Origin of the sequence: Parageobacillus caldoxylosilyticus, from assembly GCF_019272935.1 — a bacterium.
In the GTDB taxonomy this organism is placed as follows: Bacteria; Bacillota; Bacilli; order Bacillales; family Anoxybacillaceae; genus Saccharococcus; species Saccharococcus caldoxylosilyticus.
The window spans coordinates 3,323,993-3,381,663 of record NZ_CP040553.1; the positions used below are offsets into that span (position 1 = coordinate 3,323,993).

The window sequence follows — 57,671 nt, forward strand, 5'->3', positions numbered from 1 at the left end:
GTAATAAAAGGCGAAAAAAGAAACGTGACTTCTTAAAGGATTACTTGAAAAACAAGTTAAAAAATTGGAAAACTAAACCTGTAAAAGAACCTGTATTTCACTATAAAACGCCGGCATAACAGTTCAGGCGCCACAATCCAAATTAACATCCAAGGTTAGTAACTCATAACAATTTTTTGTAAAATTTACAGGGAAAGGCTTTTTGCATGATCCGGGAAAAATAAAATGGAATTGAAAAAGGAAAACTTTTTATACTGAATAGGAGGATCATCGTGCGAAAAATTGTATTCACCGTTACAACAACGCTTTTAATTGGTATTGCATCTACCGTTCTAGCAATGCCTCAATCGCACATTACCAGTACAAAAGAGCAAAAACTAGACGATCAGTTCCGGCAGCTTTCCCGTGATACGAAGTGGCAGCAAAAAGAAAAGATTCATCTACAATTTAATGCCTATCACCCGCAAGGAATGACTCGAATTGGAGACCTCTATTATATGTCCTCCGTGGAAATCATCGAAAAACCGGTGAAGTATGATACCCGTAACCCGGTGTTTCTGGAGAGTGCTGGTCAAGGGCTGCGACTTTATGCTGTACCGGATGACGATGATGCGTCCTTGCTGGTGTATGAAACAACCAACCTTAAATAATAAACAGTAGGACCTGATAGAAGCTTGTATCGTAAAATAGAAAAAAGAGCTATTCTTCTTCAAAAAGCATAGGAAGAATAGCTCGTTATATGATTGCCTCACTAAGAAACCCGGTGCTATTCCTTCTTCCCCAAAAGCCGCTTCATGAATGCAATAAAATATCTTCTTTCTTCTCTCTGCATGTGAACGTCCTGCCGCGATCGTTTCCACTTTATGTAAAAGATAGAGTGAATATAAAAACAATTCCTTTTTCCTAGATGTTTATTATTTTATTACCTTTTATACAAATTAATGTTTATGATAACATCATTTTGTAATTTATAAATTAGGAGGGAATTGGAACATATGTGGAAAAAATCAATGATGGCTTTGCTTCTCGGTTTTGCATTCATTGTTGCATCAACGACGAATGCATATGCGGCAAGTGTTAACGTTTGGTTAGATCCCGGCGATTATGCAGACGGATCCAGCAAACTGTGGGTTCCTACAAACGGGAAATACAGGTGGGGTGTAACGGTGAATTCCGGCAGCTTGTATAGCGTAAGATATTATCTTAAAAAAGACGGTGTTACGATTAAAAGCGGAATTATAAGTTCTGGCGGGTCAATCGGTCCTTTAATCTATTCGGCAAATCCTGGAGGATACTACTCCCTGCACCTTGATTGCAACCCAAATGATTCGGATTTCGGTTGCAAAGCATACGGGTTTATTCAAAACTATTAATCACATAAAAAAGTGCTCATCTTAACATGATATGATTCCCTTATAGTAGACAGAAAGAACCTAAATCTGTTTGCTATGGAGGGGATTTTTTATGGACAAAAACTATGATATCGCGTTTAAGAAAAAAGCGGCGGATTTATACCTAAAAGAAGAGATGGGATACCAAACAGTGGCAAAAAGAATGAAGCATTGATTTTTCCATGGTTCGACGTTGGGTGAAACATCCAGGACACATTCCGCCAATTTTGCCAACTACTTCAAAGATACGGGATGAAAGCCAGTATGTCGAGAAAAGGCAACTGTTGGGACAATGAATGCATGGAGAATTTCTTTAGCCAATTTAAGACAGAGTGTTTTCGTCTTTATTTTTTCCGCACCGCTTTATGTTTTCGAAACAGGAAGGGAACATTTTTCTTTTTATGTTCGTCCGGCTGGCTTGAGGAGATAAAATATTTATAAGAAAATACAGAAAATTTATTGACTTCCATGGGCAAAAGGAATATCCTAATTATGAAGTTTGAAAAGCAGAGGAGAGATGAGCAATGAGTTTAGTTCAGAGCAGAAAAGGTTATTTTGGCGAGTTTGGCGGGAGTTTCGTGCCGCCGGAACTGCAGGAAGCGCTTGATTACTTGGAAGAACAGTTTTTAAAGTACAAAGATGATCAAGAGTTTAATGATGAATTCAAGTTTTATTTAAAAGAGTATGTCGGGCGTGAGAATCCGCTTACTTTTGCAGCTCGGCTTACCGAGCGTTTAGGCGGGGCGAAAATTTATTTGAAGCGTGAAGATTTGAACCATACAGGTTCACATAAAATCAATAACGTCATCGGACAAATTTTGCTTGCGAAACGAATGGGAGCGAAACGCGTCATCGCTGAAACGGGGGCGGGACAACATGGCGTCGCTACCGCGACGGCTTGTGCGATGTTTGGCATGGATTGCACCATTTATATGGGTATGGAAGATACAAGACGCCAGGCATTAAATGTGTTTCGCATGGAGCTTTTAGGCGCAAAAGTCGTTCCGGTATCAAAAGGACAAGGAAGATTAAAGGATGCAGTCGATGAAGCGTTAAATGACTTTGTTCAAAACTATAAGGACACGTTCTATTTGCTTGGTTCAGCGGTTGGACCTCATCCGTATCCAAGTATCGTTAAACATTTTCAGTCTGTCATAAGCGAAGAAAGTAAACAGCAAATTTTGGAAAAGGAAGGGCGTTTGCCTGATGTCGTCATCGCTTGCGTTGGCGGTGGAAGCAATGCGATTGGAGCGTTTGCTCATTATATTGATGAACCAAGCGTACGTCTGATCGGCGTCGAACCGGAAAAAGCGGCGACGCTTACAAAAGGTGTCCCATCCGTGCTTCATGGGTTTAAATGTTTAGTGTTGCTAGATGAAGAAGGAAATCCTCAGCCGACTTATTCGATTGCCGCTGGTCTTGACTATCCGGGAATTGGTCCTGAGCACAGCCATCTGAAAGTTTCAGGACGTGCCGAGTATTATACGGTGACAAATGTGGAAGTTCTTGAAGCATTTCAACTTTTATCGAAAACGGAAGGTATTATTCCAGCGCTTGAGAGTGCCCATGCGGTTGCTTATGCGTTGAAGCTGGCGCCGGCATTAAGCAAAGAGCAAATCATTATCGTCAACCTTTCAGGACGTGGAGATAAAGACGTGGAGCAAGTATTTCATATGTTAAAACAGGCATAAACGACTTGGGGAATTGTAATGTGTCAGGAGGCTGTCTCAGGATATGAGACAGCCTCTTTTATTTGGATAGCCAAGTGGCTTTAAACATTACCATAACAAGGCGGTTGGTAAGAATTATTTTCGCTAATGACCATTGAAATATCTTACATGGTGTCGCAGGCATGTATCTGATTTAAGATTCTAGTGATATGATATCAAGAAAAAAGAATGGCTATGTCAAAATAAATATATCAAGTCTAATCCTTGCTGGTCCACTTGTGTAAAGGATTTTTTTATTATTCCACTCCTCATAGAAGAAATAAATTTCTTCCATCATCTGTGGAGTTACACAGGACATTGAGACTGGAGAGCAAATGGCTTATGTCGTGTTCTTTGTAGGGATTGCTATCCACCGTGCAGATTTTTTTGAAATGCATTGACTTACGAGTCAATATTTCTATATAATGGAATTGACTGATCAGTCAATGGATGCAAAGCCACCCGAAGGAGAGGAATGTATGAAAATTGTAGATATCAAGAATTTGACCAAGACTTATAAAAAGAACCGGGGAATTAAAAACCTTACCTTTTCCATTGAAGAAGGAGAAATTTTCGGGTTTATCGGTCCGAACGGAGCAGGCAAGAGCACAACCATTCGAACACTGTTAAATTTCATTTATCCGACTAGTGGGAGTGCGACTATTTTTGGAAAAGATATCATCAAGCACTCAAAAGAAATAAGGCAAGACGTGGGCTATCTGCCGTCTGAAGTCCATTATTACGATGATATGAAGGTGATCGACTTATTAAAATACTCAGCTGGCTTTTATAAAAAATTTAATCCGAAGAGAATGAAAGAACTGGCGGAAAGACTTGACTTGGATCTCCATAAAAAAATCGAAGATCTCTCGTTTGGTAATCGAAAAAAGGTGGGGATTGTCCAGGCGCTTTTGCATGAGCCAAAACTTCTTATATTGGACGAACCGACAGGCGGACTCGACCCGCTGATGCAAAACACCTTTTTTGAACTTCTTGCAGAGGAAAGAAAGAAGGGGACAACGATCTTTTTCTCCTCCCATATTCTTTCTGAAGTGCAAAAGATGTGTGATCGGGTCGCCATTATTAAGGAAGGGGAACTTATTAAAGTAGAAACGATTGAAAATCTGACGAAGAAAAATTTGAAATATATCACGATTACATTTGAACGGGCGGAACCAATAGACCTCAAATTGGAAGGAATAGTGAAGAAAGAAGTAAAAGGAAATGAAATAACGTTGCTTTACAGCGGGGATATAAAGGCGCTTCTAAATCAATTGAATGCCCTGCCGATTAAGGATTTGTTAATCGAAGAGCCGACTCTCGAAGAAGTATTTATGCATTACTATGAGAAGGGCGGGGTTGACAATGATTTTTAAGAGAGAGTTGAAACGAAATTTAAAATCATTAATCATTTGGAGCATCGTACTCAGCGGTCTTATTTTATTAACGCTAAGTATTTATCCTCAGTTTGCCGAGCAGCAAAAAGAAATGACAAAGCTGCTTGAGTCCTATCCGGAATCGATTAAAAAAGCGTTTGGAATGAATGAGCTAAACATGGGAGATTTGATGGGATTTTACGGTGTAGAAATCTATATGATGACTACCCTTTTGGGAAGCATATACTCGGCAATTCTTGCATCCAATATCCTTGCCAAGGAAGAAAATGAAAAAACGATTGAATTTTTGTTGTCAAAGCCTGTCACAAGAAGCCAAATCGTAACAGAAAAACTTCTGGCCGTTTTGGTAAATATTTTGATCTTTAACGGGATTTCGACGATAGCAAGTATCATTGGATTTCAATTTGCAAAAGACCCGGATGTTCCGACTGACACGTTTAGTTTGCTAATTGTCGCAACGATATTGCTTCATTTGACTTTCGGTGCTATTGCCTTTATGTTGTCATCGCTCATGAAAAAAACACGAAATATCCTTTCCATCTCACTGGGGATTGTCCTAGCTGCCTACTTTATGAATGTGATGGCAGGGATATCGGAAGACTTAGAGTTCCTAAAATATTTCAGCCCGTTTAAATATGTGGACGCCGCCTCCATTATTAATGATAACGAGCTGAAGCCTCTGTATATCTTTATTATGGCTGCGGTCATTTTGATTAGTATATTCACTGCATATATGGTATATAGAAAGAAAGATATTGCAGTCTAATAAGAGGTGTTAGAATTGTATTCAGCTTTTGAAAAGCAGCCACAAGAAAAAAAAGACCTGATAATCAAAGTGGCCATCGAAGAATTTGTGAAAAATGGCTATGAAAAAGCCTCTACAGATGTCATTACGAAACGGGCGGGAATTTCTAAAGGGCTCCTTTTCCATTATTTTAGGAGCAAGAAAAACTTGTACCTTTATTTAGTGAATTATGTGAAGGACTTTCTGACGGAAATAGCAATGGAAGAATTGAAAAAAATTCAATCTGATGATTTCTTTGAAAGGATCAAAGAAATCGTCCTGTTGAAACAAAAACTGACGGTTCAGTACCTCCAAGAAACTCAGTTTATCACGGATGCCTTCATCAATCCTCCTGTGGCAGTAAAGGAGGAAATGGAAGAAATCATTAAGAAATACTACGAAGCTTATCAGGAAGATTTTTTGCTAGAGCATGTTTATATTAAAGACCTGATCCAAACGGAAAAACTTAGAGAGGATATCTCCGTGGATACCGTGATCCGCATGACCATGTTGATTGCCGAACAACTGTCTAATAAGTATATGGCTATATACAAAAATAAGCAAATGGATGTCATGAGTGGTGTGGAGTCTTTGATAAGGGAACTGAATGAATATCTTAAGATAATGAAATATGGGATCTATAAACCAGAATAGATTTTTGCTTTCTTTTCCCGTGGCGTTTAGCTACGGGATTTTTGCATATTATTTTAAGATTTGTTGAAAATTATTTAAAAATAAGACATTCTCAAGGTGTATTGCGCAACAGATGAATATGTTGTAACCTTTTAGTTGTTTTTACAACAAAATACGACCGTTCATCTTCTTATCTAGAGAGGCGGAGGGACTGGCCCGAAGAAGTCTCGGCAGCGGACTCGGTTTCGAGTGCTGTGCCAAATCCAGCAAGCATCATGCTTGAAAGATAAGAAGGGTTTCTTATATAGATACGTATAAGGCCTCTTCTTATGTTCAGATAAGAAGAGGCCTTTTCTCTATGTGAATAGGCCCTTCGAAAAAATATAAAATGAGGTGGAAAGAGTGGAGTTAAAAAAAGGAAATCTATTTGCGTTATTTCCGTTTGTTGTCTTTTTAGTGTTGTTCATTGGTGCAGGAATTGTTACGGGTGATTTTTATAAATTTCCAGTCATTGTGGCGATTTTGATTGCGGCAAGTATTTCGTTGATGATGAATCCGAAAGAGTCTTTAACGAAGAAGTTTGAAGTGTTCACCAAAGGGGCTGGAAATGCCGATGTTATGTTAATGGTCATCATTTTCTTATTAGCAGGGGCATTTTCGGAAGTAACCAAAAAAATGGGGGCTGTTGAATCAACGGTCAACTTAGCCCTTTCCGTTATTCCGCAAAATTTATTAATAGTCGGTTTATTTATCATTGGATGTTTTATCTCCATTTCGCTGGGAACTTCTATGGGAACGATTGTAGCATTAGCGCCGATTGGAGTCGGAATCAGCGAACAAACGGATATTTCTTTGGCATTATCGATGGCAGCTGTCATTGGCGGTGCCATGTTTGGAGACAACTTATCTTTTATCTCAGACACAACGATTGCGGCAGTACGAACACAAAATACGAAAATGAAAGATAAGTTTAAGGTGAACTTTTTCATCGTTTTACCAGCAGCCATTATCACCATCGTTCTTTTCTGGATATTTACTGCTGGAGAGCAAGCGGAAATGACGAATCAATCTTTTAATTGGATAAAAATTTTGCCTTACCTTGGTGTATTGGTGACTGCATTAATGGGTGTCAATGTACTAGTTGTGTTAGCAGGCGGCATTTTATTAGCAGGGATCATCGGCCTTCTTGATGGAAGCTATAATGCAATGGGCCTCATTCAAGCCATCGGTGACGGGGTCGCTGGAATGCAAGAATTGTCGCTGCTTGCGATTTTAATTTCCGGTATGGTGGAAGTCATTAAACATAACGGTGGAATTGATTATTTACTTCAATTAGTAACAAGAAATGTAAAGTCGAAAAAAGGAGCACAATTTGGTATCGCAGGGTTAGTGAGTTTAACAAATCTTTCAACCGCAAACAATACGATTTCCATTTTAATTGCTGGCCCACTTGCGAAAAACATTGCAGATCAATATGACATTGATCCGCGTAAATCTGCCAGCATATTAGATATTTTCTCATGCTGTTTCCAAGGGCTCATCCCATACGGTGCGCAAATGCTTTTGGCAGCAGGTGTTGCTTCCATTTCACCATTAAGCATTTTGCAGTATTCATTCTATCCAATCTTAATTGGAGTTTGTGGTATGCTTGCGATTGTGTTTGACTATCCAAAATTGAAAACGCCAAAAGAAGTGAAGGTGGACTTACAAGCGAATAAAGCGATATAAAGAAAAGGTCTCTGATATGGAGACCTTTTCTTTATGGGGGTGCTCTGATATGTGAGCGTTTCCGTTTGTGAGATGATTTCCTTCTTTCATAACCACAGTCCAAAATAGTGACTATCACTACTTAAACAAGTCATAGTTGCTCCGTCAAAAAATATATTTTTTCTTCACTTTCTCTTTAAACTAATCTACTACGATTTTGTGGAAAGCCAGATGAGGGACGTGGCTGTTTGTTTTTCATCATTCGATTGAACCCCTGTTTATTCTGTTAGTGGTTTTTCTATGATTTAAGTTAGGATGGAAGTATACAAAAGCTCACTGACTTATACCATTATCACATTATTTTGAGGCAACTACTTGATACGCGGCTTGGTTAACATCGAGTTTTATCCACCGCTTGTTTTTCCTCTGTATCGATGCGAGTGGGGAATTCGTCCGCTGATGGTTGTAACGCCGGAAAATTCGTGATAATGCCCCCCGCCTGGAAGTGGAATAGCCGGTCCGGTAACGCCCCTTATCTCATGTCTATGTCCATCATCGAAGGAGGTAAATGTAAAATAACGGTGTGTATGTGGAACACCGCTTGGCGCAGGTTCTGTCTTTCCAACATATCTATGGCTATGGCCTACGTCAAAAGAAGTAACCCCGGAGAATTGGTGAACATGCACAGGTCTGCCATCCCAAGTAGTAATATACAGGTTATGCGAGTGATAGGAGTCGGAATCATCAGAATGAACCAAGTATCCACTTACAGGTATTTCCATTGTTTTTCTCCTTTCATTCATCAAATATTTGGCGAGGAGACCCCACCTGAATGCTCCGTTTTTCAGGTGGGGAGGAATCGCCATGATATTTCACTAAAGTAGTATAATAGAATTAGTGAACTATTTACCAAAAGGGGGTGAACCCATGGAATTGACCTTGACCGCCAAAGTGAAATTGAACCCCTCCCCGGAGCAAGAGACGCTCCTGCATGAAACACGTTCCGCTTATCAAAGAGGATGTCAATATGTTTCAAACATGGTTTTCCAAAATAAAATCCTCAAACAACGAAAATTACATGACCTGACTTATCGCCATTTGCGGAGTGTATTTTCTCTGAAATCTCAAATGGCCCAGTCCGTCGTCAAAACCGTAATTGCCCGCTATAAGTCGCTTCAATCCAATGGGCATCAATGGAACTTGGTCTGTTTCAAAAAAGGGGAATATGATTTAGTTTGGCATCGGGATTACACCCTTTGTGGGGACGTGTTCTCCATCAACACCCTACATGGTCGTATTAAAGTTTCCTTTGAACGAAAGGGAATGGAACGATACTTTGATGGTATCTGGAAATTCGGAACGGCCAAATTAATATACAAAAACAAGAAATGGTTCCTCCATATCCCGGTGTTCAAACAAGTGGAAGATGTCGATCTAGGAAATATCCGCCAAGTGGTTGGGGTGGATTTTGGGGTCAATTTCCTTTGCACCGCTTACGATTCCCAGGGTAAGACCACATTTTTCAGAGGAAAAGCGGTCAAACAGAAACGCAGCCACTATCAACGGTTGCGGCAAGAGCTGCAAAAACGGGGCACCACCTCCGCCAGAAGGAGCCTGAAGAAAATCGGTCAACGAGAAAACCGTTGGATGACGGACATCAATCACTCCGTTAGTAAGGCACTCGTTGAAAAATACGGACCGAACACGTTATTCGTAATCGAAGATTTAACCGGTGTCCGCCACGCAACCGAGAGAGTGCGACTGAAAGACCGCTATGTGACGGTATCCTGGGCGTTCCGCCAACTTCGGGAAATGCTGGAATACAAGGCTATGCGGAATGGTTCGAAAGTAATAGCGGTGGATCCTAAATTCACCTCACAGACCTGCCCAAAATGCGGCCATACCGAAAGAGCCAACCGGGACAAAAGGAAACACTTGTTTTGTTGCCGCAATTGTGGTTACCGTTCCAACGATGACCGCATCGGGGCAATGAATCTCCAGCGGAAAGGCATCGAATACATTTCCGCTGTTACAGGCGGAGCAGGTCTCCGTCTGTAGGGCAGCTGTCAATCTGCCCCTAATGTGACGCCACGCTCCATTTTTGGAACGAAAAGAGGTAGGAGTCAAAATGACGCTTGCACTACTGGGCAGTCACAAGCTCCCACTTCAAACCGTTAGGCTAAGTGGGGGTAGTTGACTTTCCATATATCATATGATGAGGAGTGTATCGATGTTATAGGTAATTGGATCGGATTCCTTTTGTTTGCCGCAAAGCAAAAGAAGAATTTAGAGCCATGGAAACAGATGGAATAGCTGAGTTGTCACAATTTTTTATAACCAGTTGATGATGTTTAATGCTAAAATAATAGAAAAAAACAGCAGGTGAACAAGTTGCACATTTCAAACACCAGCGAAATTTTTGTTTATTTTACTATAGGAGCCACCAAACTGTTCATATGTTGCGGAGGTGTGTCGACATGAACAGTCGGCGGGAGGCTGTCAAAGAAATGTGGAAGCGCTTTATTTTTGAAGATGAACTAGATGAAAAGCTTTCTTCCATTGTCAAAGACTCATGGATTCGATCAAAAAAATGGAAGGTAGACCCTTTTCAGCCATATGGCCAAATAAAAAAAATTGAAACGGAACGGTACAAAAACCTTATTGATTGGTCCATGCCATTAATGGAAGGGCTCTATTCCATCGTAAAGGGGTCCGGATTTTTAGTCATCCTTTGCAATGAAAAAGGTCAGCTATTAAAATCAATTGGCGATCCGGATACTCTAAAAATGGCTGTTCAAATTGGTTTTGTCGAGGGGGCGGATTGGAGCGAACAAACCATGGGTACCAATGCGATTGGAACATCCATTGTTATTGATCAACCTGTCCAGATATTTGCGGAGGAACATTATTCGCAAATATGCCAATCATGGACTTGTTCCGCGGCTCCGATTCATGATTCAAAAGGCAACATTATCGGAGTATTAAATGTCTCCGGCCCATATGAAAAGGTGCATCCCCACACATTAGGGATGGTGGTTTCAGCGGTCAAAGCTATTGAGTATCAATTAAAATTAAATGAAAATACGGAAAAAAATATCATGATGCAAAGGTTTCTGGAAGCGACAACCAATAATATGAAAGAAAGCATCCTAATTATTGATACGGAAGGAAAAATTATAAAGGCCAACGATCAGCTGAAGAAGCTCCTTTGTCTTGATCAGTCGCACCTAGAAGGGAAAAAGATCAACGAAATTTTTATAAATAAATCCATTGTCTCCAATAAGCCTGTCTATCTGCAAAACCAAGAACTCCATTTAAAGGTGAAGCCATCAAGAAATACCCATCATGTAATGGTCGATAAAATCCCCATCTATAAAGACAAACATTGGATTGGTTCGATGATCATGGTGAAAGAAATCCAAAAAGTGCGCCAATTTGTCAATCACTTATCCGGAAACCAGGCAAAAATAACGTTTGATGATATTATCGGGCAGCATCCTCATTTCATTCAAAAACTGAATGAAGCCAAACTTGCCGCAGAGACCGATTCAAACGTTTTAATATTAGGGGAAAGCGGGACGGGAAAAGAAATGCTTGCACAAGCAATCCATAATGCAAGCAAGAGAAAAAACAAACCGTTTATTGCCATCAATTGCGGCGGAATCCCTCGCGATCTTCTTGGCAGCGAGCTGTTTGGCTATGTGGAGGGTGCTTTTACTGGAGCCAAAAAAGGAGGAAGTGCAGGAAAATTCGAACTTGCTGACGGCGGCACTCTCTTTTTAGATGAAATTGGTGAAATGTCTTTGGAAATGCAGGTCCTTCTTTTACGGGTCATTCAGGAAAAAGAAGTAATGCGGATCGGCGGCCATAAAGTGATACCGGTGGATGTCCGGATTATTGCAGCTACGAACAAAAATCTCCGTGAGGAAGTTCAAAAGGGAAGCTTCAGGGAAGATCTGTTCTTTCGTCTCAATGTCATGCCGATTACACTGCCTCCTTTGCGGGAAAGAAAAGAGGATATACCGCTTCTTGTCCGTCACTTTATCGGTAGGCTTTGCAAAAAATTAAACAAACCGTTTCCAGAAATCCGACAAGACTTTTTAGAAGCTCTCATTCAGTACGACTGGCCAGGGAATATTCGGGAATTGCAAAACATACTAGAAAGAACGTTAAATCGGAATACAAAACCAATTTTGTCTGCAAAAGATTTACCGGAAGAAGTGTTTCAAATGTTTCCAGGGCAAAAAAAGGAGGAGATGTTGGTACATAGAGATGAGATCAAAAAACAGTCTATTATCCAGGCGTTACGTTTATGTAATGGGAATATCACGAAAGCAGCCAAACATTTGGGAATTTCCAGAAGCACTTTTTATCGACAAATGAAAAAATTTAACATTGCTTATTAACAAAATTATTGTTTCATTTTGTATCAAATTGTATCAATATGTGGCAACAAAGTGTTCCAAAATGGGACACTTTGTTTCTTTTTACTGAAAGAATATTAATTGAATCTATTATCTCGTAAAAAATTTCTAGATTTTTTGATAGAACGATGAAACTATTTGTGGCAAATCGATCAATTTCATATTCAATAGCTTCCTTCCCCTCATTCGTCTGTGTTGGCACGTTTTTTGCGTATTAATAGAGATGAAAACGTTTTATTTTCAATGAAGGAGGAGAGCAAGTTGGCGACGATTTCTTTGGATCATCTTACTTGGATGTACGAAACAATGTACAAAATTCGTTATTACGAGGACAAAATGGCAGAAGCTTACGCCGAGGGAAAAAACCCTGTCTTTAACATCGGTGCAGGGCCTGTACCGGGTGAAATGCATTTGGCGACGGGGCAAGAACCGGCCGCTGTCGGTATATGTGTTCATCTAAAGAAAGAAGATACGGTAACGTCCCCGCACCGTCCGCACCATCACGCGATTGCAAAAGGAGTAGATTTAAATAGAATGACCGCCGAAATCTTTGGGAAAGTGACTGGACTCGGAAAAGGCAAAGGCGGGCATATGCACTTATTTGATCCAGATGTCAAATTTTCCTGCGGAGGAATTGTCGGAGCGGGCATTCCACATGCACTTGGGGCGGCGCTTGCAGCGAAGAAAAAAGGGACGGATTGGGTAGCGGTTGCTTTTATTGGGGAAGGAGCGGCCAACCAAGGAGCTTTCCATGAATCTTTAAATATGGCAGCACTGTGGAACTTGCCGCTTATTGTCGTGATTGAAAACAATCAATACGGAATTTCTGTCCCTAAGTCCGCATCCACATCCGTCCCATCCAATGATATAAGAGCTGTTGCTTATGGAATGAAAGGATATTATGTGAAAGATAATGATCCGATCGAAATGTACCACGTTTCAAAAGAAGCAGTGGAACGAGCGAGAAAGGGAGAGGGGCCATCGATTATTGAAATCGAAACTTACCGTTATTTAGGGCATTTCCAAGGAGATCCAGAAGTTTACAGAGATAAAAACGAAGTTACTTTACTAAGAGAAAAAGACCCGATTGTTCGTATGCGCCAAATCTTAATCCAAGAATACGGAATAGAAGAACAACAGTTAATCGAACTGGAAAATAAGGCAAAGCAAGAAGTCGAAGCCGCTTATCAGTTCGCGCGCGAAAGCGATTATCCTGAACCTGAAGATGCTTTAAAGGATCTTTTTGTCTAATCACTATATGGAAAGGGGTCGTAAAAATGCAAAAAACAAAGCAACGCTTATTGACGGGAAATAAAGCGATTGCAGAAGCGATTAGATTAGAAATGGAAAGAGATCCAAACGTATTTGTCATGGGGGAGGATGTCGGTGTATACGGAGGGATTTTCGGAGCAACCGAAGGATTATTTCAACAGTTCGGTCCTGAACGGGTGATCGATACACCGATTTCTGAAACGGCTTTTATTGGCGCTGCGATTGGAGCGGCTGCAGAAGGAATGCGTCCGATTGTCGAATTAATGTTCGTCGATTTCTTCGGCGTCTGTATGGACCAAATTTATAACCATATGGCAAAAATTCCGTATATGTCAGGGGGCCGGGTTAAGCTGCCGATCGTGTTAATGACCGCCGTTGGCGGAGGATACAGCGATGCTGCCCAGCATTCCCAAACATTATATGCCACTTTTGCCCACCTGCCGGGAATGAAAGTGGTGGCGCCATCCACTCCGTATGATTTGAAAGGAATGATGATTTCCGCCATCCGGGATGATAATCCAGTCGTCTTTATGTATCACAAAACATTGCAAGGATTAGGATGGATGGATCAATTGGACGCATCCGTCGGACATGTTCCGGAAGAAGCGTACACTGTGCCAATCGGCAAGGCAAAAGTGGTAAGAGAAGGGACAGACATTACGATTGTGGGCATCCAAATGACGACCCATCATGCTTTAGAAGCTGCGAAAAAACTGGAACAACATGGAATTCAAGCGGAAGTCATCGATTTGCGTTCACTCGTTCCGTTAGACCGCGAAACGATCCTTCAGTCGATTAAAAAGACGCATCGTTTGCTTGTTGTCGATGAAGATTACTTATCATACGGAATGACGGCGGAAATCGCCGCAATCGCCGCTGAAGAAGGTTTGTATGATTTAGATGCGCCGGTCAGAAGATTAGCTGTTCCGGATGTGCCAATTCCATACAGCCGTCCGCTTGAACAATTTGTCTTGCCAAATGCAGACAAAATTTTTCACGAAGCAATGAAACTAGTAAATGAATAAAATCGATTTCCAATACAGGAGGTAACCATGTTAATAGAAGTAAAATTGCCTCGACTATCCGATGCTCATGATGAAAGCTTGATCACCTTCTGGCACGTTTCAGAAGGTGATTCCGTAGAAAAAAACGATACGCTCGTTGAAGTTCAAACAGAAAAAGCTGTTTCGGAAATTGAGGCTCCAGATTCCGGCGTTGTAAAAGAAATCCGAAAAAAAAGAGGTGAAACTGCCGCGGTTGGAGATGTATTGGCCATCATTGAAACAGCATCTTCCACAGAGGAACAACCAAAAGTGGCACAAGAGGTTCCGGTGGAGAGAAAAGCTACTCCGCGTGTAAAAAGATTAGCCAAAGAACTCGGGGTCGATTGGCACCTTGTCACTCCGACTGGACCTAACGGCAAAGTGACGGAAGAAGACGTCCGAAACGCGGCAAAACAAGGCGAAAACGAAAAACAGTCAAACCGGTTTGTCAAAGCAGCACCATCCGTGCGCAAATTCGCACGAGAACACAATGTGAACCTTGATGAGGTGACACCAACCGGGCCGAACGGAAGAATACTAAAAAGCGATGTTGAGGCTGTCATTGCCAAACGAAAATCAGAACAAACAGAAGCAGAGAAAGAAGCGGCAGCCAGCAAGGAACCAACGAAAAAAGAGACTATCACGCAAAGTCAACGAAGAATCCCGCTTACTGGCATTCGAAAAGCGATTGCAAACGCCATGGTTCATTCAAAATTGGTGATCCCGCATGTGACTCATTTTGATGAGGCCAATGTAACAAATCTTGTGTCCCATCGCCAAAGAGTAAAACCATTTGCGGATGAAGAGGGAATTAAACTCACCTATTTAGCTTATGTAGTCAAAGCATTAACAGCTGTATTGAAAAAATACCCGATGTTAAATGCTTCATTGGACGATGAACGAGAAGAAATTATCTTAAAAGATGAATATCATATCGGCTTTGCCGCCGACACCAACCGCGGCCTTGTCGTTCCGGTGATTCAACACGCAGATCAAAAGTCGTTATTTCAAATCGCCAAAGAGATCCAGGAACTTTCAACAAAAGCAAGAGATGGTTCCATTAAAGCGGATGAAATGACAGGATCCACGTGTACGATATCGAACATCGGATCAGCGAATGGTTCCTGGTTTACGCCGATTATCCATCATCCAGAGTCATGTATTTTAGGAATCGGCAGAATTGAGAAGAAACCTATTGTGGTCAATGATTCGATTGAAATCGCTTCGATGATGGCTTTATCACTCAGCTATGACCATCGGTTAATCGATGGCGTTTTAGCGCAAAAAGCTTTAAATGAACTGAAAAAATATTTAAGCGAACCGGATTTGTTATTTGTAATATAAAAATCTCGTCAAACAGGATGATTTTCTTTTGTCGTAGGCGAATACAAGCAAACAGGGACCCTGGGAAATTCCTCAGGGTCCTTTTTTGCTTTTCATCTATTTGAAGAACCAAAACAGCTTCCTCATTTTTGAACTAATCTCACTTTCACTTTCTGAACGGTGCCTGGCACCGTTCTCCCAAAGATGGCTTCTTTTCATTATTTTGCAACAATTATCATAAAATGTACAATAAAAATATATCAATTAGTGCATTTTTATTTGTATCATCCTTGGTTTTGCATGTATAATCATTTCAGTTTCGTATGTAATAATCTAAGTGCTTAAGCGGTGCAAAGGGACGGGGAGATTAGAATTTTTAAGCTTCTCATTCTCAATTACCTTGACTTTTCACCAAAAGAACGTAAGATTCGATAAAATCTCCAATAACAGCAGTTTAAAATTCCCCAAAAATAGCAGATAATCGTTTCAAAACAACATCTTAGATGGAGTGGAAAAACGATGCTGAAGATAGGGGAGTTTTTTATGATTCGAGAGTTGCACCAGAAAGGCTGGGCTCAAACTCTCGGATGAAATATGTGAAGCTTACGACCAAATAATGAATAAGTTAAAAAATAGCAAATAGATGTAATAACAATAAGGAGTCAGAGTCAGCTTATGTACTGGTCATATCGTAAATTGAACTTTATTTACTTTTTTCTGGCGCTTATTTTGCTATCTGTTGCTTTCTATAATATTTTTTATCATTTGGGTAAATTTCCAATTTATAGTTGGGATGAGGCGAGACACGGGGTCAATGCTTATGAGATGTTAAGACAGAGGAATTTTATTGTCAATACATATAGATATAAGACGGATTATTGGAATTTAAAACCTCCGCTTAGTTATTAGGCGATCATGGCTGGTTATAAAATTGCGGGATTCAATGCATTAGGACTAAGATTAATCTCAGGCATCTGTGCAATGTTAACGATTATTATAGTGGCTATTTTTGTGAAAAAGAATTTCGGAAATTTGGCTTCCCTATTATCGATGTTAACATTGTCGACAAGCATTCAATTCATAATCAACCACTGTGCAAGAACAGGTGATGCCGATTCGCTTTTTGTTTTTTTATTTACAGCGGCCATTCTGTCTCTATTGCTTTCTGTGAAAAACGATAAATGGTTATATGTTTCGGGACTTGCATTTTCTTTCGCCTTTTTAACAAAAAGTTGGCATGCGGGTAATATAGCTATTATTATGGGATTGTATCTCATCGTTACAGGAAAATATAAAAGATTATCTTATAAAAAATGGATTACTTTATGTTTGTGCATGATTGTACCCATTCTTATTTGGGCGGTCGTGAGATATCAATATGACGGCTTTACATTTTTTAACGTATGACTTACTGCTTAGATCGACCGTTCCTATAGAGGGTCACGTTGGAGATGAGTCTTACTATGCTATCATATTATGCCGTTTTTACTTTTTGTGGCTCGCTATCTTATTGGGAATGATCTTATTCTATAACTTTTATAAAAATGTTTCTTTTGATATGTTCAAATCTGAACATCAGTCTTATATAATAGGCATCTTTTTATGGGTGATCATTCCTTTTATGATGTTTACTTTTGCTAAAACGAAAGTAATATGGTATATTTTTCCTATCTATCCTCCGCTATCCATCGTTATAGGAGTTCTGGCAAGTAAAATTTTGACAAATGGAAAATTAATCATAAGAATCTTACTCTTATCCGCTATCCTTTATGTATCTTATTCTTATGAATCTCAAATTCAAACGTATTTAAACAACCCAATTCCTAATTTTCAATTGAGTTTGATTCAAAAAACGCAAGCACTCGATGGAGTAAGGGGATATAGCTTATTTATGTACCATTCACCGGGACATAAGGCGGTATGGGCTCAAAGTGCGGTTTTAACGGCAGAGTTAGTGAACGATTTTAAAGTGCGAAGCGGAGGCCTTCATGCTTTTTTAAAAAATGACAGAGCCTTGCTTTTAGTCAAGAAAAGATGGTTTAATAAACAGCTTTTAACGTCCTATCATTTAAGTGTTATGGCGTCTAATTCTTGGGGTTATATCCTTTGTAAAAAGAAGATATGAATGATGGAATTGCTGGATAGGTCAAAATGTTAATTGAACAGGATTTTGGATCCTGTCCGAATCACAATAGACGGTGATGAAGCTTTAACAAAGGCGTCTCTTAATAATATAAAGGACCAACACATTCGCAAAATAAAAGGTCATGTAGTTTAATGGCCCTCAAGTTAAAATAAATATGGAGAAGTATCTTAGACTAAGCTGTCCTGTTAAAAGGACAGCTTTTTTTCGTTCGCCATGAAAAATTCATTAGCAGAGACGTTACAAAATTAAATGGAAAGCGTTACAGTACATCGAAAGCACAAAGCTTCAACTGCCATAAGGTGTCATTTAGACATGATTTCCGATAAAAAATTGATTTTCGGGAAATACTAATTGCAAACAAAAACAGGAGGATAAAGAAAGCATGCCATGGATCGAAGGGCGCATTATTTCTGGTGAATATGACAAGGAAATGAACGTTTTCACCATTCAAAAGCTCAAACAGTTTTTCGTTGAATCCGTGCTCCAGCCATATCAGCTGCAGCATCTGTCAGACTATCTGAAAAATCATCAAAATGAGAAGGAAGGACAAATCCTCATTCTTTACGATCAAATGCCCGTGAAATTGTCGCAGGAAGAAATAGAGCAATTCATAGCGGATTTAGACGAAATTCAGTCTCACTGTAAAGGTTTTTCATGAAAAGATGCAAGAATTCATACAGAAAGTGTTTGATGTTTGATGAGAAATAAAAAGTTGTTCAAATGGTTAATCTTGATCATAGGTTGTTCTCTTGTTCTGTCATTTATTTGGAAAATACCTATAACAGCGAACAATCATAAAGGACGAAGTTATTTTGAAGAACAAGGAAGAGCAATCTGGGAAGTGCGAACCAAAGAGAAAGTTATTGCACTGACCTTTGATGATGGACCAAGTGCAACATATACTCCACAAATTCTAGATATTTTAAAACAATACCAAGCCAAGGCAACTTTTTTTGTAGTTGGTTCCCGTGTAAAAGATCACCCAGATTTAGTAAAACGTCAAATTTTGGAGGGCCATGAATTAGCAAATCATACATACAATCACGCCAATTTCAGAGGGCTTACCGAAGAAGAAATTAGACAAGAATTAAGAAAAACAAAACAACTTATTGTTGAGTTGACTGGATTTTCTCCGAAATTTTTTCGCCCGCCAGGAGGGTATTATAATGAAACCATCATTAATGTCGCCAACCAAGAAGGCTATACCGTTGTAATGTGGTCATGGCATCAAGATACCTATGATTGGAAGCAGCCGGGCGTCAGTAAAATTGTAAAAAAGGTTTTGTCTAATGCTCGAAACGGAGATATTGTCTTATTTCACGATTACGGCGGGGATCGTCGCCAAACGATCGAAGCGCTTAAGCAAATTTTACCTGAACTAAAAAAAAGAGGATACAAATTTGTCACTATATCCGAATTGATAAAAATGCATCCAAACTATAGATATCTCGAATGGATGCCAGGATGAATGAAATCATTGCCTGTGTATAGAGAGCTGAAAAAATATTTGAGTGAAAGTGAAGCTGTTACCAGTTAGATGCCCCATCGGAACCATTCGATGGGGTTTTCTTACCACACGAAATCGAAGAAGAAAACCTTTTCCAATACAGAAGTTTCTTTGGTGTGGGCGGCAAGAAATTTTCACCTTTAAATAATGTGGAATAAATGATGAAATGCCTGCCAACACCCGAGTATTGCCGAATGGTTCTCTCGGGAGAGGGCAGGTGTTTTTTTGGCAACTGTTCAGCTTACGTAGGTATCTACCATGACATCAGTTTTAAAAAGTCAAAAATGAATGCCTTTAGCGAATGCTAAAGATGATTCTTAAATATTTAAACCGATAGACATAAGAGGAATGGGAATAAAAAAGAAGCAGCACTTATTACAGGGGCATCGGGAAGAATGGACAATGCATTGCGGAACGATTTGCCAAAGGCGGCTGCGATGATATAGTGGTTGTTGCCTCAAGTGAAAAAAGTTACACCAATTAAAAGAAATGTTGGAAGCAAAATATGGCATTCGCGTTTTTCCTTATGTAAAAGATTTGCCGAAGCAAGCAGAAGTCGAGAGGATTGTATAACGAATGAAAACAACAAAATGATGGGCTCATCAATAATGCTGGTTTTGGTTTATACAGGGAATTTTTTGTTTTATGATATCATACTCTTTACTAAACCACCGCTCATGCTTCCAAAAGCCGGAAAGAGGAGGGGCCTCCCACTCTATGTATCAACATATTGTAAAACAAGGAGAAACCATCTTTTCTATTGCGATGGATTATCGCACCTCCGTGCAAGCTTTGTTAAAAGCCAATCATTTAACCATATTTTCTCGTCTCGTTCCCGGTCAGGCGATTATTATTCCTCATCTTCCTGCAAAAGGCTCAATTCCATATACCATCCATATTTCTGTCAGCCGCCGGCAGTTAACATTAAAAAAGAAGGGAAACATCGTTCATACGTATCCGATTGGTGTTGGAAAAATCGTGACGGCAACACCTGTTGGCGACTTTATCATTGTCAATCGCCAACCGAATCCCGGCGGGCCGTTTGGCGCTATGTGGCTAAGTTTATCGAAGATCCATTATGGCATTCACGGCACCAATAATCCATCTTCCATTGGAAAATATGTATCAAAAGGATGCATCCGAATGTACAACAAAGACGTACTGGAATTAGCCTCGATGGTGCCAAACGGAACAGAAGTTTTCATCCGGCCATAACATCAAGAGATGTTGCAAACCAATATTTTTAATGGTTATAAAAACAGGGGATGTTTCCTCTCCACAATATATCGTACAACTTTTGGAACTATATATGGTGAGAGCGGGGCAGGCCCTTTCTTTATTTGTTGGAAATTTACAACACACAAATTTGTATGTATCCATTGCAAATACGACCGGAATTGTAACAGTTTTGCCGGAAATGGAACCCGTAGACCCAAGAGGATCAAGCGTTACGAGAAGCGAAAAAATGAATTCGTGGCTTAGGGAAGGAGAACGCAAAGCTATGAGCATCTTCGCCAAAAACTGAAGTAATCAATGATGTATGAAAAGATATACTAGCCATTGACTTCCTTGTAAGAGAATGAAAGTGTCAACACCTTCATTCTCTTACAAGGCAGGCAAGCAAAGCGCGGTAGAAAAATCTCTATTTTTTTGACATAATACTATATCATCGCGAAAAGGAAATAGTTATTTTTATAACTGGATGAGGGAAATTGCTGATGTGTTCATTTCATACCGGAAATTGTATAGCTTTCAATAATATATTTTTGGAAGAACATGAAAATAACGATAATCGGAACAACCATAAAAGCCGACCCAGCCATTTGTAAAGCAAAGTTGCCGCCATATTGCCCTTTCAATAAGGCTAGCGCAACTGATAATGTGTAAAGATTCTCGTCATTTGCGATAATTAATGGCCAAAGGAAGCTGTTCCATCCCGCGATAAATGTTAAGATCCCTTGCACGGCAAGAATCGGTTTGCAAATCGGCAAAACAATCTGCATGAAAACCCGGAATTCACTTGCTCCATCTAACCGGGCTGCTTCCAGTAATTCATCTGGAATTGTTGACATGAACTGCCGGAACAAAAAGATGCTGAACGCCCCAACCAGGCCAGGCAAAACAATCCCTACCATGGTATTTGTTAAGTGCATTTCGTTCAAAATTAAATACACGGGAATCATTGTCACTTGTCCGGGAATCATCATGGTCGCTAATACTAGATAAAACAACTTTTCCTTTCCTTTAAATTGAAACTTTGCAAATCCATAGCCTGCCATCGCGTTTAAAAACAAGCCGATGAAGGAGCAGAGAACAATAATAATCGTGTTTTTTAGGTATAATGCAAAATTCATATCTTCAAATAAATGAACGAAATTTTCTAATGTAAATTGGTTGGGCCAAAGAGTAGGAGGGATTTGCATGACTTCACTTTCTGTTTTAAAGGCGGATAAAATCATCCAAATAAACGGAATAGAAATTAGTAAACCAGCTACCGTCAATACAATGCCGGCAGCCCATTGTTGATATCGCTCTCTTTTTGGATATGCGGATTGATTTTTTAATGTCTTCGATGTCATGGTTTCACCTCAATTTCTCCCTCAATAATTCACTTCTTTGTTTTGCAGTTTGAATTGAATGATCGTCACAAGAATAATGGCAATAAACAAGATAAATGAACCAGCTGCGGCATAGCCGAATTTACTGAGTTCAAAGCCGTTTTGATAAATAAATAATGCTACAGAAGTGGTGCTATCAAGCGGCCCGCCTTTTGTCATAATAAACGGTTCTTCGAAGAATTGAAGCCAACCAATCATGGTGGTAATGGAAACGAAGAAAATGGCATATCGCAGTAACGGAATGGTTATTTTTGTTAACTGTTTCCATCCATTAGCTCCATCAAGTTGTGCCGCTTCATAATACTCTCTCGGAATTCCTTGTAGAGCAGCTAGAAAGATAATCATGTTGACGCCAATGGCTCGCCATAATGCCAATATAATTAAAGAAATTTTCGCCATCGTCGGGTCTTGCAGCCATGGAACAGCTGGCAAATGAAGCAGTTTTAATAGGTAGTTAAACAGTCCAAATTGAGGGTTATACAAATAACTCCACACCACGGCGATCGCTACAACATTAGTAATGGAAGGCATGTAAAATATGACGCGGAATACTTTAAAGATGGGCGATTTCCCAAAGTTAATGAGAAGGGCAATACCTAAAGAACAAACAATGACAAATGGAACCCCAAAAACAACATAAAAAAGCGTGTTATAGATGGATTTTATAAAAACAGGATCACTAAAGATATCTTTATAGTTTTGTAAACCCACAAAGTTGATCGTCGACCAATCGGCTAATCCCGCCAAATCAATATCGGTGAAACTGATGATGAGTGCAATAAAGATTGGCAGTATGGAAAATAGCGTCAACAAAATGACAGCTGGTGCAATGAAGAAATACGGTGTTTTATTATTAGTGAAACTTTTCACGGGTCCCTTCCTCCGTTATGCCCAAAGTAATGAGTTAACTAGCAGGAATAGGAATCCCTGCTAGTTAACTATAATACTAAAGCTATTTACTTAGAATCTCTTCAGCCTTTTTGTTAAATTCATTCATTTCTTTTTGCACATCCGCTCCGCCACGATAAATTTTTTCGAAGCTCTTTAAATACGTTTGAGCAATCTCTTCCCACTGTTTGATCATTGGCATTGGTTGCGAGGCTTCCATTTGTTGGCCGAACGTTTTATATAATGGGTCTTCTTGTAAAGTTTTATCCTTCCATGCTTCTTTTGCAGCCGGAAGTGAGTTTGTCATTTTCATCCATTTGAGTTGTGTTTTCGGTTTACTCATGAATGCGATGAATTTCAGTGAAGCATCTTTATGCTTTGTGTATTGGAAGACTGACAAGTTAGAACCGCCTAATGCAGAGAGGTTGTTTTCTTTTTTCGGAAGAACCGCTGTTGCCCATTTTCCTTTTAATTCCGGAGCTTGATCGTTAATTAACTTAACCATCCAAGGGCCGCTGATGAACATTGGAATGATACCGCTACGGAAGGCCTGAATGATGTCCATTCCTAAATCTTTTGGTGCCGAGCCATCTTTAAAGAAACTGTTTAAATATTCTACTGCTTCTACAAATTCTTTTTGATTGAATAATGGTTTATTTTGTTCATCGAGTAATTTGGAGCCATTCTGACGAGCAAACATGAAAGCTAAGCTCTGTTCGTTCGTATCAATGCTTATTCCATATTTATTATCGCCCCGTTTAGCTAACTTTTTCGCCGCATCGCGCAACTCATCCCAGGTTTTTGGCGGTTCATTGTAACCTACTTCTTTTAATAAATCTGTACGATAATAAAGAACTCGAGTATCAATATACCATGGAATGCCTACTATTTTATCTTCGTATTTTGTTGTTTCTATAGAACCTGGATAGAAGTTATTTTCATCAAACTCCGGATATTTTTTGATGTATGGTTTTAAATCCAATAATGCGTTGGCTGATGCAAATTCAGGAACCCAAGTTGTTCCCATTTGGATAACGTCTGGCCCTTTTTTTGACGCCACAGCAGTTAATAGCTTATCGTGGGCTTGATCCCAAGGAATAGCTTGGACTTTCACATCAATGTTTGGATTTTCTTTTTCAAAGTCGGTCACGATTTTTGGAAGGGATTTTGCTTCTTCTCCCATAGCCCATACATTAATGGTTGTTTTATTCGTTGATGAGCTTGAGTCAGACGAGCATCCTGCAAGTGTTCCTGAAATAAGTAATGTACTTAATAAAGCGGTTGTTAGGAATTTTTTTCTCATTTTCGTTATTCCCCCCAGACTCTCTTTTTGTGCGGTTGGATAGTTTGAAAATGCATAAGTGCATACAAGTTTATCCTATTTTTTAGGTTAGTGGAACAAATGAAGCCGTCCCCCCTTTTTCAATCCCCCTAAAAGGATCAACATTCTTCTTTTATATTTTAAATTAAACAATTATCGCCAGTTCACCTCCTACATATATGAAACGTTTCTTAAATTTAAATGAATGGTGAAACGTTTCACCTAGTGTTAAAAAATAAAACAACCTTCGCTAGAGGTTCTATTATTGAAACGTTTCGACAGAGTTATTATAAGATAATTTGTAATCGTTTTCAATAGAATTTTTTATCGTTTTTTATTATTTTGTCATTATAAAGGCTTACTTCTACGCATATAATATAAATTACAAAAAAGATACGAACCTGCCATTATGAGAAAATAAGATGAAATTTATCGAAACGTTTCTATAAAAAATTGACTCTGTTTATGAAAGCGTTTATAATCCAGTTGTAAAGCTTATCGAAACGTTTCTATAATCAATCTCGCTAGAGGTTCAGTATACGTAAAGAAAAATACTGTTTAACAACATCGGGACATGGGGGATTGAAGATGACGGAACAAGAACAAAAATTAGTTTCTATTATTCAGAAGATGACATTAGAGGAAAAAATTGCTCAATTAGTGCAGTTAGCGGCGCCTTTTTTCGAAGGAGCGACAAATGAAGGACAGATTACAGGCCCTATGGCAGCGATGAAAGTGAATGAAGATGTCGTGCGCAATAGCGGATCGGTGCTGGGGGCATCGGGAGCGAGAGAAGTCATTAACATTCAACGAGCTCATTTGAAGAAGAATCGCCTCGGCATTCCATTATTATTTATGGCGGATGTGATTCACGGTTATAAAACGATTTTTCCTGTTCCATTAGCGATTGGTTGTTCGTGGGATTTGGAATTAGCAGAAAAGAGTGCTGAGATTGCGGCTAAAGAGGCTTCAGTGTCAGGAGTCCATGTGACGTTTGCGCCAATGGTCGATTTAGTTCGAGATCCACGTTGGGGAAGAGTGGTGGAATCAACGGGGGAAGATCCTTACTTAAATAGTCAATTTGCACGGGCGTTTGTTCGTGGTTTTCAAGGGACGGATTTGCAGAATGACCATGACCGGGTTGCTGCGTGCGTCAAGCACTTTGCTGCATATGGGGCACCGGAAGGCGGACGTGACTACAATACGGTCAATATGTCAGAACGGCAGCTGCGTGAGTCGTATTTACCTGCTTATAAAGCTGCAATAGATGAAGGATGCGAAATGGTGATGACAGCGTTCACTACCGTAGATGGCATTCCGGCTACGGGAAATAAATGGCTGATGCGGGATTTGCTTCGAGGTGAGTGGGGATTTGACGGTGTCCTTATTTCGGACTGGGGTGCTGTCAAAGAAATGATCCCGCATGGTGTTGCTGCGGATGAAAGGGAAGCAGCTTATAAAGCCATTCAAGCAGGGGTCGATATCGAAATGATGTCCCCATGCTACATTCATCATTTGAAGCAGCTCGTCGAAGACGGATCAGTCGATGAAACATTAATTGATGAAGCCGTGTTCCGCATTTTACGGTTAAAACAAAAATTGGGGCTGTTTGAAAATCCATATCGTGGAGCCGATGAAAAACGTGAGCAAGAGGTCGTTCTTTGTGAAGAACATCGTCGTGTAGCGCGCGAATTAGCGACAAAGTCATGTGTTTTATTGAAAAATGAAGGAGTGCTTCCGCTTAAACGTGACAAAAAAATTGCATTGATTGGGCCATTTTCTCAAAACGGTGATATTTTAGGCCCGTGGTCATGCCTTGGTTCCAAAGACGAAGCGATCCAATTATATGACGGATTAAAAATGAAAGTCGATCCATCGTACCTTTTTGTTGCTAAAGGATGTGATATTGAAACGGGAACAGGAGAACAGTGGAATGAAGCGCTTCATGCTGCACGTGAGGCTGATGTTATCGTGTTAGCGTTAGGCGAGCATTCGGACATGAGTGGAGAAGCTGGTTGTCGTGCAGATATTCGTTTGCCAGAAATTCAGCTTGAGTTAATTGCTAAACTAAAACAGTTGAATAAGCCGATGGTTGCCGTATTATTTAACGGCCGGCCTCTTGATTTGCATGGAGTTGTTGACCAAGTGGATGCTGTTTTAGAAGCATGGTATCCAGGAACAGAAGGTGGAGCGGCTATTGCAGATTTATTGTTTGGGGATGCAAATCCTTCTGGGAAATTAACGATGTCTTTCCCATATTCGGTCGGGCAAATACCGGTGTATTACAACTGTTTCAATACAGGGCGCCCGAAAGATGCGCCGGATGCTCAAGAACGGTACGTATCGCAATATTTGGATATTCCAAATGAACCGTTATTTCCATTTGGATTTGGATTGAGCTATACAACGTTTTCATACAGCGATGCGGCGCTGTCTTCAGATTATATGACTCCGGAACAACCAATTTACGTTTCCGTAAATGTGACGAATACAGGGAAAGTTGCTGGCGAAGAAGTGGTGCAGCTTTATGTGCGTGATGTCACAGGTGATGTCGTTCGTCCAGTAAAAGAACTGAAAGGTTTTCAAAAGATCTTATTACAGCCGGGCGAAACAAAAAAAGTGACATTTACTTTAACGGAAGAGCAACTTCGCTACTATCATTCAGACTTGCAGTTTACAAGCGATGCCGGGACATTTGTTGCATATGTTGGTCCAAATAGCCGAGATGTAATAGCTCTTACGTTCAAGTTAGTGAAATAAAGAGAAAGTGGGGAATAAAGATGGCCATGTTAACGGATTCCACATTTAACATCGAAGCAGGAGATTTGCGATTTACCTTTTTAAATAGCGGCGATCTTTGCGAAGCAACACATAAAACGACGATGATTAATCAAGTGGTGGCTAATCCAATCGATGGATCATTGAACAACATTTATTTACGGATACACGATTCTTCCGGCATAAAAGTCTTTCCGTTGCTTGGGGTTCGCTCTGAAAGCAGGGTAAGCTTTTCCAATTCTCAAGTTTTTTGGGAAGGGACTGCTAAGCAAGTTCGTTATCAGGTTACCTTTAGTCTCACCGAGCAAGGAATTTGGTTTTGGGATGTCATCGTCGATGGTCATAATGCAGAAATAGATATTATTTATGGCCAAGATTTAGGCCTTGCTGATAAAGGGGCTGTTCGGACAAATGAAGCATTTGTATCACAATATATTGATCATAAAGTATTTGAAGATGCGCATAAAGGATTTGTTGTTTGCTCCCGACAAAACCTGCCTCAACGTGGAGCTTTCCCTTATATACAACAAGGGGCTTTAACCAAAACAATTGGTTACTCAACGGATGGTTTCCAATTTTTTGGATTGTCATATAAGGAAACCAACGAACCTGAAGCGTTAACAAAAGAATTTCTTGCTAATGAAGTGTATCAGTATGAATTCGCTTACATTGCGTTGCAGTCCGAGCGGGTGAAATTAACAGGAACAGCACGATTCGTCTTTTATGGTCTTTTTAAAGAAAATCATCCGACAGCTATTACTTCTTTAGAGTATGAAGAAGACATACTAAATGCTTGGAAACAGGTTCATGTACAAAGGAAAACGGCTGTGCAGGTTTTGGATAAGGAAAAAATTTCTTCTATCTTCGGAGCGCCTCTGAAAACAAAATCAATGACGAAAGAAGAAATTGACCATTTCTTTCCTAATCGCTATCAAGAAGAATGGGATGGAAATACACTGCTTTCCTTCTTCACGGACACACACGAACATGTCGTTCTAAAAGAAAAAGAGTTGCTTGTTGAACGGCCGCATGGCCATATTATCATATCTGGGCAAAATACGAAAAAGTCGGAAAATATTATCACATCGACTTCTTACATGTATGGGGTGTTTAACTCACAGCTTGCTGTTGGCAACACATCATTCAATAAAATGCTGACGAATACCCGTAATGCGCTAAATGTAATGAAAACGTCCGGTCAACGCATTTATGTAGAAATGGATGGCGTATATCATTTATTAACCATGCCATCGATGTTTGAAATGGGATTTAACTATGCGCGCTGGTTTTATAAAACGGCAGACGATTTGTTGATTGTAACCAATTATACCGCAGTCGATGCACCAGAAGTGCATTTGCATGTCCGCTCTGCCAGCGGCAAAGCCTATCGCTACCTTGTTACGAACCAAGTATCGATGAATAACAATGAATATGAAGTACCGTTTTTGATGGAAAGAAATGGGCAAACGATTTCGTTTTATGCGGATGATGCATCAGATAGTGCTAAAACATATCCTAAACTGTGCTATCGGTTGCGCGTATCCGGGGCAGATATCGCGTTGGCAGATGAACGGAAGTTTGCGTCGAACGTCTTGCCGCGGTCTGCTTCCCTCGTTGTCCTTGATTTTAGTGCGACGAGGGAATGGACCATAACGATTCAAGGTCTTCTCCACGGCGAAGAGATGCCTTTTGTCAAACGAGAGGCGGAAACAGAGATCGAACGTTACCGTGCTTTTTATCAAACGGTGATGAATGGATTTTTCTTATCGCAAAACGGAGTGGTAACGGACGAACTAAGAAAGGTAAACGCTCTCGCCTGGTGGTATACACATAATATGCTCATTCATTATTTAGTTCCGCATGGGCTCGAACAATATACTGGCGCTGCTTGGGGTACCCGGGACGTATGCCAGGGGCCGACAGAATATTTGATGGCAACTCATCACTATGATGCAGTGCGAGATATTTTAAAAACCGTATATTCTCATCAATATGAAGATGATGGAAACTGGCCGCAATGGTTTATGTTTGATAAGTATTTTACGATTCAACAGGAAGAAAGCCACGGGGATATTATCATTTGGCCGCTGAAAGTGTTGGGGGATTATTTAGCTGTAACGAAAGATTACAGTATTCTGCAAGAAAGAGTTCCTTATACCAAACGAGGCAGTTTCGAATTTACCGAAGAAAAGGCTACCATATTGGAACATGCCAAAAAAGCGGTTGCCTACATTAAACAAAATTTCTTACACGGGACGCATCTATCATCGTATGGGAATGGCGACTGGGATGATACACTTCAGCCGGCTAACGCACAGTTGAAACAATACATGATTAGCAGTTGGACAGTTGCTTTGACTTATCAAGTCTTCCGCCAATTGTCGCACGTTTTGGCAGATGTGGATGAACAAGAGACAGCAAAACTGCAAGCATTGGCTGCAGGGATTGAAGCCGACTTTCACCGCTATATATTGTCAACAGAAGTAATTCCAGGCTTCATCTATATGGAAAAACCAGAAAAAGTAGAAATGATGCTTCACCCAAGCGATACCAAAACAGGTATTCACTATCGCCTGATTCCGATGACTCGGGGAATAATCAGTGAACTGTTGGCACCAGAACAGGCAGAAGCACATTATCAAATTATCAAAGAAAAGCTATATTTTCCAGACGGCGTTCGATTGATGGACCGGCCTGCCAAGTATGCCGGCGGCGTCAGCACGCACTTTAAACGCGCCGAACAAGCAGCAAATTTTGGCCGAGAAATCGGCCTTCAATATGTCCATGCCCATATTCGTTTCGTTGAGGCGATGGCCAAACTCGGGAAAGCTGAGGAAGTATGGAATGGTCTCTCAATCATTAATCCAATAGGAATTCAACAAGTTGTACCGAATGCGGAACGCCGGCAAAGCAATACGTACTTTAGCAGTTCAGACGGCAAATTTAACACGCGATACGAAGCGCAGGAACGGTTTCATCAATTGCGTGAGGGAACGATACCGGTAAAAGGCGGCTGGCGTGTTTATTCAAGCGGTCCCGGAATATATATGAATCAGTTAATTTCTAATTGTTTAGGGATTCGTCAGGCGGCGGGCGATTTAGTAATCGATCCGGTATTGCCGCAAAAATTCGATGGACTACAGTTTAACTTTAGGTTTATGGGGCGGCCTGTTACATTTGTTTATCATCTTCGTGGCCAAGATGTAAACCGTGTTGTCATCAATGGCCAAGTCGTTGCGGCACAAGCTTTGGAGAACCGTTATCGTAAAAGCGGTGTTCGAATTAGCCAGCAAGAGTTTAAACGTCTGTTGACAAATGATTGCAATGTCATTGAGATTTTTATGCAATGATTTTTTGGCGGCCTTCATTGGACCGCCACATTTTTCGAAAAATGGAGGAAAGAATATGAAACAAGAATGGTGGCATAAAAGTGTCGTTTATCAAATTTATCCTCGAAGTTTTCAAGATTCGAACGGTGACGGAATCGGTGATTTGCAAGGAATTATTTCGCGGCTTGACTATTTACAAGAATTAGGTGTTGATCTTATTTGGCTTTGCCCAGTCTATGCTTCACCAAATGCCGATAATGGATATGACGTCAGCAATTACTATGACATTCATCCAGAATATGGAACAATGGCCGATATGGAACAGCTGATTGATGAAGCAGCGCAGCGCGGCATCGGCATCATGATGGATATCGTTGCTAATCACACTTCAGATGAGCATCCATGGTTTGTCGCTGCAAGCAAAGATCGAAATAATCCGTTTAGACAGTTTTACGTATGGCGCGATGGAAGGGGCAATCGTGAACCGAGCGAACTCAAATCTTTTTTTGGCGGAAGTGCCTGGGAATACCATGAACAAACTGGCCAATATTATTTACACTTATTCAGTAAAAAACAACCAGATTTAAATTGGCATTATCCCCCAGTTAGACAAGCCATTTATGATGTAATGCGCTTTTGGATTTCTAAAGGAATCAGAGGGTTTCGCTTTGATGTCATCGATTTAATCGCCAAAGAGGTGGATAACAACATTATTGCGAACGGTCCTCGTCTTCATGAGTATTTACAAGAAATGTATCGAGAAGTGTTAGATGGAGCAAATATAGTGACAGTTGGAGAAGCTGGAAGCGCCGATTTGGAACAAGCTATTTTATATACAGCACCGGAACGCCGTGAACTTCATATGATCTTTTCATTTGAACATCTTGCACTTGATGAAGAGGCGGGAAAGCAGAAATGGGATATGAAGCCGTTGGCGTTGGATGATTTGAAACAAGTTCTCTCAAAATGGCAGTATGGTTTAGCGGAACGCGGTTGGAACAGCTTGTTTTGGAACAACCATGACCAGCCGCGCATTGTCTCACGTTGGGGGAACGATACAATATATCGCTATGAGAGTGCCACCATGCTGGCAACACTGCTGCATATGATGAAAGGAACTCCTTATATTTACCAAGGTGAAGAAATAGGAATGACAAACGTTCGGTTTCCTGACATTTCCTATTACCGGGATATCGAAACATTGCAAATGTATAAGGAACGTATACAAAAAGGCTACTCTCATGAAGAGATTATGGCATCCATTTATGCAAAAAGCCGCGATAATGCACGTACACCAATGCAGTGGGACCAAACAGATCATGCGGGATTTACAACAGGCACGCCATGGATATCGGTTAATCCAAATTATGTCAACATCAATGTGGAAAAAGACCTTCGGGAAGAACGTTCGATTTATCGCTATTATCAACAATTAATCCAATTACGCAAAAAGACTGATATCGTCGTGTATGGCGATTATCAGTTGCTGGAAACGGAGCCACAAATTTATGCCTATACACGACAATTAGGAAAGGAACGATGGTATATTATCTGCAATTTTACAGATAAAATGGTGGAATGCAAACTATTAGATCAACTGCCAACCGGAGAGATGATACTAAGTAATTATCAGAAGTCCTTTTTAAATGGCCGTCTTAGACCATATGAAGCAATAATATGGAAAACTCGTATATAAAGATGGGGAAGTAAACCATGTATAATATATAATAAAAAAAGAGAGCATTTAATCGGATAGGAGAGAGTTTCATGGTTAGTATTAAAGACATCGCAAAAAAAGCAGGCGTTTCTATATCGACGGTGTCCTACGCATTAAATGGCAGTCCAAAGGTAACGGAAGAAACGAGTGCGAAAATTTTAGCGATTGCCAAAGAATTGAATTATGTTCCAAATGCAGCGGCACGAACACTAAAAAAGAGAGAGACAAAAATTATTGGTGTCTTTTTAACCAATTATAGTGGTGCATTTTACGGACAACTATTAGAAGGAATGCTTGAAACACTGGGGAATAATGGATATGAGCTCATTGTCTGCAGCGGCAAGCAGTCACATCGTTTTCTGCCGGAACGAATGATTGATGGCGCCATCATTTTAGATCAGACATTTTCGAGTGAAGAATTGCTTAGTTACGCTGATCGTGGGCATAAATTAGTCGTTCTAGATCGCGAATTAGATCATCCAAATATTAGTCAAGTGTTGCTTGATAATAAAGCTGGTGCTACATTGGCAATTGATTATTTGATTGAAAAAGGCCATCGTAAAATATATGTTGTCACGGGTCCAAAAGGTTCTTATGATTCCAACCAGCGTTTGAAAGCGGTAAGACAAGTAATAGAGCGGCATCCGCATATAGACTATACAGAAATCGAAGGGGATTTTCATAAACGGGCTGGAGAACGTGCGGCACAACAAATCATCCAGCAGTATAGCCAGCCAGCTGCGGTTTTTTGCTTAAATGATGAAATGGCGATTGGAATGTACAATTATTTGGCCAAGACAGACTATCGGGTTGGCGAACACGTACACATCATTGGCTTTGATAACATCGAAGTGGCTCATTATACTCAACCGCGATTAACGACAATTGATTATTCGAAGCGGAAGTGGGGAGCCTTAGCCTCTGAGCAATTATTAAAATTGATTGCTAATAAACCTGTAGAGCATGAGCGAATTTATGTGACGTTGGTGGAAGGAGAATCGGTACAACCGATATAAAGTGTCATCTGGTGTGCAAATATCAGAGTGGTGTAGTTTTTCATTGACGTGGTTTTTAAATCCACGCTTATGGAAACAAGGAAGATGAAGAAAGCAGTGGTTCTTTGTTTATTCCATGTTTTAGCTGGCTGTTCTTCAGAAAAAAGGGAGAGGCTGCACATAACCCTGTCAAGTAGACAACATCCATCATATGAAACCTTTTCACCTTAGTGGATAATACTCCTGCCTAAGTTAGTGGTAGATGTTGGAGCGAATAAAAGTTCAGAAAGGAGTCATGATTCGCTGAATCTCCCTATACCAAACGGAGAATGCGATGTATAAGAGGACGGAGGATTCGTTCCCCGTCCTCTTGTTCATTCAAATATTTTTACCTTTTTTAACAACGAAAAAAGCCCCCGCTTTTTGTTTTCTAAGTCTTCTTCAATCGATTTATCTTCCTCTTTAAGAAAGGTTATTTCATTTCTTAAAACCATGTCTTGTGTTTTGGAAGCTGTTTTTGCTGGTTCGTCATGAAAGGTCAGTTCTGCTAACGGATTTAGGGGTGTTGCTTGAATTTCTTTGTCAGAAGAACCATTTGTTTCTATCTCCAATGTTTCCTGTACATTCTCCACCATGATGGAAGCAGTGGTACTTTCTGCTGGAGATGATACATTTGTTTCGTCCTTTTTCATGAAATGCTCATCTTCTGGTTCTTGATTTTCGGATTTCATCTCTTCAAGGATTTCATGGTCGTCAATTTTTTCGGTTTTTTCTTCCTGAACAGCAGTGTGATCTTCTATGATAGGAATCATATCATAATGAATTTCTTCTTCAATATCATAATGGATTTCTTCTTCAATATCATAATGGATTTCTTCTTCAGCTTGTTTGGACATAGCCTGATGTGTTATCCATTGCTCAGATACCTTTTCCTCTATACATTTGGATGTTATTGGCTCTTCTTCTGTTGTGTCCCTTAGTTCGGTAGTTGATTTAGGTATATCCAATGTGAGGAGCTGGATGTCTGAATGGTCATCTTCAGTGGCTGTGTATAATTGTGTTGGTGTTACTGGATTGGGAGATTTGTCATCATCCTCTCCCGACTGTTTATCTCGAAATGGTTGGCGAGTGTTTTGGAATGGTTGGGGTTCAATTCGTACATGTTTAATCTGGCTGGATCTCTGAGGATATACATTGGACGTTTGTGAATTTAATTGATTTTGACCTTTCTTTTTAACTGGGGATATAACAATCTGTTGCTTTGTTTCATCAATGAATTCCTGTAATTTTAGAAAGCTATTTGTAAATGAAGTTGTAACTGGATTTTTTTGCGAAGGAGTTATTTCTTTTGGTTTCTCTTCTACATGGGGAGTTTCTTGTTGTGTTGTTAACAGTTGTACTAATTGTGATAGCATTTCTTTCATTTCGTTCATTTCTGGATTTGACGAATCCCCTCTTTTCTGATCCATTCTTTCTGTTAACTCTGAAAGCTGTTTCGATATTTTCTCTATTTCTTTCGAAAACCGAACGGTCTTTTCAAGAATAGCTTCCATTTCAACTTGTTGATGTAAAATATTCTTTTGTAAAACCAACAAATCCTTTTGTTTCTCTCTATCAATTTCTGACAACTTTTCTTCGATGACACGGAATTTTTTTGTTAATGTGCGGACTTCTTCTCTCAAATCTTCTGTTTCCAGTTTTTGTGTAAATAAAATATTTTTCAACTCTTCAAAGTCTCTCAAAACCTTATCACTGTTTTCCTTCAAAAAATCATAATCTTTTTCCATAGTCTTGATCCTTTCTACCCAAGATGTGAATGATTCTAATTCTGATTTGAACGACAGATACTCATTCATAAGAGCGCGATGGGAAGAGAGTTCCCTCTCCAGTGACCGTGTTTTTTCCTTCATGATTTCTTTTTCTTTTTCCAGTTCAGCTTGCCTTTGTTTCGAAGCAGCTGCATCCTTTAATAAGGATTGGATTTTTTCTTCATTTGCCTCCACTTTTTTCTGAAGAATCAAATTTTCACTTCTTACTTCTTCAATCTCATCATGCAATAAGCAATTTTCCTTTTTTGTTTCCTCTAACTCTGTTGATAAACGGTCAATCTCATGATTTTGAGTGGAAATCGTTTCTTTATAATCATGGCATTTCTCTTGGAGCTGGGTGTTTTCGTTTGTTAACTGTTCCATTCTTTGTTTATAGTTAGATAAGTCACTTAATAAGGATTGGATTTTTTCTTCATTTGCTTCCTCTTTTTTGTGAAGAATCAAATTTTCATTTCTTACTTCTTCAATCTCATTATGCAATAAGCGATTTTCCTTTTTTGTTTCCTCTAACTCTGTTAATAAGCGGTCAATCTCATGGTTCTGAGTGGAAATCGTTTCTTCATAATCATGGCATTTCTCTTTGAGCTGGGCGTTTTCGTTTGTTAACTGTTCCATTTGTTCTTGAAGATGGTTCGATTGTTGATCGGATTGAAACGAAGCAAGCATGGTTTTGTACTTTTCCAGTTCTGATTTGAGGTGGATAATTTTTTGTTCCAATTGGATGCTTCTATGCTCTTCGTTCACGGCCTCACCACCTTTTTGGTGATCTTTAACATGGAAAATGCCCATTCTTTAACAATTATATGCAAGATCCTAATAAAGATTGACATAGAAAACCATTTGCATACGCTGAGAAAATTGGGCGCTGATACTATCACTCTTGTTGGCAAATTACATAGTATAGAGTAGCCTGAAAAAAATGAATGAAAGGAAGGTTATTCGATGCCGATTAACTTAGAGCAGTTTGCTCAACAATTTAGTCCTGAGTGTATTCAAGTTTGTAAAGTATACGACTGGACGACGAACGTAGTGTCGCTCACACAAGATATCACATTTACTTTCCCTGCTGGTTCTCTTACTGGTATCACCGTTACTCAAGTCAATTGTTCAATAAGTCTTTTAGAATGTGCTGAAGACGGTCCACGCCGTGATATCGAATGTATGGTAGGAGATCAAACAGTTACGCTGCAAGCTGTTACATTAAGCAAAACCATTCAAGTTATTTTAGAGGCAATTGGAACCAATGCAGCTGGCGCACAAGTGACTGTATTAAGTAATCCAGTACTGATTACAGCAAGTGAAGAAGTGATTCTTTGCGCACCAGAAGGCACAACAGTATGTTGTAATCAAACACAAAATGATTTCAACATTTGCCGAGTGGGGGCATTTACACAAACTGGAGATACAATTACTGCGACAGTTTCATTAAGAATTTGTCAAAGTATTGTCGTCACATTTGAAGTCATTTTAGAAGTGGCAGCGAGATTTTGCCAACCTCGTCCAGAAATTATTTGCGAGGAAGAATGTCCAGTCGATGTATTTCCACCGCAATGTCCAACTATATTCCCAGTTATGTAAAAAAGGAGCTACAACTCCTATCCATTTAAAAAAGAGGAGATTTACTCCTCTTTTTTCATACATATAACATTGAAAGAAGTCTTTATTTTCACAAGGAGGGGGAAGATGAGCGATCATCTGCTTTTGGAAGTGGAAAAAAAAGTTCGTACGTTGGAACGGGACATTCAGGCAGTCAAGCAAACATTGAACGAAATAAAAAAAGCGAAAGAGCAGGGGAAAGGCATTCCTCATATAAGTGTTATTTCTTATTTTACGTATTCGTTATTATTGCCGAAAACGGCAGAGCAAAAGGGAACCGTCGTCGGAAATTTTGTCATTCACAATACCGGTTCCGTTCTTCTTGAAAATCCTTTCATATGTCTAAAAGTGATGCCAAAAGAACGGGCCATATTGTCCGCTAAGCTTGGAGAGGATGTCCAATATGATCGCCGTTTGAATCCATTAGTGATGGAACCGTGGCAATATATTGATGAAAATGCGGATAAAATCGTGGAGGAAAAAGGAGAATTCTGGTTAAAGCCTGTCCACATTTCAAAAATCGAGGCTGGACAGAAATTATCTTTTTCCAATTTTCAGTTAAAGTTTGATATTAGAGAAGAACAAACGACTTATAAAGTGGAAGGGTTTTTTTATTGCAAACAACTTCCAAATGGGGTTCGGGCTTTAAATAATATTGTCATTCATGTGTAACGAAAATGATTTGATCGAAATTGGAAATGTTCATAGAAAAATGAAGACGAGAGAAGCGAATGAATTTGCTAAGAATGAATTAGAAAACTTAATCGCGGAATGAATACAACGTTAGTGAAGGTAAAATGACATGTTTTCCATTAAATAAGGAAGGCTGACTCAATCTCTACTTTTGCCCTGTTTGAGTCAGCCATTGTTTATTTATGCTTCTCGAACGACAAGAGCATTTAATGCACGAGTTTCTGCACTATAAGTAATACCAGCTATAGCTGCAACGTTTATAACGACACGGTAAACGTGTGTTCCGACGCCTGGTACGTCTACCCAAGTAAGGTTCGGATATAAAGTAACCGTAGCAGCATCAGTTATTTGAGTGTCTATATCGAGCTGAGCCAAATCCACGAATGCTCCTCCATTTGTAGACCGCTGTAGAATATAAGTAGCACCTGTTACGTTAGTTGTTACTCCTGCGTTAGCGGATGTAATTGCTAATTCAACCATGGAATCTAATTTTACCTCATCCCCGCTAAGCGTAGCGATTGGCTCAAGAGTAAGCACTACATTTGGATTAGTGGCAGCTGTGAGCGTTTGAGGGGTTGCTGATTGTGTAAAAAACAATCGCGGAAATAAGCCTCCATTGCATAAGCAAGCCATAATATTATCATCCTTTCAAATCAAATATTTTTTGTTTTCGTACTACTGTATTAAATGACAAACGCAGAGAAAATGTTTCGGATGAACAACTATTCTTTCGCCCATTTTTGAATTCTATAGTGATAAATGGGAGAATATCTAGAAATGATCGTTATGATGTTAGTCTAAAAAGTAGGCACACCAAATAGAGACGTTATCATAAAACGAATTGCATGGAGGGAATGGCCAGTGGAGAAACGTTTTGATAAAGAATTAAAACGATAAATTTAACTTTCTTCTCATTCTTATGAGAAGGGTGTCATGCCGAAATGGAAGGGCAATCTCAGAGATTGTGTTTTAAAAATCTAAGAAACTCATTCATAATTAAATAGGAAAGGAGTTGATTGGTTATCATCTTCTTGATTATTACTGTCTGAAGTTTTATGGGTATAGACTTTTGGTAAGCCAACTTCTCCCGTTTTATCGCAGCCTTTACTTGGTGTAACCAACATAATATTGATTTCTAAGAAAGGCACATGCCACTCATGCACGAAATATTTCTTAATAAATATCTATTAAACATTTTACCTCCATAGATGGTGTTGCAAAACTATAGTAAAAACTCAAAATTGTGCAGTTCATCCTTTCAAAGTAGACTTTTTCGAATGGCTAGTATGCCTTTGAAGGAACAACACTATAGCAAAGCTAGGAATCGATTTTGGCGTCGCAGAACGCACATATTGCTTGCAATTGTTGCACCTTGGTGTAAAATCGGGAAAACAAGAAGATATCCTCATCATGAGGATGTCTCCCTTTTGTGTCGACTAGGTCGTGGGCTATTTAAATTAACTGATGGCAACACCAGCACTTGCAAAACCAGTAAGGACACCGATATTAGTTGGACCAGGTGGTGTAGTAGTTGGATTTAAAGAAAAAACCATTAATAGTTTGTCACCTGCAGCTACCGGGAATGAGGCCGTAGCAGTACCAGCTGCAGTATTGCCAACGGTAACTACAGGGCCGAAGTCTGGTACTAAATTTACAAAAACGCCTGTTGGAGTAAAGGTGTTGCTAGTTGCAGGTGCTATCCATAGTTCGGCTCTGACTGTACCAGCTGCAGCTAAAGTTATACCCACTGTAGCACTAAAGAATGCAGCTATGGATGTGATTGTTCCGGCGCGAGGAACCACGAATGCGAAGTCAGGAATGTTCGTGGCACCGACACCTAGAGTTAGTGTTCCTGCACCAAGATCAACAGTTGGCGCAGAACTTCCGAATCCAACGATAGCTCCAGTATTAACTGTTACACCTGCAACATCAGTTCTAGTCAGTACAACAGGAGTTGTTCCAGATGCATACGGAATGATAGCACCAGCCCCTGGAGGTCCTGCTGGTTCAGGTCCAAGTACTGTTATCGCTTGCGCATTAGTACAACCACATCTTACCCTTGGTCTATTGTCACCATTACATTTTTCTTCCCAATGTTTTGACAATATGTTTCACCTCTCTTAACTAGGATACTTCAATATATGAGCAGGATAATAAGTTTGATTAGACAAGAGTTGTAGGTTAAGTGCTTGAATTTCCAAAATTAGTCGATTGAATATTCGGAGAGTGAGATAACCAAAAGGAGGTATTCCCTTTTTCTCTTGTAGATTTTTCAGTTCAGAATGTGTAACAAAACGCATAATAAATGCATAAAAGGGAGTAAAAAATCCATTACTTTGGAAATCATATACATTGACCAGCCAATATTTTTTTCGTTTCGCCAATCAATCCTCGAAATCGTGAGGAGCGAAAAGATGTCTATGGTCGGTCGATTCCTCAGTATCTAAAGACAGTATTGGGAAAATGTCCGTTTCCACAACACGATTGAACAGGTATTCAATTAGACAAAGAATAACGGACTAGAACAGCCACGTTGGGTATGGGTTAACTGCTATTTACTGCATGTACAATTACGCATATTTATGCAAAATTTTGGGTTTTTACTATAGTTTTGCAACACCATCCTCCGTATTTAAACTGATTCATTTAAAAACACTTAATCTATTTACCCTAGTATAATCATCCATTTTAAATCGATCTGGAAGTTCACTGTAGACGTTCGCATGATTTCGCTTTAAAGAAAAAGAAAATTAAACAATGTCGACGATATCGTTTGATTTTCTATAAACAAAATGTAATAATTTTTGTTACAGAAGAACATGTCTTTTTTAAAAGAACACTTTAAGTGGTGGTGAATTCAATGGATGCGATACATCATTCCCCAGTGGAAGTAGGGGATTGGGTAAAAGGGAAAACAAAAAATGGAGAATTGATATACGGTTATGTTGAAACAGTAAATTCATTGCAGGGAACTGTCAAAATAAAGGTGATGGATTGTGATAATGAGCAAATCATTGGAAAAACCGTTGAAACCCTAAAGCACTGGGTGAAAAAACTACCGATGTCGACCTTTGATAATGAGGAGGCGATTAAGGCATTAATTGATTTGGCATTACTAACCAAAGATGAAAGCTGGTTTATGGAACTGTCCAACCAATTAAAATCGATAAGACAAGTTGCAAAAGAAAGTGAAATGAAGAATACCACTCATCCTTCTTTTAAAAATGGATTGGGAACATGCGGCATGAAAGATGAATGTTAAAAAATACTCATGATGCGCACCAAGAGCGACAAGCGTAATGTTATTCATTTAAATCAGGTTAAAAAAATGAAAACAAGATGAACATAATCGGCTAACATGAAAAAAAACGCCTCATCTGTTTCGTTTTCGACGATCCATCGTGGAAACTCCATAGAGCTTGTTTCAATAACCCTTTATCTGCTAAAGCAGAGAAATCTCGTGTATATGAAGGTGCTCTTGCATGGGAAATCTCTCCTCATGTAGGATGACATTTTCATGTTGATGAGATTTCTTGTGCAAGAGTTATTTTATTTATATAGCGCTGTGGATAGATCAAAGAAATTTGACTAAATTTCCTGCAAATATTTTAAGAAATCAGCTTAACTCGCCTAAATATATCGATAAATATAGATATATCAATATAAATGCGTTTTAGCCATAAAGTGCCTTTTCTCTTTTATGGTTAACAGGTGGTGCTGATCCATGAGACATTTTCCAAGGTGGATAATTAGCTAATAGTGGAAAGTTTGTTCTGTTATATTGCCGACGAAGATGCGGCAATCCTTTTTGATATCCATCGCCTTCTAGGATAAGCTCATCCAGCGATAAAACCTCCAGACCATCGCCATAAACAGCGAATACCCAACAAACGAATATAGGTGTTTCCATTCGGAGCTGTGGACAAACCATCCTATGGTCTCCGCCTTTTTTTCGATCCATGTCATTAACAGGCTCATCGTGATGAGAAACAATCCTCGTGGCCATGGGCGCAGCCTTACCATGACGTAAAGAAAAAAAGTGACAAAGAGCGGCAGGCCGATTAAAGTAAAGGAAAGATCAATCGAAAAAATGGCTGGGAACGGCCGATGCGGAAAATGGTACCATCCATTTCCGACAAAATAAAGGTCTAAATAGGTTCCAATCCATGAGGCAAAGAAAAGCGTAGAAATGTAGGCCTGCGCGCGTTTAGTGCGAAGGAAAGAAGGCGTTTTTGGCGATGATCGCCAGCTCCATTTTTTCGAGCGTTTCACAATAGGCATGGGTAATCTCTCCATTTATTTGTTCGGTTGATTTCACAAGGTATTCCACAACATTCCAATCATCAAACCAATCGCCGGGCTCCGCTTCTTCATGCGCCACATTTTTCCATGCGTATAGGAGTCGCGGGCTGTAAATTCGGGGCACCCCCGGCTGTATTTGACAATCTTTAATCCGCCGGCGGTACGGTTGCCTAGGTGCCAATTCACAAACATCATTGAACAGGTGGGGCCAATAATCTTTCCGCGTCCCGGTATGGGGGTGAAGCGAAGCCCAGCGAACCACCCTTTCCAATGTGCCGTTGTTTTGAAACAATAGCGAGTATAACCGCTTTCCTAATAAAATCCGTTCATGCAGCGAGTGGAACTGATGGAGCGTTTGACCGATGAGAACAGGATTTCCTTGTTGATCCTCGTACGGAAACAAAATATGATTCAAGCTAAGAAAATCTTGTAGTTTGAACTCGATGGTATGGAAGACGCTTTTTTGAAAGACGGGATTTTGGATAACCCGTTTTTCCAAATAACTTTGCTCGTTAATGACCAAGGCGATGGCGAGAATATAAGGGTCGCCGCGGCGCCAAAAATGGTTCCAAATCGTTTCCATGAAGGTCGATACGTGAAACATTGGAAGAAGATAAAACAGCGGTTTTCTCCGTTTCTTGCTTTCCTCATACAGCAAAAATTGCGGATAGATATCTTGAAAAATAAGCCAGTTTCCGCGTTCCAAAAAGGAGAAGAAAGATTGCCGTTCCTCTTCGGTCAGTAAATGCAGCAACAGTTCCCCTTTTAAATCCGTCATATTCCAGCCGCCGTTTCTCGATACCATATGTCCTAAAAAAGCCCAGTGAATTTCCGGGTGGCGCTTGTAAAAGTCCAGGTATGCCGCTGTTCTTGTGACGTTGTTTTCGTTTTTCTCCTTCGTGCGGGCTGCTATTTGCTCTACGAGCCGTTTTTCTTCCATTGTTAGATTGGCCTCTTTTACAATATTGCTTATCCCTTTCCTCTTTTTCTTCAACTCATTTTTGATCTCCAGAAGAAATGGGGAGAGGGTAGGAGTTTTCTTTTTGGTCCAAAACATGCGGGCCACTCCTTCTGCGAATCGTTTTGCCGGTGCGGGAATAAGTATTAGAGGGGGGATTATATAGTTTACTAGGAAAGGATGGCGAGTGTGACATACAGCATGCCAGGCGAGATAAGCAGGTTTGTGGCGACAGTGAAACGGGAGCAAGCACCCGATGGTTCGTGGCGCTACCCATTTGAAACAGGCATTTCTACCGATGCTTATATGATCATCTTATTACGCACACTGGAAATAAATGATGAAGATCTGATTCGGAAGCTGGTGGAACGAATCGAAAGCAGGCAGGAGGGCAATGGGGCGTGGAAGCTTTTTTACGATGAAGGGGAAGGGAACGTTACCGCAACGGTGGAGGCATATTATGCGCTTTTATATTCTGGGTATCGAAAGAAGACGGATCCGCATATGCAAGCGGCGAAACAGCGAATTTTAGAAATGGGCGGAATCGAAAATGTGCATATGTTCGCGAAATTTATGTTGGCTATGACTGGGCAATATCGCTGGCCGAGGTTTTTTCCGATTCCCGTTGAATTTTTGTTGCTTCCGCCTTCTTTTCCGCTTCATTTTTTTGATATTTCTGTGCAAGGGCGGGCCAATCTCACACCGCTGTTCATCTTGACCGATAACAAATATTATCGAAAAACACGAAAAAGCCCTGACCTTTCCGATTTGTTTCTAGCGCGGGCCGATCACGGCGAAAAATGGGGGCTGCGGGCCGATCGTTCGTTTCTTTCGTACCTCAAACAATCGCTCATCGGGCTGCCAGGGCAGATTCACGCCGCTGCGAAACAGCGCGCCGTCCAATATATGCTGCAGCGTTTGGAAGCGGATGGAACGTTTTATAGCTATTTTAGCTCGACGTTTCTGATGATTTTTGCATTATTGTCGCTGGGATATCCGAAGGATCATCCTATCATTGTCAAAGCGGTCAATGGACTCAAAACGTTTCGTTGTTCCATCAATGGATATACGCATATGCAATATACGACGGCAACGGTTTGGAATACCGCTTTAGCCAGTTACGCTTTGCAGGAGGCGGGCGTACCACCGTCCGATGCCGCCATCGAAAAGGCAAACCGCTATCTTCTTTCCCGCCAGCATTACCGGTACGGAGATTGGGCGGTGCACAACCCTTACAGTTTGCCGGGGGGATGGGGATTTTCCAACATAAATACGATCAATCCTGATGTGGATGATACGACTGCTTCGTTGCGGGCGATTTACCGCCAGGCGTCCAAAAAAACTTTGTTTCGCCACGCATGGGACAGAGGCCTTCATTGGCTGCTTTCCATGCAAAATGATGATGGGGGATACGGAGCATTTGAGAAAAACGTCAATAAACGTCTGTTTCATTATTTTCCCATTCAAGGTGCGGAGTTTTTATTGACAGACCCATCGACAGCGGACTTAACGGGAAGGACCCTGGAATTTTTGGGAACATTTGCGAATTTGACGAAAGATCATCCGGCTATCGCGCGCGGGATCGAGTGGTTGATCGACCATCAAGAAAGAAACGGATCATGGTATGGCCGATGGGGGATTTGTTATATATACGGTACATGGGCGGCGGTAACCGGAATGATCGCTGCCGGTGTTTCCCCGACGCATCATGCCATCCAAAAGGCGGCAAAATGGCTATTAAGCATTCAAAACAGCGATGGCGGGTGGGGAGAGTCGTGTAAAAGCGACAGCGCAAAAACGTACGTACCATTGCGGGCAAGCACTGCCACTCATACCGCCTGGGCCCTAGATGCCCTGATCGCTGTCTTTGATCAACCAATTCCGGCAATTCAAGCCGGGATTCAATTTCTGCTTCAATCTATCAAAAAAGAGGATTGGACAGCTTCGTATCCGACAGGTCAGGGGATGGCTGGCGGATTTTATATTCACTATCACAGTTACCGCCGTGTATTTCCGTTGTTAACATTAAGTCACTATGAAAAGAAGTTTGGGTCGCTTCCGACGTGAAAATAGGAGGGAGTGGGAGAGGATAACCTCTCCTATTTTCGCTTGCTTCATCCTACGTGATGCTCATTTTCATCACTTAAAATCACCACAAATCCTTGGTTTCCGTCTACACGAATCATTTGCCCGTCTTTGATTTTCTTGGTGGCATCATTCACTCCCACCACAGCTGGGATTCCGTATTCCCGAGCCACAACGGCACCGTGCGTCATCAGTCCGCCCACCTCTGTAACCAATGCTTTGGCTGATTGAAATAAAGGAGTCCAACCAGGATCGGTATGAGGAGCAACGAGAATTTCTCCTTCATTGAGATGGGCTTCTTCCGGTTTCAAGACGATCCGGGCCTTACCTTCAACTACTCCAGCGGAAACCGGACTTCCAACAAGAGCACCTTCGGGGAGCTCTCCTTTCCTAGGGGAACCTGTTACAATTTCTCCTTCACTCGTCATTACTCTAGGTGGTTTCAATGTTTGGTGCCATTCATATTTTTCTTTGCGGTCAGCAACAAGTGAGGAGACATTTTGTTTAAACTCTCCTTTTGAGAGTTGAATCAACTCGTCAAGAGTCAAGAAAAACACATCTTCTGTTTGCTGTAGAACCCCTTTTTTTACCAGTTCTTCCGCTTCAGCCATAATAGCTTTTTTGCATTTATCCAAAATCAAAGTAAGCAGATATTTGGGATGCTCCCGAAGCCCGCCCATATGGCGGTATACCTCAATAAGACGTTTGAGCCATTTGGACTTAAGACCTCGACGTCCAACATGATCCATAATGCGCTGTATAGCTTCTTGGGCTTCCTGTTCACCTTGAATGAACTTTTGCCGATGTTCCCCTGGCTTCACACTGCGCATGTGTCCCAAGATGGCAGGGACGAGTTGGGTAGGAGCTTCACGCCAGCGCGGCCTTGTCAGGTCAATTTCACCTGGGCATCTATGTCCGTATTTGGCGATAAAATCTTCAAAACTTCGTTTAAATCTCTCTCCCCCGCGTACATTTAAGAGCCCTTCATAGAAGGTCTGATTATTCGCATGTTTCAGATACTCCTCCACTTCTGGCAGTTCCCGAACCAGATCGGCCAAATCGCCAATCTGCAGGCCCATCTCGCTGGTGATATTGCCGGGGAGGGATTTATTTATTTGATACAGTTCTTTGTCATCCCCGATCCAACGAATAAGTGCTCTCTTTAACAAGAGGAATGAGATTGGGAAACAAATGACGTAAGGAAAGATGTTCTGTAACATCGCCTTTCCGAAGGTGCTTAATTGATGTTGAACCGTTTCCAGGCGTTCAGCCCCGCTTACACCCTGCAAATCTTTTCTGACCTCTGTCCATTTTTTCTGCATGAAGCTTTCAACTTTGCTTTTCGCTGATTTCGGGTCACGCTTGAAAAGATTTTTCCATACCTCTTTTATGATCGGGGCAACGAATTGACGCGCTGACTTCACTAAACCAGGTTTAGGGGGAACTTGGAGAAACTCAGGCCGATGAATGACTTCACTGATTTCACGGCTGAGCGCTTCATCAAATAAATTTTTTAAAGCTATGGGCAGCATTTTTCTTCCCAGCTTAGTACGAAGCACTTCCGTAGGATTAACAAAAAGGCGTCCCCCAGCTTCTAAAAGAACCGTTTTCGGAAAAATGGTTCGTAAGACTGAAATCCCCAATGGTTTCATGGCATCTGTCATCATTTGTACATGGCCGAATGAGAACATGACACGGAGCGGTTCTTGCGGAATGTCGGGCAGAGGATATAGCGAAGTGATCGGCCGGCTTTGCACAATAAAAATCTCTCCGTTTTCCATACAGAACTCAATATCCTGTGGTGAGCCAAAATGTTTCTCAATTCTTTTTCCCAGTTCAGCCAAACGCAAAATTTGGCTGTCCGTCAGGGCTTGTTTGGTCTGTTGATCCGGAGGCAAGTCTTTTTTCACCGTACCTCCTTCAGGCAGCGAGTAAATCGCTATTTTCTTTTCCGATACGTTTTTGTGAATGATTTTACCGGCTTTCACTTTGTATAAATCCGCCGAAACCATTCCGGATACGATGGCTTCTCCCAATCCGAAGCTGGCGTCAATGGAGACCACCTTACGATTTCCACTCACAGGATCAGCGGTGAACATGATGCCTGCGATTTCCGGGTTCACCATCCGTTGCACCACGACAGACAGGTAGACCTGACGATGATCAAACCCATTTTTTGCCCGATAGGAAATGGCACGGTCTGTAAACAAAGACGCCCAACATTTTCGAATATGTTGAAGCAGTTCCTCCTGCCCCTTAATATTCAAATAGGTATCCTGCTGCCCAGCAAACGAGGCGGTAGGCAGATCTTCAGCCGTTGCACTGGAACGGACGGCATAAGCATACTCTTCCCCGACTGATTTCCAGGCATGAATAATTTCATTTCTCAACGGAGCAGGGATCTCTAGCTGACGCAAGTGGGTACGAATACGCTCTCCCAAATTCCGCAATTGATTTAAATCATTCGGGTCCATTGCATTTAGTTCATCTAACAGAGAATTCATTTCGGGACTGGTGGCGATAAAGTCTTGATAAGCCAGTGTTGTAATACAGAATCCACCGGGTACCGGGAAACCTGCCTTACTCAGTTCACCCAAGTTCGCTCCCTTTCCTCCAACATAAGGAAGACAGGAACGATCCACTTGTTCAAAAAATAATACATATGATCGCATTGGTTGGTCCCCTTTCTCTTGTCTTTTTTCGCTGTAATATACAAATAAATTAAATATTTTTACATATGGTTAGATTAGAACACCAACTAGGGACTGGGTGATCATGTTCTCTTTTTCCCATTTATTGAAAAAATCTCTTTAAGCTCATTCTAATACAAACTTTTACAAACGTAAAGTGAGTACTCACTTTATTTTTGGAATGAGAGTTATTCCATCCAATGCACGGGAAGCCGTTCATCTTTTTGAGCTGAAATGATTCATCAATGAAACAGATTTGGAGATTAAGGGACATTATACGAATACGGCTGGATACACCGATCCAGTTTTCGGATTGAGTCATATCCCACGTGCTTTAAATATTAGGTAAAAGAGAATCAATAGTGGGAAAAGGAAAAACGATGATCCACTCTTTATCGAGGTTTAAAATGGGGATTTTTGCGTTTTGTATCCCCTGGAGTGGTAAATTCGCGAAAAAACGGTGGGCCCCTTACTCACATTTTACAACCTTTAGACAAAAGGTAGGATTTTTTTCGATTGTTGTCAAATTAGTTAAAGGGAAATTACGCTACCGCATGAGCATTTACATTCATGCCATTTATTAAGCGCGTAATGGACATGAAGTAACTGTAATTTTCATAGCAGATCGATGAGTTTGTGTCAGTGGATGGACGTTCCTTAAGCTTTACACCGGTGTGTAATGGTTGTTATCCATTCTGAACTACAAAATCAGGGGAGGCAAATGGTAATGCGATTAACCGATGAGGAAGTGCAATTCCTTTTACAAGAGATGGAAGGTTGGAAGCTGGTGGAGGAGCGGTGGATTGCGAAAAAGTATCGCTTCCAGGATTATTTGCAAGGAATCGAATTTGTGCGGCAAATCGCGGCAATTTCAGAAGAAGTAAATCATCATCCGTTCATTTCTATCGATTATAAGCTCATCACGGTGAAAATTTCATCTTGGCGGGCGAAAGGGCTAACGAAGCTCGATTTTGAAATGGCAAAAAAATATGATGAAGTTTATGAAAAAATGAAATGAGAAATGCAGGGGGAGAAACATGGTCAAAGGTCAAGTGGCGCTTGTCACCGGCGCGGCGCGCGGGATCGGTTATGAAATTGCGAAAACATTTGCGGAAAACGGGGCCAAGGTGGTTTTAGCCGACTTAAATAAGACAGAAGTCGAGGAAGCGGCCGAGTCGCTTCGAAATGCGGGATATGAAGCGGTCGGCTTGAAGTGTGACGTCACCGCTGAAGAAGAAGTGAAAACGGCGCTTCATGAAACGATCGAGCGGTTTGGCCGCATCGATATTTTAGTGAACAATGCCGGTTTGCAATACGTTGCCAATCTGGAGGATTTTCCGACAGAGAAATTTGAACTGCTCATTCGCGTCATGCTGATTGGGCCGTTTATCGCCATCAAGCACGCGTTTCCAGCCATGAAGAAGCAAAAATACGGGCGCATTATTAATATGGCGTCGATTAACGGGCTGGTCGGTTTTGCTGGAAAAGCGGCATATAATAGCGCCAAGCATGGAGTGATCGGTTTGACGAAAGTAGCGGCGCTCGAGGGAGCCCCGTACGGCATTACAGTGAATGCGCTATGTCCAGGATATGTCGATACCGCTCTTGTCCGCAACCAGCTAACCGATTTAGCCGCAACGAGAAATGTGCCGCTAGAAAAAGTACTCGAGGAAGTCATTTATCCGCTCGTGCCGCAAAGACGCTTGCTGTCGGTTGAGGAAGTAGCAAACTATGCGATGTTTTTGGCAAGCGAACAGGCGAAAGGAATTACGGGACAGGCGGTTGTCATTGATGGAGGATATACCGCGCAATAATAAAAATGGTACGGACAACTCTTTTTTCTGTAAGGCTACCTTGAAAATAAGCGGTATGCAAAGATATGAATCTAGTAGTATGGGCAGTACAGCTTATTTTAATGCATCGTTGTGTCAAAAAATTGGCATGAGTGTCTTTGTTCAATTTCTTTTTATACTAAAGAGAAAGAGGATGTCCCAAAAGTGTTCGCATAGCGTTCGCTTTTGGGACACTTTTTTGGATAAAAAAGAAGAAAACCGTTCCTCTTTTGGTATAATAGAGTCACCACAACCCTACCAAAGAAAGGACGGTTTTCTTATGTACATTTATTATAACCGAGATCAACTCATTTTGCCAATGGATCTTGAAATTTTCATTCCCAAACATCATCTTTGCCGGATTGTGGATCTGGCAGTGGAAAAAATGGATCCGGCTCTGTTCGTTTCCCTCTATCCTGGCGGAGGGCGTCCAGCCTATCATCCGAAAATGATGTTGAAAGTCATCCTGTATGCCTACGCCAATCGGATCTACTCCTCTCGCCAAATCGCCAAGCAGTTGAAAGAAAACATTTACTTTATGTGGCTATCCGGCCATCAAACACCGGATTTTCGCACGATCAACCGATTTCGGTCGGAACGGATGAAGGACATCATTTACGAAACGTTTTTCTCCATTGTCGATCTTCTGCGTCAAGAAGGGTTGGTCAAGTTAGAGGATTATTTTCTGGATGGAACGAAAATCGAGGCCAATGCCAACCGATATACATTCGTTTGGCGCAAATCAACGGAAAAGTACGATCAGAAACTGGAGGAGAAATTCCGGAAAATCGTTGCCTCGATCGAACAGGTGACGAAAGAAGATGAAGAGGCGGAACAAGAGGGGGATTTTCAAGAAAAGCTGGAAGCTTCACCGATCACGTCCGAAAGGATCGAAGCCGTCATCGAACAAGTGGAAGAGCGCCTAAAGAAAGAGCCGAAGAATCGTACGTTAAAGAAAGCCAAACGGCAATTGGAACAAGATCTTCTCCCCCGTAAGAAAAAATATGAAGAATACAAAGAAAGATTAGGCGAACGGAACAGTTTTTCGAAAACGGATCCGGATGCCACGTTTATGCGGATGAAGGACGACCATATGAAAAATGGCCAGCTCAAACCGGGGTACAATGTGCAGATTGGGACAGAGAACCAATTCATCACTGGATTTAGCGTGCATCAACGGGCAGGGGATGCCGGATGTTTCATTCCGCATTTGGAGCAATTGGCCGCCTATGGGCGTCCAATGCCTAAACAAGCCATTGCGGATTCCGCCTATGGGAGTGAGGAGAACTACACGTACTGTGAGAAAAAGAAGATAGTCGCCCTGATCAAGTACAACACGTTAGATCGGGAACAAACGAAAGCGTGGGCGAAGGAGATCGGCCGAATCGAGAACATGACGTATGATGAGGAGCTGGATGAGTGGATTTGCGCTAAAGGGGAACGGTTGGTGTTTGTGTATGAACGGAAGGAAACGACCGACAACGGGTACGTTACCGTCAAACGGACGTATCGTTGTACGGCTTGTGCCGGATGTCCGTTTCAGGCGACATGCGCCAAAGGCAAAGACACGAAAACCATCCGCGTTTCCTTGAAAAATCAACAACAACGGCAAGAGATCCGTAAACGGCTGTCCACGGAAGAAGGGGCGGCGACGTACCGAAAACGACAAATCGAAAACGAGCCGGTGTTTGGGCAAATCAAGCACAACCAGCAATTTCAGCGCTTTTTGTTAAGAGGGCTCCCAAAAATTACCTTGGAATGGGGGCTTATTTGTGCTGCTCACAATTTGAGAAAGTGGGCGGCCACAACCGATCCAACAAAGAAAAAACAGGATAAAATTCAGAAATAAGGAGAAATTCCTGCTTCAAAAAAGGAATAAATAACCAAATAGTAAAGAAAAGAAACAGAGGCTGTCCCCAAAAGGTCGGTTTAACGACCTTTTGAGACAGCCTCTTTTTTTATTCAGAAGTAAAACCTTTTCTCCGGTCAGACTCTTCATATTAAATCAACTTTTCATTTTCGTCTATTCCTCTTTCTTCTGACGGGGTACACATTCGTTCACTAATAAGTTTTTCCAGAAGCTTCTTTTCTATTTTTTGTAAATAGAGATTGTTTTCTTGAAGCTTTTTTAGGTTTACATCAAATAACCAAGAACGAATGGCATAATTATGATGAAACAGAAAGGTATAATCTTCATTTTCATATAACTTTCTAATGGGTTGGCAACGAAGAATCTGTTGAATATGATCATCAACCGCTTCATCAGACGGTTCTGCTTTTTTGCGCAATTTTACTCCAAATGGAGTAGAAACTAAAGTAATTATGGCAACAATCATAATAGCCAGCCAATTAGTGAAAGGAAAAAATACTGTATAAACAAAGTAATTAAGAAGGAGGGAGGTAAAGAGATATATAGCTCCGACACTTAAATAAATTATTCTAGCAATTGGAATTGGTAATATTGAAGAAATTTGTAACAGTTCATCAAGGATAGATCCATTATTCGGATTTGCATGGTCCACATACTTACGGTCTGATTCACTATATGTCCATCCTTTGTGGAGAAACATAATTGACGCAAGTAAAAAAGCAAAGCCAATGAAGGGTAAAACAACCTTTTCCCAACTCATTTCTAATAATCCTCTCTTAATTCCAATTGATTTTTATCTTCAATCGATTAAAATTTTTTATCCTTAAAACTTTCCGTAAGACTCATCATAATATTTCAACTATGTTCATTCATACTCAACCAACTCTAGTAAAAAGGCTTTTTACTCAAATATAAGCCAAAACAAATTACAGTTATATCAGTAAATTTTCCCATCCTATTCAAATTTGCAGGTGTACAAATACAGCTGTCAAGAACTTGGCTTAGTCTATATTTGTCGTAAAACCGTATGGTATGATGAAAATACAGGAGAATGGCGGGCATCGCTAGAAAGGGGAAGATCATGAAGCAGCTGAGCATTTTAGCGAAAATCGAAAATCAAATGGAACGATTTTCACCAGCAGAAAAAAAGATAGCTGCGTATATTATGGAACATGCGGAGCTTGTGCCGAATATGACGACAAAAGAATTGTCACGAAACGCCGGGGCAAGCGAGGCGAGCGTCGTGCGCTTTTGCAAAACGATCGGCATCGGCAGCTTTACGGCGCTAAAGCTGGCGCTCGTCCGCGAACTGACGATCGCCGATATGAATATCAATGATTTTTCCGTTATTGAAAAGCAAGATGCGCCGTATGACTTGTTCAATAAAGTCACGTATGTCAATAAAGCGGCTATTGAAGCTACGACGACGACCATTGATAAACGCGAATTGGAAAAAGCGGCGGAAGCAATCGTCAATGCGGGTAAAATTTTGTTTTACGGGGTCGGCGGTTCCGCCGCTTCGGCCATGGATGCCTGCTATAAATTTACGAAACTCGGTTATGTATCGGCGATGTCCCCAGATTTTCACACGATGCTTCCGCTTGCCGCCAATTTAAAAGAAGGGGATGTGTTTGTCGCCATTTCCACCTCAGGAAGGACAAAGGATGTGCTGGAAATTTCACGGTTTGCGAAAAAACAACATGCCACGGTGATCGCCATCACCAAGCTCGACCCTTCCTCCCCGTTATATAGAGAAGCCGATATTAAATTATGCCTCCCCGATGTCGAACAAGACCATCGCATCGGAAGCATGGCATCGAGAATGACGCAGCTGAACGTAATTGATGCGCTTTATTTAATTACTTTTCACCAAGTGGGCAGCCGGGTGATCAAAAAATTCCATGAAACACGAGAAGAAGTTGTGCGCTTAAGAAGGTAGAAAAGGCGAGGGTGCAAACTCGCTTTTATTTTTTCGTCATAGATTGATATTTTATTTCGTAATTATATAATAAAATTGAGAAATAAAATTTCATAACCAAACAAGAAGGTGAAAAGATTGCTAGAACATCTGACAACCGAACAGTGCAATGCGAAAACGAAAAATTTAGACGAAATGACGACACAGGAAATTTTGCAAGTGATGAACGAAGAAGATCAGACTGTTGCATTTGCGGTTTCCAAACAATTAGATCAAATTGAAAAGCTGGTGCAAAAAGTAATTCATTCGTTTCAACAAGGAGGCAGACTGATTTATATCGGTGCGGGAACGAGCGGTCGGCTTGGCATTTTGGATGCGGTGGAATGTCCGCCGACGTTTGGGACCGATCCAGAAATGGTGCAAGGAATTATCGCCGGTGGATTGGAAGCGCTCACAAACGCCATCGAGGGGGCGGAAGATGATGAGGGGTTGGCAGTCCGCGATCTACAAAAGGTTTCGTTGACGGGCAAAGACGTTGTCGTTGGCATTGCTGCGAGCGGGCGCACGCCGTATGTGATTGGCGCCCTTCGCTACGCGAAACAAATCGGTGCGACAACGGGAAGCATCGCCTGCAATAAAGGGGCGGAAATAAGCAAATATGCCGACGTTAGCATTGAAGTCGAAACGGGACCGGAAGTATTGACCGGCTCGACCCGTCTAAAAGCGGGAACGGCGCAAAAAATGGTGCTCAATATGATTTCGACCGCTTCGATGATTGGAATCGGAAAAGTGTATAAAAATTTGATGGTTGATGTCCAGGCAACGAATGGGAAGCTGAAAGAGCGAGCAAAGCGGATTATTATGGAAGCGACAGGCGTGGATGCGAATATGGCGGCGCGCTATTATATGGAAGCACATGGAAATGTCAAGACGGCGATCGTGATGATTTTGCGGCAATGCAGCTATGAGGAAGCAAAAGAGCGCCTGCAAAAAGCAAACGGTTTTGTGCGCAAAGCGCTTCAATCATAAACAAAAGGGGAGAGGAAAAATGAAACGGGAACAACAAATGGCCGCGGCAATATTAGAGCGGCTTGGGGGAAAGGAAAACATCACGCGCATTGCCCATTGCATGACAAGGGTGCGCATGTCATTGCGCGCTCCGCACAAGGCAGATATTGCCGCGTTGAAACAAATCGAAGGAGTAATGGGAGTTATTGAGGATGAAACGTTGCAAATCGTCGTCGGTCCGGGAGTAGTCAACAAGGTGGCCGCGGCGCTGTGCGAGCTGACAGGGTTGGAGCTTGGCGAAGTAATCGAAGAAGATGTGGCGGAGCGGACAAAAGCCGAAATCAAAGCGCGCAACCAAACGCCGTTGAAGCGGCTGCTGCGGAAAATCGGCAGCATTTTCATCCCGTTGATTCCAGGCCTTGTTGCGTCAGGAATCATTAACGGGATCGCCAACTTTGCGAAAAACGCTGGAGTTGATCCGACGGAAACATGGCTGCAGCTGTTACTGCTTATTGGCGGCGGCATTTTCGCCTCACTCGGCATTTTAGTCGGCTACAATACGGCGAAAGAGTTTGGCGGCACTCCGGTGTTAGGCGCGATTGCCGGTATTTTAGTATTTAACCCGGCGCTTGCTGATGTTAAGCTTTTTGGCGAAGCGCTTACTCCAGGACGGGGCGGGTTGTTCGCTGTCATGTTGGCGGCATGGCTGATGGCGGTCATTGAAAAGTATGTGCGCAAATTTGTTCCCAATGCGGTCGATATTATTGTTACCCCGCTGATTACTGTACTTATTGTTTGCTTATTTACATTGATTGCGGTACAACCGATTGCGGGATGGCTGTCGTTAGGCATCACCAGCGGCATTAAAGCGGTGTTGGATATTGGCGGTGCGATTGCCGGTGCGGTGTTGGCAGGAACGTTTTTGCCGCTCGTAATGGTTGGATTGCATCACGGGCTGACGCCGATTCATATGGAATTTATTAATAAAATCGGCTCGACTCCGATTTTGCCGATTTTAGCGATGGCGGGGGCAGGCCAGGTCGGCGCGGCGATTGCGATTTTCGTCAAAACGAAAAACAAGCGGCTTCGCAACATTATTAAAGGGGCGCTGCCGGTTGGATTTTTAGGAATTGGCGAGCCGTTGTTATACGGGGTCACTCTGCCGTTAGGCCGGCCGTTTTTAACCGCGTGTCTCGGTGCGGCGGTTGGCGGGGCGTTTCAAGCGGTCATGAAAACAGCGGCGCTTGGCATCGGCGTGTCTGGTTTATCGCTTATTCCGCTCATCGCCGAAGGAAAATATATCACGTATTTTATTGGATTGGTGATTTCCTATACGTTTGGCTTCATTTTTACGTATTTGTTCGGATTTAAAGAAGAAATGGCGGAAAACGTTTAAAATCGGGAGGCAGCTATGTTTTCCTTTTCTTTCTATTTTTCAGAGCCGTTGGAGCAAATCGAAAAAAAGTTTCAGCAGGCAAGCGCGTACGGATGCACGGAATTATTTACATCTCTTCACATTCCCGAAGATGATTTGGATAAGTATCATCAGAAGCTTCCACGGATAGGGGAGCTTGCGAAACGCTGCGGGGTCGGGGTTGTCGCCGACGTCACCCCGGCTTCGCTCACGAAATTAGGAATAAGCGGGGAGCGGCTTCCTGCGTTGCGCGGCTGGGGGATCATTGGGCTGCGGCTTGACGATGGCTTTTCGATGAAGGAGGCGGCGCATTTTTCTCATCAAATCAAAGTGGTGCTCAATGCCAGCACACTAACAGAAAGAGAATGCGGCGAACTGGCCGCCAAGAGCGCCAACTGGGACCATATTGAAGCGTGGCATAATTTTTACCCGCGTCCGGAAACGGGATTATCGAAAGAAACGGTCATTCGAAAAAACCAAACTCTACGCCGGAAAGGAATTCAAACGATTGCCGCGTTCATCCCGGGAAATAAAGAAAAACGAGGTCCGCTCCATCAAGGGCTACCTACGTTAGAAGCACATCGGCATATGGATCCGCTTTGCGCGTACGCGGAATTAGTGCGAGATTGTAACGTAGATAAAGTATTCATTGGTGATATTTCCGTAACGGATGATGCCCTTATGCGAATAAAAGAGTTTCAAGATGGCATTATTCCGCTGCGTTACCGGCCGCTCGCTGTCTATGATTGGCTTTCGCTCGTGGAAACGGTGCATACAAACCGGCGCGATGCCGCCAGGGACGTGATTCGTTCCGCCGAATCCCGTTTATCGTTGTCATGGCCGGATGACGCGCTGCGGCCTGCTTATATGATTCCAAGAGAAAAAGGGAGCGTGACGATCGATAATAACCAATACGGACGATATGCCGGCGAGCTGCAAATAACACTAACCGACCTCCCTGCTAACGAGAAAGTAAATGTAGTAGGAAGAATTATGGAAGATGATCTTCCCCTCCTTGCGTATGTTGGCGGGGGACAGCGCTTTCGTCTCATGCGGACAACGTAAAACCACCTTTATTGGTGGTTTTTTATTTGGAGGTAAGTGACTTTTTAGAGCGATGGCATCATAAAGAAAACGAGATTTGTAGGGGGGATTGGATGAAATCATTTGTTGCGGAAATTCCGGCATTAAGGGCGAACCTCCCCGACTAAGATTCTAGCCGGAACATCGATTATCTTACATACAGCTGTACTCATGCTGTCAAACATCTGCAGTGTGCGCCGCCTGATGCAAGCCAATGGATGAAGACGAATGCGTCGCGTTAGTTGTTCAACAACAGATGCAAAAGCGGGAGATAACGCAAAGATCTCCTCCAGCAGTTTGACTAGGAGAGCTGTGCTTTTTTTACTTCCATATAAAACGCGGTTAAAAATTTGCGCACGTTAATGCGGCATTTTGATGTTTTGTCCCCATTCTCAAGTTCCTTCATGCGCTTGCGGATTTCTGCAAAATCAAAAAGGCGCGGGGCAAAATATTCAAAAGTCGGATTCGTATAGTCGGTAAGACCGAGGGAAGCGAGATGGGTAAATGCTTGCAGCACGAGGCGGCGGATGCGCTGTTCGAGCGCGCGCACTTCTTTGGTGATCTCCGCCGCATGGTGTGCTTGCTGTATTAATTCCATATATAATTCTTTTAAAGGAGGAAGCTCATGAATCGTTTGCCCTTGCGCTTCTTTTTCCGCCAACCAGCGCATGATCAGCAATAAATCGGCACTTCCCGCTTCCCCGGCGATGCCGAGCAGCAGGAGAAGCTGCTGGGCTTGCTGCTCGAGATTCGTCTGTTCATTTAGAGACAATAGAGATGGAGATGTTTTTGGTTTATCCAATACTTCGAGCATTTGCCGAATAGACTGAAGCGACTGCAAAACAGAAATGTGCTCTGCGACGCGTTTTAATACCGATACGACCTCATAGCGGTTGATCGGCTTTTGAATATATGTATCTACTCCATGAAGATAGGCCTGCCCGATCATTTCTTTATTTTCGACTTGCGAGATCATGATGAATTGGCCGGCAAATCCTTCTTCTCTCAATTTTTTGATCGTTTGAATGCCGTCGCGTCCCGGCATTAATAAATCGATCAGCACGACGTCGACGGAAAACAGCTGGTCCGCCGAAACATCCAGTCCGTCGTCCGCCTGTCCGACGACTTCGCCAAGCTCGTTTTCGTGAATGATTTTTTCAAGCATTTTCCGCACGACGGCATCATCTTCAATGAGAAAAAAACGAAGTGCCATCGGTTATCTTCCTCCTTTCTTTAACAGTTGATCGGTCGGGATGGTTAGGCGAAACACCGTTTGCCCTGGTTTGCTTTTGACAAGTTCGATGTGTCCGGAGAAGCTTTGCATGATATCGCGCGCATGAGTAAGACCGATGCCTGTTGATGGATTGCCATATGAATCATATTTGGTCGTAAAACCGGGCTGAAAAATCCA

The 57,671-nt window shown here is 41.4% G+C and carries 46 protein-coding genes, 1 pseudogene and 1 riboswitch (1 of these 48 cut by a window edge); of the genes and pseudogenes, 33 read left to right on the forward strand and 14 right to left on the reverse strand.

Going from position 1 to position 57,671, the window contains the following annotated elements; all coding sequences use genetic code 11:
• Positions 1 to 272: 272 nt before the first annotated feature.
• The 8 genes and pseudogenes from BV455_RS17105 (at position 273) to BV455_RS17135 (ending at position 7,642) form a co-directional block, all read left to right on the forward strand.
• The gene (locus tag BV455_RS17105; protein WP_218687450.1) at positions 273 to 650 is read left to right on the forward strand and encodes a DUF6454 family protein; all 378 of its coding nucleotides are present in this window, start codon (positions 273 to 275) and stop codon (positions 648 to 650) included.
• A 345-nt stretch (positions 651 to 995) separates the two neighbouring features.
• Complete coding sequence (locus tag BV455_RS17110; protein WP_042411874.1) at positions 996 to 1,373, forward strand: hypothetical protein; 378 nt, start codon at positions 996 to 998, stop codon at positions 1,371 to 1,373.
• 231 nt (positions 1,374 to 1,604) lie between these two features.
• A pseudogene (locus tag BV455_RS21005) lies at positions 1,605 to 1,724 on the forward strand (IS3 family transposase); the annotation flags it as partial.
• A gap of 191 nt (positions 1,725 to 1,915) precedes the next feature.
• The gene (gene trpB / locus BV455_RS17115; RefSeq protein WP_218687451.1) at positions 1,916 to 3,082 is read left to right on the forward strand and encodes a tryptophan synthase subunit beta; all 1,167 of its coding nucleotides are present in this window, start codon (positions 1,916 to 1,918) and stop codon (positions 3,080 to 3,082) included.
• 497 nt (positions 3,083 to 3,579) lie between these two features.
• Positions 3,580 to 4,476 carry an ABC transporter ATP-binding protein gene (locus BV455_RS17120; RefSeq protein ID WP_218687452.1) on the forward strand — a complete coding sequence of 299 codons (897 nt, stop codon included), beginning with the start codon at positions 3,580 to 3,582 and terminating at the stop codon, positions 4,474 to 4,476.
• Positions 4,466 to 5,263: an ABC transporter permease subunit gene (locus BV455_RS17125; RefSeq protein WP_017437766.1), complete on the forward strand. Its 798-nt coding sequence runs from the start codon at positions 4,466 to 4,468 to the stop codon at positions 5,261 to 5,263. The genes BV455_RS17120 and BV455_RS17125 overlap by 11 nt, the downstream gene beginning before the upstream one ends.
• Before the next feature lie 15 nt (positions 5,264 to 5,278).
• Entirely contained in the window at positions 5,279 to 5,935 is a 657-nt protein-coding gene (locus tag BV455_RS17130) for a TetR/AcrR family transcriptional regulator (protein ID WP_218687453.1), read from the forward strand.
• Between the two features lie 166 nt (positions 5,936 to 6,101).
• Positions 6,102 to 6,207: riboswitch (SAM riboswitch) on the forward strand.
• Positions 6,208 to 6,316: 109 nt separating this feature from the next.
• Positions 6,317 to 7,642 carry a Na+/H+ antiporter NhaC family protein gene (locus tag BV455_RS17135; RefSeq protein WP_218687454.1) on the forward strand — a complete coding sequence of 442 codons (1,326 nt, stop codon included), beginning with the start codon at positions 6,317 to 6,319 and terminating at the stop codon, positions 7,640 to 7,642.
• Between the two features lie 383 nt (positions 7,643 to 8,025).
• Here the strand turns inward: BV455_RS17135 and BV455_RS17140 are convergent, their stop codons facing one another.
• Positions 8,026 to 8,403, reverse strand: a complete 378-nt coding sequence (locus tag BV455_RS17140) for a YmaF family protein (RefSeq protein WP_081162602.1) — start codon at positions 8,401 to 8,403, stop codon at positions 8,026 to 8,028.
• A gap of 145 nt (positions 8,404 to 8,548) precedes the next feature.
• Between BV455_RS17140 and BV455_RS17145 the strand changes: the two genes are divergently transcribed.
• From BV455_RS17145 to BV455_RS17185, 10 genes are all read left to right on the forward strand, one after another.
• Positions 8,549 to 9,679: an RNA-guided endonuclease InsQ/TnpB family protein gene (locus BV455_RS17145; protein ID WP_042411865.1), complete on the forward strand. Its 1,131-nt coding sequence runs from the start codon at positions 8,549 to 8,551 to the stop codon at positions 9,677 to 9,679.
• Between the two features lie 419 nt (positions 9,680 to 10,098).
• The gene (locus BV455_RS17150) at positions 10,099 to 12,027 is read left to right on the forward strand and encodes a sigma-54-dependent Fis family transcriptional regulator (RefSeq protein WP_190977395.1); all 1,929 of its coding nucleotides are present in this window, start codon (positions 10,099 to 10,101) and stop codon (positions 12,025 to 12,027) included.
• Positions 12,028 to 12,288: 261 nt separating this feature from the next.
• Positions 12,289 to 13,296 carry a thiamine pyrophosphate-dependent dehydrogenase E1 component subunit alpha gene (locus BV455_RS17155; protein ID WP_033314134.1) on the forward strand — a complete coding sequence of 336 codons (1,008 nt, stop codon included), beginning with the start codon at positions 12,289 to 12,291 and terminating at the stop codon, positions 13,294 to 13,296.
• Between the two features lie 26 nt (positions 13,297 to 13,322).
• Positions 13,323 to 14,342 (forward strand): alpha-ketoacid dehydrogenase subunit beta, encoded by a 1,020-nt coding sequence (locus tag BV455_RS17160; RefSeq protein WP_061578787.1) that lies wholly within the window; start codon positions 13,323 to 13,325, stop codon positions 14,340 to 14,342.
• A gap of 27 nt (positions 14,343 to 14,369) precedes the next feature.
• Positions 14,370 to 15,704, forward strand: a complete 1,335-nt coding sequence (locus BV455_RS17165; protein ID WP_218687455.1) for a dihydrolipoamide acetyltransferase family protein — start codon at positions 14,370 to 14,372, stop codon at positions 15,702 to 15,704.
• Between the two features lie 894 nt (positions 15,705 to 16,598).
• Positions 16,599 to 17,090 (forward strand): ArnT family glycosyltransferase, encoded by a 492-nt coding sequence (locus tag BV455_RS20495; protein WP_245005294.1) that lies wholly within the window; start codon positions 16,599 to 16,601, stop codon positions 17,088 to 17,090.
• Positions 17,062 to 17,808: a glycosyltransferase family protein gene (locus BV455_RS20500; RefSeq protein WP_245005295.1), complete on the forward strand. Its 747-nt coding sequence runs from the start codon at positions 17,062 to 17,064 to the stop codon at positions 17,806 to 17,808. Before BV455_RS20495 ends, BV455_RS20500 begins: the two co-directional genes overlap by 29 nt.
• 403 nt (positions 17,809 to 18,211) lie before the next feature.
• A complete protein-coding gene (locus tag BV455_RS17175) occupies positions 18,212 to 18,487 on the forward strand; it encodes an HAD family hydrolase (RefSeq protein ID WP_218687456.1) in 276 nt (91 codons plus the stop codon).
• Positions 18,488 to 18,526: 39 nt separating this feature from the next.
• A complete protein-coding gene (locus BV455_RS17180) occupies positions 18,527 to 19,297 on the forward strand; it encodes a polysaccharide deacetylase family protein (RefSeq protein ID WP_218688067.1) in 771 nt (256 codons plus the stop codon).
• A gap of 756 nt (positions 19,298 to 20,053) precedes the next feature.
• Positions 20,054 to 20,551, forward strand: a complete 498-nt coding sequence (locus BV455_RS17185) for a L,D-transpeptidase family protein (RefSeq protein ID WP_017437779.1) — start codon at positions 20,054 to 20,056, stop codon at positions 20,549 to 20,551.
• Between the two features lie 509 nt (positions 20,552 to 21,060).
• On the opposite strand, the gene BV455_RS17190 is transcribed toward BV455_RS17185, so the two are convergent.
• The 3 genes from BV455_RS17190 to BV455_RS17200 form a co-directional block, all read right to left on the reverse strand.
• Positions 21,061 to 21,915: a carbohydrate ABC transporter permease gene (locus BV455_RS17190; protein ID WP_017437781.1), complete on the reverse strand. Its 855-nt coding sequence runs from the start codon at positions 21,913 to 21,915 to the stop codon at positions 21,061 to 21,063.
• 21 nt (positions 21,916 to 21,936) lie between these two features.
• A complete protein-coding gene (locus tag BV455_RS17195) occupies positions 21,937 to 22,824 on the reverse strand; it encodes a carbohydrate ABC transporter permease (RefSeq protein ID WP_017437782.1) in 888 nt (295 codons plus the stop codon).
• Positions 22,825 to 22,906: 82 nt separating this feature from the next.
• Complete coding sequence (locus tag BV455_RS17200) at positions 22,907 to 24,145, reverse strand: sugar ABC transporter substrate-binding protein (RefSeq protein WP_017437783.1); 1,239 nt, start codon at positions 24,143 to 24,145, stop codon at positions 22,907 to 22,909.
• 606 nt (positions 24,146 to 24,751) lie between these two features.
• Between BV455_RS17200 and BV455_RS17205 the strand changes: the two genes are divergently transcribed.
• The 4 genes from BV455_RS17205 to BV455_RS17220 all read left to right on the forward strand — a co-directional run bounded on the left by BV455_RS17205 (position 24,752) and on the right by BV455_RS17220 (position 33,003).
• On the forward strand, positions 24,752 to 26,923 hold the full coding sequence (locus BV455_RS17205; protein WP_218687457.1) for a glycoside hydrolase family 3 N-terminal domain-containing protein: 2,172 nt from the start codon (positions 24,752 to 24,754) through the stop codon (positions 26,921 to 26,923).
• Positions 26,924 to 26,943: 20 nt separating this feature from the next.
• Positions 26,944 to 30,291 (forward strand): GH36-type glycosyl hydrolase domain-containing protein, encoded by a 3,348-nt coding sequence (locus BV455_RS17210; RefSeq protein ID WP_218687458.1) that lies wholly within the window; start codon positions 26,944 to 26,946, stop codon positions 30,289 to 30,291.
• Between the two features lie 55 nt (positions 30,292 to 30,346).
• A complete protein-coding gene (locus tag BV455_RS17215; RefSeq protein ID WP_218687459.1) occupies positions 30,347 to 31,966 on the forward strand; it encodes a glycoside hydrolase family 13 protein in 1,620 nt (539 codons plus the stop codon).
• 71 nt (positions 31,967 to 32,037) lie between these two features.
• Positions 32,038 to 33,003, forward strand: a complete 966-nt coding sequence (locus tag BV455_RS17220; RefSeq protein WP_218687460.1) for a LacI family DNA-binding transcriptional regulator — start codon at positions 32,038 to 32,040, stop codon at positions 33,001 to 33,003.
• A gap of 353 nt (positions 33,004 to 33,356) precedes the next feature.
• Here BV455_RS17220 and BV455_RS17225 read toward each other — a convergent pair whose 3' ends face one another.
• Positions 33,357 to 35,555, reverse strand: a complete 2,199-nt coding sequence (locus tag BV455_RS17225) for a hypothetical protein (protein ID WP_218687461.1) — start codon at positions 35,553 to 35,555, stop codon at positions 33,357 to 33,359.
• A 198-nt stretch (positions 35,556 to 35,753) separates the two neighbouring features.
• Here BV455_RS17225 and BV455_RS17230 point away from each other — a divergent pair, with 198 nt between their 5' ends.
• Together BV455_RS17230 and BV455_RS17235 are read left to right on the forward strand one after the other, a co-directional pair.
• Positions 35,754 to 36,389, forward strand: coding sequence for a BMQ_0737 family morphogenetic spore coat protein (locus BV455_RS17230; protein WP_017437789.1), 636 nt, complete (start codon positions 35,754 to 35,756; stop codon positions 36,387 to 36,389).
• Between the two features lie 105 nt (positions 36,390 to 36,494).
• The gene (locus BV455_RS17235; RefSeq protein WP_081162872.1) at positions 36,495 to 37,079 is read left to right on the forward strand and encodes a hypothetical protein; all 585 of its coding nucleotides are present in this window, start codon (positions 36,495 to 36,497) and stop codon (positions 37,077 to 37,079) included.
• 201 nt (positions 37,080 to 37,280) lie between these two features.
• Here BV455_RS17235 and BV455_RS17240 read toward each other — a convergent pair whose 3' ends face one another.
• From BV455_RS17240 to BV455_RS17250, 3 genes are all read right to left on the reverse strand, one after another.
• Positions 37,281 to 37,733 (reverse strand): hypothetical protein, encoded by a 453-nt coding sequence (locus tag BV455_RS17240; RefSeq protein ID WP_017437792.1) that lies wholly within the window; start codon positions 37,731 to 37,733, stop codon positions 37,281 to 37,283.
• A 353-nt stretch (positions 37,734 to 38,086) separates the two neighbouring features.
• Entirely contained in the window at positions 38,087 to 38,263 is a 177-nt protein-coding gene (locus tag BV455_RS17245) for a hypothetical protein (protein ID WP_157787212.1), read from the reverse strand.
• A 294-nt stretch (positions 38,264 to 38,557) separates the two neighbouring features.
• Entirely contained in the window at positions 38,558 to 39,205 is a 648-nt protein-coding gene (locus tag BV455_RS17250; protein WP_017437793.1) for an exosporium glycoprotein BclB-related protein, read from the reverse strand.
• 755 nt (positions 39,206 to 39,960) lie between these two features.
• Between BV455_RS17250 and BV455_RS17255 the strand changes: the two genes are divergently transcribed.
• Positions 39,961 to 40,362 carry an IDEAL domain-containing protein gene (locus tag BV455_RS17255; protein WP_017437794.1) on the forward strand — a complete coding sequence of 134 codons (402 nt, stop codon included), beginning with the start codon at positions 39,961 to 39,963 and terminating at the stop codon, positions 40,360 to 40,362.
• 563 nt (positions 40,363 to 40,925) lie between these two features.
• Here BV455_RS17255 and BV455_RS17260 read toward each other — a convergent pair.
• Together BV455_RS17260 and BV455_RS17265 are read right to left on the reverse strand one after the other, a co-directional pair.
• Positions 40,926 to 41,381: a CBO0543 family protein gene (locus BV455_RS17260; RefSeq protein ID WP_081162357.1), complete on the reverse strand. Its 456-nt coding sequence runs from the start codon at positions 41,379 to 41,381 to the stop codon at positions 40,926 to 40,928.
• Positions 41,308 to 42,459 carry a DUF2515 domain-containing protein gene (locus BV455_RS17265; protein ID WP_017437796.1) on the reverse strand — a complete coding sequence of 384 codons (1,152 nt, stop codon included), beginning with the start codon at positions 42,457 to 42,459 and terminating at the stop codon, positions 41,308 to 41,310. Before BV455_RS17265 ends, BV455_RS17260 begins: the two co-directional genes overlap by 74 nt.
• An 81-nt stretch (positions 42,460 to 42,540) precedes the next feature.
• Between BV455_RS17265 and shc the strand changes: the two genes are divergently transcribed.
• Positions 42,541 to 44,427 carry a squalene--hopene cyclase gene (gene shc / locus BV455_RS17270; protein WP_190977399.1) on the forward strand — a complete coding sequence of 629 codons (1,887 nt, stop codon included), beginning with the start codon at positions 42,541 to 42,543 and terminating at the stop codon, positions 44,425 to 44,427.
• A gap of 47 nt (positions 44,428 to 44,474) precedes the next feature.
• On the opposite strand, the gene BV455_RS17275 is transcribed toward shc, so the two are convergent.
• On the reverse strand, positions 44,475 to 47,117 hold the full coding sequence (locus BV455_RS17275) for a phosphoenolpyruvate synthase (protein ID WP_081162359.1): 2,643 nt from the start codon (positions 47,115 to 47,117) through the stop codon (positions 44,475 to 44,477).
• Positions 47,118 to 47,862: 745 nt separating this feature from the next.
• On the opposite strand from BV455_RS17275, the gene BV455_RS17280 reads away from it, so the two are divergent.
• From BV455_RS17280 to BV455_RS17290, 3 genes are all read left to right on the forward strand, one after another.
• The gene (locus BV455_RS17280) at positions 47,863 to 48,153 is read left to right on the forward strand and encodes a 4a-hydroxytetrahydrobiopterin dehydratase (RefSeq protein ID WP_017437800.1); all 291 of its coding nucleotides are present in this window, start codon (positions 47,863 to 47,865) and stop codon (positions 48,151 to 48,153) included.
• Positions 48,154 to 48,172: 19 nt separating this feature from the next.
• A complete protein-coding gene (locus tag BV455_RS17285; RefSeq protein ID WP_218687462.1) occupies positions 48,173 to 48,949 on the forward strand; it encodes a 3-hydroxybutyrate dehydrogenase in 777 nt (258 codons plus the stop codon).
• 298 nt (positions 48,950 to 49,247) lie between these two features.
• Entirely contained in the window at positions 49,248 to 50,816 is a 1,569-nt protein-coding gene (locus BV455_RS17290) for an IS1182 family transposase (RefSeq protein ID WP_218687463.1), read from the forward strand.
• 151 nt (positions 50,817 to 50,967) lie between these two features.
• Here the strand turns inward: BV455_RS17290 and BV455_RS17295 are convergent, their stop codons facing one another.
• Positions 50,968 to 51,597: a hypothetical protein gene (locus tag BV455_RS17295; RefSeq protein ID WP_218687464.1), complete on the reverse strand. Its 630-nt coding sequence runs from the start codon at positions 51,595 to 51,597 to the stop codon at positions 50,968 to 50,970.
• Positions 51,598 to 51,918: 321 nt separating this feature from the next.
• Here BV455_RS17295 and BV455_RS17300 point away from each other — a divergent pair, with 321 nt between their 5' ends.
• From BV455_RS17300 to BV455_RS17315, 4 genes are all read left to right on the forward strand, one after another.
• Positions 51,919 to 52,776, forward strand: coding sequence for a MurR/RpiR family transcriptional regulator (locus BV455_RS17300; protein ID WP_061579487.1), 858 nt, complete (start codon positions 51,919 to 51,921; stop codon positions 52,774 to 52,776).
• A gap of 117 nt (positions 52,777 to 52,893) precedes the next feature.
• Complete coding sequence (murQ, locus tag BV455_RS17305; RefSeq protein WP_218687465.1) at positions 52,894 to 53,784, forward strand: N-acetylmuramic acid 6-phosphate etherase; 891 nt, start codon at positions 52,894 to 52,896, stop codon at positions 53,782 to 53,784.
• A gap of 19 nt (positions 53,785 to 53,803) precedes the next feature.
• On the forward strand, positions 53,804 to 55,159 hold the full coding sequence (locus tag BV455_RS17310; RefSeq protein ID WP_218687466.1) for a PTS transporter subunit EIIC: 1,356 nt from the start codon (positions 53,804 to 53,806) through the stop codon (positions 55,157 to 55,159).
• A 15-nt stretch (positions 55,160 to 55,174) separates the two neighbouring features.
• The gene (locus tag BV455_RS17315; protein ID WP_218687467.1) at positions 55,175 to 56,242 is read left to right on the forward strand and encodes a DUF871 domain-containing protein; all 1,068 of its coding nucleotides are present in this window, start codon (positions 55,175 to 55,177) and stop codon (positions 56,240 to 56,242) included.
• A 319-nt stretch (positions 56,243 to 56,561) separates the two neighbouring features.
• Here the strand turns inward: BV455_RS17315 and BV455_RS17320 are convergent, their stop codons facing one another.
• Positions 56,562 to 57,473: a response regulator gene (locus tag BV455_RS17320; protein WP_218687468.1), complete on the reverse strand. Its 912-nt coding sequence runs from the start codon at positions 57,471 to 57,473 to the stop codon at positions 56,562 to 56,564.
• Positions 57,474 to 57,476: 3 nt separating this feature from the next.
• Positions 57,477 to 57,671, reverse strand: partial view of an ATP-binding protein gene (locus BV455_RS17325; protein ID WP_061579492.1) — the end only. The gene runs 1,074 nt beyond the window's last position; the window shows 195 of its 1,269 coding nt (coding positions 1,075–1,269); its start codon lies beyond the right edge, outside the window; its stop codon occupies positions 57,477 to 57,479.

Bases quoted from the DNA above. Each gene is read 5' to 3' on its own strand.
- BV455_RS17140 (WP_081162602.1), bottom strand. From the start codon at position 8,403: ATGGAAATACCTGTAAGTGGATACTTGGTTCATTCTGATGATTCCGAC.
- BV455_RS17315 (WP_218687467.1), top strand. From the start codon at position 55,175: ATGTTTTCCTTTTCTTTCTATTTTTCAGAGCCGTTGGAGCAAATCGAA.
- BV455_RS17150 (WP_190977395.1), top strand. From the start codon at position 10,099: ATGAACAGTCGGCGGGAGGCTGTCAAAGAAATGTGGAAGCGCTTTATT.
- BV455_RS17180 (WP_218688067.1), top strand. From the start codon at position 18,527: ATGAGAAATAAAAAGTTGTTCAAATGGTTAATCTTGATCATAGGTTGT.
- BV455_RS20495 (WP_245005294.1), top strand. From the start codon at position 16,599: ATGGCTGGTTATAAAATTGCGGGATTCAATGCATTAGGACTAAGATTA.
- BV455_RS17265 (WP_017437796.1), bottom strand. From the start codon at position 42,459: ATGTTTTGGACCAAAAAGAAAACTCCTACCCTCTCCCCATTTCTTCTG.
- BV455_RS17110 (WP_042411874.1), top strand. From the start codon at position 996: ATGTGGAAAAAATCAATGATGGCTTTGCTTCTCGGTTTTGCATTCATT.
- BV455_RS17290 (WP_218687463.1), top strand. From the start codon at position 49,248: ATGTACATTTATTATAACCGAGATCAACTCATTTTGCCAATGGATCTT.
- BV455_RS20500 (WP_245005295.1), top strand. From the start codon at position 17,062: ATGACGGCTTTACATTTTTTAACGTATGACTTACTGCTTAGATCGACC.
- BV455_RS17295 (WP_218687464.1), bottom strand. From the start codon at position 51,597: ATGAGTTGGGAAAAGGTTGTTTTACCCTTCATTGGCTTTGCTTTTTTA.
- BV455_RS17200 (WP_017437783.1), bottom strand. From the start codon at position 24,145: ATGAGAAAAAAATTCCTAACAACCGCTTTATTAAGTACATTACTTATT.
- BV455_RS17175 (WP_218687456.1), top strand. From the start codon at position 18,212: ATGCCATGGATCGAAGGGCGCATTATTTCTGGTGAATATGACAAGGAA.
- BV455_RS17220 (WP_218687460.1), top strand. From the start codon at position 32,038: ATGGTTAGTATTAAAGACATCGCAAAAAAAGCAGGCGTTTCTATATCG.
- BV455_RS17240 (WP_017437792.1), bottom strand. From the start codon at position 37,733: ATGGCTTGCTTATGCAATGGAGGCTTATTTCCGCGATTGTTTTTTACA.
- BV455_RS17275 (WP_081162359.1), bottom strand. From the start codon at position 47,117: ATGCGATCATATGTATTATTTTTTGAACAAGTGGATCGTTCCTGTCTT.
- BV455_RS17165 (WP_218687455.1), top strand. From the start codon at position 14,370: ATGTTAATAGAAGTAAAATTGCCTCGACTATCCGATGCTCATGATGAA.
- BV455_RS17255 (WP_017437794.1), top strand. From the start codon at position 39,961: ATGGATGCGATACATCATTCCCCAGTGGAAGTAGGGGATTGGGTAAAA.
- BV455_RS17155 (WP_033314134.1), top strand. From the start codon at position 12,289: ATGAAGGAGGAGAGCAAGTTGGCGACGATTTCTTTGGATCATCTTACT.
- BV455_RS17280 (WP_017437800.1), top strand. From the start codon at position 47,863: ATGCGATTAACCGATGAGGAAGTGCAATTCCTTTTACAAGAGATGGAA.
- BV455_RS17160 (WP_061578787.1), top strand. From the start codon at position 13,323: ATGCAAAAAACAAAGCAACGCTTATTGACGGGAAATAAAGCGATTGCA.
- BV455_RS17120 (WP_218687452.1), top strand. From the start codon at position 3,580: ATGAAAATTGTAGATATCAAGAATTTGACCAAGACTTATAAAAAGAAC.
- BV455_RS17210 (WP_218687458.1), top strand. From the start codon at position 26,944: ATGGCCATGTTAACGGATTCCACATTTAACATCGAAGCAGGAGATTTG.
- BV455_RS17145 (WP_042411865.1), top strand. From the start codon at position 8,549: ATGGAATTGACCTTGACCGCCAAAGTGAAATTGAACCCCTCCCCGGAG.
- BV455_RS17260 (WP_081162357.1), bottom strand. From the start codon at position 41,381: ATGCCTATTGTGAAACGCTCGAAAAAATGGAGCTGGCGATCATCGCCA.
- BV455_RS17125 (WP_017437766.1), top strand. From the start codon at position 4,466: ATGATTTTTAAGAGAGAGTTGAAACGAAATTTAAAATCATTAATCATT.
- BV455_RS17230 (WP_017437789.1), top strand. From the start codon at position 35,754: ATGCCGATTAACTTAGAGCAGTTTGCTCAACAATTTAGTCCTGAGTGT.
- BV455_RS17185 (WP_017437779.1), top strand. From the start codon at position 20,054: ATGTATCAACATATTGTAAAACAAGGAGAAACCATCTTTTCTATTGCG.
- BV455_RS17205 (WP_218687457.1), top strand. From the start codon at position 24,752: ATGACGGAACAAGAACAAAAATTAGTTTCTATTATTCAGAAGATGACA.
- BV455_RS17310 (WP_218687466.1), top strand. From the start codon at position 53,804: ATGAAACGGGAACAACAAATGGCCGCGGCAATATTAGAGCGGCTTGGG.
- BV455_RS17235 (WP_081162872.1), top strand. From the start codon at position 36,495: ATGAGCGATCATCTGCTTTTGGAAGTGGAAAAAAAAGTTCGTACGTTG.
- BV455_RS17300 (WP_061579487.1), top strand. From the start codon at position 51,919: ATGAAGCAGCTGAGCATTTTAGCGAAAATCGAAAATCAAATGGAACGA.
- BV455_RS17320 (WP_218687468.1), bottom strand. From the start codon at position 57,473: ATGGCACTTCGTTTTTTTCTCATTGAAGATGATGCCGTCGTGCGGAAA.
- BV455_RS17190 (WP_017437781.1), bottom strand. From the start codon at position 21,915: ATGACATCGAAGACATTAAAAAATCAATCCGCATATCCAAAAAGAGAG.
- BV455_RS17215 (WP_218687459.1), top strand. From the start codon at position 30,347: ATGAAACAAGAATGGTGGCATAAAAGTGTCGTTTATCAAATTTATCCT.
- BV455_RS17285 (WP_218687462.1), top strand. From the start codon at position 48,173: ATGGTCAAAGGTCAAGTGGCGCTTGTCACCGGCGCGGCGCGCGGGATC.
- shc (WP_190977399.1), top strand. From the start codon at position 42,541: ATGGCGAGTGTGACATACAGCATGCCAGGCGAGATAAGCAGGTTTGTG.
- trpB (WP_218687451.1), top strand. From the start codon at position 1,916: ATGAGTTTAGTTCAGAGCAGAAAAGGTTATTTTGGCGAGTTTGGCGGG.